The organism is Streptococcus sanguinis (assembly GCF_003943655.1).
Taxonomy (GTDB): Bacteria; Bacillota; Bacilli; order Lactobacillales; family Streptococcaceae; genus Streptococcus; species Streptococcus sanguinis_F.
This window is the reverse complement of sequence record NZ_RJMM01000016.1, coordinates 1-52,390: the sequence shown is the minus strand read 5'-3', so window position 1 is coordinate 52,390 and position 52,390 is coordinate 1. Positions and strand designations below refer to the sequence as shown.

54 protein-coding genes, 1 pseudogene and 1 riboswitch are annotated in these 52,390 nt (G+C 43.3%); of the genes and pseudogenes, 10 read left to right on the top strand and 45 right to left on the bottom strand.

All coding sequences use genetic code 11. The features are described from left to right. Positions 1 to 712, top strand: a 712-nt coding sequence (gene treR / locus D8886_RS07785) for a trehalose operon repressor (protein WP_125434955.1), incomplete at its 5' end; no start/stop codon positions are given. Between the two features lie 364 nt (positions 713 to 1,076). On the opposite strand, the gene D8886_RS07780 is transcribed toward treR, so the two are convergent. Together D8886_RS07780 and D8886_RS07775 are read right to left on the bottom strand one after the other, a co-directional pair. Further along, positions 1,077 to 2,417: a hemolysin family protein gene (locus tag D8886_RS07780; RefSeq protein WP_125434953.1), complete on the bottom strand. Its 1,341-nt coding sequence runs from the start codon at positions 2,415 to 2,417 to the stop codon at positions 1,077 to 1,079. A gap of 151 nt (positions 2,418 to 2,568) precedes the next feature. Then, on the bottom strand, positions 2,569 to 3,693 hold the full coding sequence (locus D8886_RS07775) for an AI-2E family transporter (protein ID WP_125331139.1): 1,125 nt from the start codon (positions 3,691 to 3,693) through the stop codon (positions 2,569 to 2,571). A 74-nt stretch (positions 3,694 to 3,767) separates the two neighbouring features. Between D8886_RS07775 and D8886_RS07770 the strand changes: the two genes are divergently transcribed. The 5 genes from D8886_RS07770 to D8886_RS07750 all read left to right on the top strand — a co-directional run bounded on the left by D8886_RS07770 (position 3,768) and on the right by D8886_RS07750 (position 9,071). Then, a complete protein-coding gene (locus tag D8886_RS07770) occupies positions 3,768 to 4,562 on the top strand; it encodes an ABC transporter ATP-binding protein (protein ID WP_125356682.1) in 795 nt (264 codons plus the stop codon). Beyond that, positions 4,559 to 6,121, top strand: a complete 1,563-nt coding sequence (locus D8886_RS07765) for a glycosyltransferase family protein (protein WP_125356681.1) — start codon at positions 4,559 to 4,561, stop codon at positions 6,119 to 6,121. The genes D8886_RS07770 and D8886_RS07765 overlap by 4 nt, the downstream gene beginning before the upstream one ends. Positions 6,122 to 6,232: 111 nt before the next feature. Further along, positions 6,233 to 6,607, top strand: a complete 375-nt coding sequence (locus D8886_RS07760) for a hypothetical protein (RefSeq protein WP_125331136.1) — start codon at positions 6,233 to 6,235, stop codon at positions 6,605 to 6,607. Between the two features lie 191 nt (positions 6,608 to 6,798). Next, positions 6,799 to 7,563, top strand: a complete 765-nt coding sequence (locus D8886_RS07755) for a class I SAM-dependent methyltransferase (protein WP_125434951.1) — start codon at positions 6,799 to 6,801, stop codon at positions 7,561 to 7,563. Between the two features lie 449 nt (positions 7,564 to 8,012). Beyond that, positions 8,013 to 9,071, top strand: a complete 1,059-nt coding sequence (locus tag D8886_RS07750) for a DMT family transporter (RefSeq protein WP_002894631.1) — start codon at positions 8,013 to 8,015, stop codon at positions 9,069 to 9,071. Between the two features lie 109 nt (positions 9,072 to 9,180). On the opposite strand, the pseudogene D8886_RS11825 reads toward D8886_RS07750, so the two are convergent. From D8886_RS11825 to D8886_RS07700, 10 genes and pseudogenes are all read right to left on the bottom strand, one after another. Further along, positions 9,181 to 9,341 (bottom strand): annotated as a pseudogene (locus D8886_RS11825) (IS200/IS605 family transposase); the annotation flags it as partial. A 100-nt stretch (positions 9,342 to 9,441) separates the two neighbouring features. Further along, the gene (locus tag D8886_RS07740; protein WP_125434950.1) at positions 9,442 to 10,218 is read right to left on the bottom strand and encodes an ABC transporter permease; all 777 of its coding nucleotides are present in this window, start codon (positions 10,216 to 10,218) and stop codon (positions 9,442 to 9,444) included. Continuing rightward, entirely contained in the window at positions 10,205 to 11,158 is a 954-nt protein-coding gene (locus tag D8886_RS07735) for an ABC transporter ATP-binding protein (protein ID WP_002894629.1), read from the bottom strand. The genes D8886_RS07740 and D8886_RS07735 overlap by 14 nt, the downstream gene beginning before the upstream one ends. Next, positions 11,158 to 11,754 carry a TetR/AcrR family transcriptional regulator gene (locus tag D8886_RS07730; RefSeq protein ID WP_125402449.1) on the bottom strand — a complete coding sequence of 199 codons (597 nt, stop codon included), beginning with the start codon at positions 11,752 to 11,754 and terminating at the stop codon, positions 11,158 to 11,160. Before D8886_RS07730 ends, D8886_RS07735 begins: the two co-directional genes overlap by 1 nt. A gap of 239 nt (positions 11,755 to 11,993) precedes the next feature. After that, entirely contained in the window at positions 11,994 to 12,545 is a 552-nt protein-coding gene (mnmM, locus tag D8886_RS07725; RefSeq protein ID WP_125434948.1) for a tRNA 5-(aminomethyl)-2-thiouridylate-methyltransferase MnmM, read from the bottom strand. Beyond that, on the bottom strand, positions 12,539 to 13,486 hold the full coding sequence (gene mnmL / locus D8886_RS07720; protein WP_125434946.1) for a tRNA modification radical SAM protein MnmL/YtqA: 948 nt from the start codon (positions 13,484 to 13,486) through the stop codon (positions 12,539 to 12,541). The genes mnmM and mnmL overlap by 7 nt, the downstream gene beginning before the upstream one ends. A gap of 59 nt (positions 13,487 to 13,545) precedes the next feature. Beyond that, the gene (locus tag D8886_RS07715; RefSeq protein ID WP_125434944.1) at positions 13,546 to 13,854 is read right to left on the bottom strand and encodes an MGMT family protein; all 309 of its coding nucleotides are present in this window, start codon (positions 13,852 to 13,854) and stop codon (positions 13,546 to 13,548) included. Between the two features lie 95 nt (positions 13,855 to 13,949). Beyond that, positions 13,950 to 14,600: a phosphatase PAP2 family protein gene (locus D8886_RS07710; RefSeq protein WP_125434942.1), complete on the bottom strand. Its 651-nt coding sequence runs from the start codon at positions 14,598 to 14,600 to the stop codon at positions 13,950 to 13,952. Beyond that, complete coding sequence (locus tag D8886_RS07705; protein ID WP_125434957.1) at positions 14,590 to 15,147, bottom strand: ECF transporter S component; 558 nt, start codon at positions 15,145 to 15,147, stop codon at positions 14,590 to 14,592. Before D8886_RS07705 ends, D8886_RS07710 begins: the two co-directional genes overlap by 11 nt. Before the next feature lie 131 nt (positions 15,148 to 15,278). Beyond that, positions 15,279 to 15,430: riboswitch (FMN riboswitch) on the bottom strand. A 116-nt stretch (positions 15,431 to 15,546) separates the two neighbouring features. Beyond that, complete coding sequence (locus D8886_RS07700; protein ID WP_125434940.1) at positions 15,547 to 16,050, bottom strand: tRNA (cytidine(34)-2'-O)-methyltransferase; 504 nt, start codon at positions 16,048 to 16,050, stop codon at positions 15,547 to 15,549. A 340-nt stretch (positions 16,051 to 16,390) separates the two neighbouring features. On the opposite strand from D8886_RS07700, the gene trkA reads away from it, so the two are divergent. Further along, on the top strand, positions 16,391 to 17,740 hold the full coding sequence (gene trkA / locus D8886_RS07695; protein WP_125434938.1) for a Trk system potassium transporter TrkA: 1,350 nt from the start codon (positions 16,391 to 16,393) through the stop codon (positions 17,738 to 17,740). A 4-nt stretch (positions 17,741 to 17,744) separates the two neighbouring features. Beyond that, on the top strand, positions 17,745 to 19,184 hold the full coding sequence (locus tag D8886_RS07690; protein ID WP_125434936.1) for a TrkH family potassium uptake protein: 1,440 nt from the start codon (positions 17,745 to 17,747) through the stop codon (positions 19,182 to 19,184). 44 nt (positions 19,185 to 19,228) lie between these two features. Here the strand turns inward: D8886_RS07690 and yidD are convergent, their stop codons facing one another. The 14 genes from yidD to D8886_RS07620 form a co-directional block, all read right to left on the bottom strand. After that, complete coding sequence (gene yidD / locus D8886_RS07685; protein WP_125434934.1) at positions 19,229 to 19,483, bottom strand: membrane protein insertion efficiency factor YidD; 255 nt, start codon at positions 19,481 to 19,483, stop codon at positions 19,229 to 19,231. After that, positions 19,480 to 20,208 carry a pseudouridine synthase gene (locus D8886_RS07680; protein ID WP_002899743.1) on the bottom strand — a complete coding sequence of 243 codons (729 nt, stop codon included), beginning with the start codon at positions 20,206 to 20,208 and terminating at the stop codon, positions 19,480 to 19,482. Before D8886_RS07680 ends, yidD begins: the two co-directional genes overlap by 4 nt. Beyond that, positions 20,195 to 20,764, bottom strand: a complete 570-nt coding sequence (scpB, locus tag D8886_RS07675) for an SMC-Scp complex subunit ScpB (RefSeq protein ID WP_002894610.1) — start codon at positions 20,762 to 20,764, stop codon at positions 20,195 to 20,197. Before scpB ends, D8886_RS07680 begins: the two co-directional genes overlap by 14 nt. After that, on the bottom strand, positions 20,757 to 21,467 hold the full coding sequence (locus D8886_RS07670; RefSeq protein ID WP_002905143.1) for a segregation/condensation protein A: 711 nt from the start codon (positions 21,465 to 21,467) through the stop codon (positions 20,757 to 20,759). The genes scpB and D8886_RS07670 overlap by 8 nt, the downstream gene beginning before the upstream one ends. 2 nt (positions 21,468 to 21,469) lie before the next feature. Next, on the bottom strand, positions 21,470 to 22,201 hold the full coding sequence (xerD, locus tag D8886_RS07665) for a site-specific tyrosine recombinase XerD (protein ID WP_125434932.1): 732 nt from the start codon (positions 22,199 to 22,201) through the stop codon (positions 21,470 to 21,472). Then, positions 22,198 to 22,659, bottom strand: coding sequence for a cyclic-di-AMP-binding protein CbpB (cbpB, locus tag D8886_RS07660; RefSeq protein WP_002894606.1), 462 nt, complete (start codon positions 22,657 to 22,659; stop codon positions 22,198 to 22,200). Before cbpB ends, xerD begins: the two co-directional genes overlap by 4 nt. Then, the gene (locus D8886_RS07655; protein WP_125434930.1) at positions 22,656 to 23,177 is read right to left on the bottom strand and encodes a metallophosphoesterase; all 522 of its coding nucleotides are present in this window, start codon (positions 23,175 to 23,177) and stop codon (positions 22,656 to 22,658) included. The genes cbpB and D8886_RS07655 overlap by 4 nt, the downstream gene beginning before the upstream one ends. Then, the gene (locus tag D8886_RS07650) at positions 23,156 to 24,160 is read right to left on the bottom strand and encodes a nucleoside-triphosphate diphosphatase (protein WP_125434928.1); all 1,005 of its coding nucleotides are present in this window, start codon (positions 24,158 to 24,160) and stop codon (positions 23,156 to 23,158) included. The genes D8886_RS07655 and D8886_RS07650 overlap by 22 nt, the downstream gene beginning before the upstream one ends. Further along, complete coding sequence (racE, locus tag D8886_RS07645; RefSeq protein ID WP_125434926.1) at positions 24,157 to 24,951, bottom strand: glutamate racemase; 795 nt, start codon at positions 24,949 to 24,951, stop codon at positions 24,157 to 24,159. Before racE ends, D8886_RS07650 begins: the two co-directional genes overlap by 4 nt. 98 nt (positions 24,952 to 25,049) lie before the next feature. Next, a complete protein-coding gene (locus D8886_RS07640) occupies positions 25,050 to 25,298 on the bottom strand; it encodes a YneF family protein (RefSeq protein WP_002894600.1) in 249 nt (82 codons plus the stop codon). Between the two features lie 56 nt (positions 25,299 to 25,354). Continuing rightward, on the bottom strand, positions 25,355 to 26,605 hold the full coding sequence (locus D8886_RS07635; protein ID WP_125434924.1) for a diaminopimelate decarboxylase: 1,251 nt from the start codon (positions 26,603 to 26,605) through the stop codon (positions 25,355 to 25,357). Between the two features lie 104 nt (positions 26,606 to 26,709). After that, complete coding sequence (locus D8886_RS07630; RefSeq protein WP_002913238.1) at positions 26,710 to 27,393, bottom strand: Bax inhibitor-1/YccA family protein; 684 nt, start codon at positions 27,391 to 27,393, stop codon at positions 26,710 to 26,712. 25 nt (positions 27,394 to 27,418) lie between these two features. Continuing rightward, complete coding sequence (locus D8886_RS07625; RefSeq protein WP_049553184.1) at positions 27,419 to 27,910, bottom strand: HD domain-containing protein; 492 nt, start codon at positions 27,908 to 27,910, stop codon at positions 27,419 to 27,421. 44 nt (positions 27,911 to 27,954) lie between these two features. Further along, entirely contained in the window at positions 27,955 to 28,695 is a 741-nt protein-coding gene (locus D8886_RS07620; protein WP_125434922.1) for a TrmH family RNA methyltransferase, read from the bottom strand. An 84-nt stretch (positions 28,696 to 28,779) separates the two neighbouring features. Between D8886_RS07620 and D8886_RS07615 the strand changes: the two genes are divergently transcribed. Next, entirely contained in the window at positions 28,780 to 29,058 is a 279-nt protein-coding gene (locus D8886_RS07615; protein ID WP_002897016.1) for an acylphosphatase, read from the top strand. 81 nt (positions 29,059 to 29,139) lie between these two features. Further along, positions 29,140 to 30,063 carry a membrane protein insertase YidC gene (yidC, locus tag D8886_RS07610; protein ID WP_002909077.1) on the top strand — a complete coding sequence of 308 codons (924 nt, stop codon included), beginning with the start codon at positions 29,140 to 29,142 and terminating at the stop codon, positions 30,061 to 30,063. 117 nt (positions 30,064 to 30,180) lie between these two features. On the opposite strand, the gene D8886_RS07605 is transcribed toward yidC, so the two are convergent. From D8886_RS07605 to gnd, 19 genes are all read right to left on the bottom strand, one after another. Further along, positions 30,181 to 31,416 carry a sensor histidine kinase gene (locus D8886_RS07605; RefSeq protein ID WP_125434920.1) on the bottom strand — a complete coding sequence of 412 codons (1,236 nt, stop codon included), beginning with the start codon at positions 31,414 to 31,416 and terminating at the stop codon, positions 30,181 to 30,183. After that, on the bottom strand, positions 31,400 to 32,101 hold the full coding sequence (locus D8886_RS07600; protein ID WP_312023312.1) for a response regulator transcription factor: 702 nt from the start codon (positions 32,099 to 32,101) through the stop codon (positions 31,400 to 31,402). Before D8886_RS07600 ends, D8886_RS07605 begins: the two co-directional genes overlap by 17 nt. A gap of 4 nt (positions 32,102 to 32,105) precedes the next feature. Then, positions 32,106 to 32,726: a GTP pyrophosphokinase gene (locus D8886_RS07595; RefSeq protein ID WP_125434916.1), complete on the bottom strand. Its 621-nt coding sequence runs from the start codon at positions 32,724 to 32,726 to the stop codon at positions 32,106 to 32,108. Between the two features lie 153 nt (positions 32,727 to 32,879). Further along, on the bottom strand, positions 32,880 to 33,362 hold the full coding sequence (gene greA, locus D8886_RS07590) for a transcription elongation factor GreA (protein WP_002894584.1): 483 nt from the start codon (positions 33,360 to 33,362) through the stop codon (positions 32,880 to 32,882). A gap of 144 nt (positions 33,363 to 33,506) precedes the next feature. Continuing rightward, positions 33,507 to 35,003 carry an endolytic transglycosylase MltG gene (gene mltG / locus D8886_RS07585; RefSeq protein WP_125434914.1) on the bottom strand — a complete coding sequence of 499 codons (1,497 nt, stop codon included), beginning with the start codon at positions 35,001 to 35,003 and terminating at the stop codon, positions 33,507 to 33,509. Between the two features lie 50 nt (positions 35,004 to 35,053). Continuing rightward, entirely contained in the window at positions 35,054 to 35,569 is a 516-nt protein-coding gene (locus D8886_RS07580) for a GNAT family N-acetyltransferase (RefSeq protein WP_125434912.1), read from the bottom strand. Continuing rightward, entirely contained in the window at positions 35,569 to 36,081 is a 513-nt protein-coding gene (locus D8886_RS07575) for a GNAT family N-acetyltransferase (RefSeq protein ID WP_125331116.1), read from the bottom strand. Before D8886_RS07575 ends, D8886_RS07580 begins: the two co-directional genes overlap by 1 nt. An 11-nt stretch (positions 36,082 to 36,092) precedes the next feature. Then, complete coding sequence (gene murC / locus D8886_RS07570) at positions 36,093 to 37,427, bottom strand: UDP-N-acetylmuramate--L-alanine ligase (protein ID WP_125434910.1); 1,335 nt, start codon at positions 37,425 to 37,427, stop codon at positions 36,093 to 36,095. A gap of 282 nt (positions 37,428 to 37,709) precedes the next feature. Further along, positions 37,710 to 38,369: a divisome accessory protein ZapJ gene (gene zapJ / locus D8886_RS07565; protein WP_002914526.1), complete on the bottom strand. Its 660-nt coding sequence runs from the start codon at positions 38,367 to 38,369 to the stop codon at positions 37,710 to 37,712. Between the two features lie 54 nt (positions 38,370 to 38,423). Then, the gene (locus D8886_RS07560; protein ID WP_125434908.1) at positions 38,424 to 41,525 is read right to left on the bottom strand and encodes a pilus expression-regulating Snf2 family helicase; all 3,102 of its coding nucleotides are present in this window, start codon (positions 41,523 to 41,525) and stop codon (positions 38,424 to 38,426) included. A gap of 127 nt (positions 41,526 to 41,652) precedes the next feature. Then, entirely contained in the window at positions 41,653 to 42,963 is a 1,311-nt protein-coding gene (gene der, locus D8886_RS07555) for a ribosome biogenesis GTPase Der (protein WP_125434906.1), read from the bottom strand. A 42-nt stretch (positions 42,964 to 43,005) separates the two neighbouring features. Beyond that, entirely contained in the window at positions 43,006 to 43,722 is a 717-nt protein-coding gene (locus tag D8886_RS07550) for a nitroreductase family protein (RefSeq protein WP_125434904.1), read from the bottom strand. After that, the gene (gene dnaI / locus D8886_RS07545; protein WP_125434902.1) at positions 43,719 to 44,618 is read right to left on the bottom strand and encodes a primosomal protein DnaI; all 900 of its coding nucleotides are present in this window, start codon (positions 44,616 to 44,618) and stop codon (positions 43,719 to 43,721) included. The genes D8886_RS07550 and dnaI overlap by 4 nt, the downstream gene beginning before the upstream one ends. Beyond that, positions 44,619 to 45,773, bottom strand: a complete 1,155-nt coding sequence (locus D8886_RS07540) for a DnaD domain protein (protein ID WP_125434900.1) — start codon at positions 45,771 to 45,773, stop codon at positions 44,619 to 44,621. Beyond that, positions 45,774 to 46,247 carry a transcriptional regulator NrdR gene (gene nrdR, locus D8886_RS07535; RefSeq protein ID WP_002894570.1) on the bottom strand — a complete coding sequence of 158 codons (474 nt, stop codon included), beginning with the start codon at positions 46,245 to 46,247 and terminating at the stop codon, positions 45,774 to 45,776. Between the two features lie 170 nt (positions 46,248 to 46,417). Beyond that, complete coding sequence (locus tag D8886_RS07530; RefSeq protein ID WP_125402404.1) at positions 46,418 to 47,233, bottom strand: endonuclease/exonuclease/phosphatase family protein; 816 nt, start codon at positions 47,231 to 47,233, stop codon at positions 46,418 to 46,420. A 17-nt stretch (positions 47,234 to 47,250) separates the two neighbouring features. Beyond that, positions 47,251 to 49,443 (bottom strand): PTS transporter subunit IIBC, encoded by a 2,193-nt coding sequence (locus D8886_RS07525; protein WP_125434898.1) that lies wholly within the window; start codon positions 49,441 to 49,443, stop codon positions 47,251 to 47,253. A gap of 290 nt (positions 49,444 to 49,733) precedes the next feature. After that, entirely contained in the window at positions 49,734 to 50,423 is a 690-nt protein-coding gene (locus D8886_RS07520) for a response regulator transcription factor (protein WP_125402399.1), read from the bottom strand. A 9-nt stretch (positions 50,424 to 50,432) separates the two neighbouring features. Continuing rightward, the gene (gnd, locus tag D8886_RS07515) at positions 50,433 to 51,857 is read right to left on the bottom strand and encodes an NADP-dependent phosphogluconate dehydrogenase (RefSeq protein WP_125341047.1); all 1,425 of its coding nucleotides are present in this window, start codon (positions 51,855 to 51,857) and stop codon (positions 50,433 to 50,435) included. Positions 51,858 to 52,390: the final 533 nt, after the last annotated feature.

The following is a 52,390-nucleotide window of genomic DNA, read 5'->3' as shown; positions in this document are numbered from 1 at the left end:
GAAGAAATACAAACAATTATTCAAACAGATTGAGAAAGATATTTTAGAGGAATGTTATGCAGTCGGAGACTTCTTGCCCAGCGAACATCAGCTGACAGAAGACTACCAGGTTAGCCGCGATACAGTCCGCAAGGCTCTGGCGCTGCTGCAAGAAGAAGGATTGATTGAAAAAGTCCGCGGACAAGGTTCCAAAGTCATCAAGCATGAACAGTTTGACTTTCCTGTGTCTAAGCTGACCAGCTATCAAGAAGTAGTCAAGCAGAATAATATGCAGTCCAAAACCAATGTTGTCAGCTTGGAAAAGATTACCGTAGATCAGAAACTGTCCGACATCACTGGCTTCCCTCCCTACCGACTGGTTTGGCGAATCGTCCGTCAGCGTGTTGTAGACCAAATCGCCTCAGTCTTAGATATTGACTATTTAGACAAGGGTATCGTCCCCCACTTGACAAGGGAAATCGCTGAGCAGTCCATTTATGCCTATTTGGAAAATGACTTAAAGCTCAACATCGCCTATGCCAAAAAGGAATTTACCATTGACCACGCCAATGACCAAGATAAGATCCTCATGGACCTAGGAAAGGACCAGCAGGTCGTCTCTGTCAAGTCTCAGGTCTATCTGGCAGACGGCCGCCAGTTTCAATATACAGAGAGCCGGCACAAGCTCGACAAATTTCGCTTTGTGGATTTTGCTAAGCGTCAGAAAGAGTAGCCTTCTTCTTTCCATACTACAAAACCACCCCTGCCTTCCAGCTGGCAGAGGTGGTTTCTTTTTATGAGTAGTCTAAGTCTGCTTTGTTTTGGATCAACAAAGAGCCTCAAAATTTTTTTTACTTGTTTTAGGAGATTTATATGAAAAAATTAGTTAAGGGCTTCTGCTGCTTTTTAAACGTTACTGATTCGTATTACTTCCTTTCCTACTTTTGCGCCTGTGAGAATGTCAATACTTGCTTATCATATAGGGTAACTTTAGATGTCATTGGACTGTCCTCATTTCTATTTTGATGGTATTAGTATAATCCCAGAAACTTAAGACAGACTTATAAAAAACTTGAAAGAAACTTAAAAGGCTGAGTTTATTTCTCAGCCTTTTCTGCTTCTTCAATAATATCAGAAATTTCAACTTTCACCTTTGTAACACGGCCATTTTTAACCTTGTCATTGGTCAAAATGAGTTGCTTATTCTGACTTTCGACTTCGTAGCTAATGCGCTCTTTCGGATCTGGAATAGTCCCCACACAAGTCAAGTAATAACCAGCAATCGTATCCACATCGTCGCTTTCAATCTCAACTTCAAAGTATTCATTAAAGTCATTGAGGGTCATGGTTCCTAAGACGATGTAGGTATTCTCACCGATTTCATGGACTTCGATTTCAGCCTTGTCTGTCTCATCGTCGATCTCACCAACAATCTCCTCCAAGAGGTCTTCCAGTGTGACCAGACCAGCCATACCACCATACTCATCCAAGAGAATCGCCATTTGATTTTGCGTATTGCGCAGCTCCTTGAGCAAATCATCGACAAACATGGTTTCCGGTACAAAGAGCGGCTCCTGCAGGATCTTGCGCAGAACGATATTGTCAAAACCATTGATGAATCCTTCATTAAGCAGTCGCTTGGTATGAATCAGTCCAATGACATTGTCCTTATCCCCATCATAGACAGGAATCCGCGAGAAGCTCTGCTTGAGGATGCTTTCGATGATTTCCTTGGTGTCGTCCTGAATGTCTACCATAAAGGCATCCGTCCGCGGCACCATCAGTTCACGCGCCATCAGCTCATCCAGAGAGAAAATCCCCTGCAGCATCTCAATCTCGTCCGCATCCAAGGTCTCTTCGCTCTTAGTCAGCATATACTCAATCTCGTCCCGGGTCATCTTTTCGTCTGCATCATCAAACTTCATCGGCGTTATCCGACTCAGCAGGTTGGTTGATGCTGACAGCAACCAGACGAAGGGGCTGACAATCTTACCAAGAAAGATAATGACCGGTGCAGCCCGCACAGCTAGATTATCTTTCAGGTTCATGGCAATACGCTTAGGATAAAGCTCGCCCAAAACAATGGAAATATACGTTAGCAAAATCAGGGCCAAGAAAGTTCCGATAGCACGTGCAGTCTCGGAATTTCCCATCCAAGAAGAGAAAAGTTTTCCCAGATTATCCGCAAAGCTGGCCCCAGACAGGATATTGATAACCGTAATCCCAACCTGAATAGTTGATAAGAAGTTATTGGGGCTTTCTAAGACTGCTAAGAGCCGGATATACTTGAGATCGCCCTCTTCAGCCTTTTGCTCCACACGCGCCCGATTGAGCGATACCATTGCCATCTCAGCAGCTGAGAAAAAGGCATTTAACAAAGTCAATATAAACAGTAGTAAGGCTTGCCATAACATATTCTGACTGCCAGGGTCTTCCATTGATTCTTTCTCCTCGAAATGTATAAGTAAATCTGATTATATCATATTTTTAAATTTAGTGCACAGGAAATGAAAATAAGACGGAAGACCCTTCTTCCATCTTATTTTCTAGTCTCGAGACTCTGGAATCAATCGACTCCGAAACTCATCCTTATTTATTAATAATCCCAAATTCTTCGTTCTTCTTCTGCTCTTGGGCTTCCTTGTGATTATCATAGAGATTAGCCAAAAACTTAGCGATTTCTTTGAGGATAGAATAGGTCGGGATTGCCACAATCATCCCTAAAACGCCATAGATATTGCTGGATAGAAGCAAGAGCACCATGATAGTAATGGGATGGACTTTCATCACACCGCCAACGATACGGGGATAGAGGATATTGCCATCGACCTGCTGGATAATCAGCATGTAAATCAAGGCCGCCACCATCTTCTGAGGATCGGTAAAGGCATACGTAATGACCATGGGAATCAAGCCGATACTCGGTCCTACATAAGGAATCAGATTAGCCAGACTAGAGAAAATAGCAAAGACCAAAGCGTACTTGAGTCCAATGACGCTATAGCCAATATAAGCCAGAGCGCCTATAATCAGGGCATCAATTGAAATTCCACTTATATAGCGGGCAACAGTAGCATTGAGATTGGTCAGCAAGCTTGAGATATTGAGCTTATCGCGCTTGAGGACTGTCCGCTCCAGCATGGGCAAAAGCTTATGGCCGTCCATGAGGAAATAAACCAAGAAAATCGGTGTCATAATTAAAATCATCAGCGTATTGACAACTGCTGACAGGACGCTGCCCAGACTGTTGGTCACACTGTTAAGGATATTTTGCAGAATGTCCACATAAGACAGGTTGAGCTGCTGGATGGTGGATTGGATATTCAGATTTCGAAAGAGCGGATTTTTAGATAATTGATTGACAAAACTTTGAATTTCCCAATAAAGGCCTTGCGTTGAATTAATCAAGCTGCTCAGCTGATTAATCAAAATCGGCAAGAGGTAAATAACGCCCAAAGCGATCAAGCCAAACAGAAGGCTGAGCGTCATCAGAATTCCAATCATTCGGTTGATTTTGAGCTTGTCCTGGAGAAATTTCACCAGCGGATTCGTAATATAGTAAAGAAATCCTCCCACAAGAAAGGGAATCAAGATGGTATTCACAACGCTAACAATCGGGGTTATCATATCCCCCATCTGACGCCAGATAAAGAAAATAATCGTTAGCAAAAGGACCTCACTGGTCCAAAACATCAGCTTACTTTTATGAAACATTTGACTCCTCCTATCAGTTATTTTACCATAAATTTTGTTATAATAAAGGAGATTTAACGAAAGAAAGAGTAAAAATGGAAAAGATTATCAAACTGGAAAATGTAAGCTTAGCTAAACAAGGCCGAACCATCTTAAAAGATCTCAACTGGCAGGTGAAAAAGGGGGAGCATTGGGCCATCCTCGGCCTCAACGGTTCTGGAAAGTCTACTCTCCTGCGCCTGCTCATGGTTGAACATTGGAAGACCCAGGGTAAGGTAACAGTTCTCGGTACTGAATTTGGTGCTGGCGACATTCCTCAGCTGCGAACTAAGATTGGAGTAGTCGGCTCCTTCATTGCTGAGCGTCTGCCCAGCCATCTCACTGCCGAAGAAATCGTCCTGACAGGCAAGTATAAAAGCAGTATTCTCTATGCTCCTTATGGACAAACTGAGCTGAACCAAGCCAGGGAAATGTTGGCTTCCATTGGCGGGCAAGAATTGATTGGCCGAAGCTACGCCAGTCTGTCTCAAGGGGAAAAACAGCTCTTGCTGATTGCGCGCAGTCTCATGGAAAAGCCAGAACTGCTTATCTTAGACGAAGCGACCAGCGGTCTGGATCTCTTTGCCCGCGAGCGCCTGCTGGATCAGATTGGTAAGATTACACAGATGGACCAAGCTCCAACCATCCTCTATGTCACCCACCATGTAGAAGAAATCACTGCTGCTATGGATCATGTCCTGCTCCTAAAAGAAGGTGAAATCATAGCCCAAGGTCCTAAAAAAGAAATTTTTCAAAAAGAGGTCATGGACCGCTTCTATCCCCAACCAGTCGAGCTGATTGAGCTAGGAGAAGACCGCTATTTCATCAAGGTGGAGGTCAGGTCCTCATGAAGCAATTTTCTAATACCATTTTCAACCTGGGCTATTTTCTGATTCTAACCATGACTGCGATTGCCTTGCTTTTCCTGTCTGGGCAGATTCTGCTATCCCATACTTACATCCCTTTGAGGATTGCTGAGGGGGTCCAATTCGTCAGTAATCCTTGGTATTTCTACCCTATACTCTTACTCTTTCTCCTCAGCCTCTTTTTAATCCGGCCCCTATTGGAAAAGGTTCAGACCAAGCATCTTTTTTGGATTTTTTCTCTCATCTTTATAGCAGCAACGATTTTTCTGATAACGGCCTATGATGGCCGCATCCGAGCTGACGCCAAGCACGTTTTCAATGCAGCCCTAGCCTTTAACCGAGGAGATTACAGCTCACTGACAACTGTCGGAAGCTACATGTATCGCAATCCCCATCAGCTGGGGCTGATGACTCTGGAGCGACTTTATGCTTTTATTTCTCCAACGACTCAATTTGCCTTTAGCATGAATGTCGTCTGGACTTTACTCAGTCATTTCTTGATTTACAAGATTACAGCTCTCCTCAGTGCCAGAGAAATCATCCAGAAATACACGATTCTGCTGACTTTTCTCTTTCTACCACAGCTATTTTTCGTTCTCTTTGTCTACGGTACCATTCCTGGGCTCTTCTTCTGTCTGCTCAGTCTCTATGCTTTTATCAAGCTGGACCAGAAAGGAAACTTACTCTATGCTTTGCTGGGAGCTGCCAGCATCAGTCTGGCCTGCCTCCTGCGCAACAACTACATTATCTTTGCCATTATGCTGATCGGCGTCTACTTCCTGTCCATTTTTTATAAATGGTCTTGGAAAAAACCACTAGTCATCATTCTGATTTTAGCCGGCATTGTTCTTTCAAACAAGGGTCTGACGGCCTACTATGAGCAGCTGATTGGTGGCAAGATAGGTGTCGGGACACCAAAAATCGCTTATATCACCATGGGCCTGCGGGATGATCCTAATCGGCAGACCTTGGGAGGCTGGTACGATGCCTACAATACCAAAATTCTCAAGCGCAATAAGTACGATGAAAATTTGGCTACAGAAATGGCCACTCGGGATTTGAAGGATATCCTGATTCACTTCAGCAAGCATCCGGTTTATGCGCTCAAATTCTTCTACGAAAAGGTCAAGTCTACCTGGACTGAGCCGACCTTTCAGTCTATCTGGACTGGACCGCAGATTGAGCGCCAGCAATACATGAAGCCAACTGTCTTGCGCAGCATTTATGAGGAAAGAAAGGGTTATCAGATTGTTAATTTCCTGCTCTTGACCCTGCTAGCCAGTATCTATCTGCTCGCCTGTTTCTTTATCCTGCATAAATTTTTCGTCGCCGAGGAAAAGCTGACGCCTTTTGACCTCTATCCCTTCATCTTTCTCTTGGGGGGCGGCCTCTTCCACTTCTTCTGGGAAACCAAGAGCCAGTATGTCTATATCTATGTCCTCCTTCTCATCCCTTCCGCCGCTCAATCCTTAGTCGACCTGAGCGATTGGTGGAAGAACAAAGGAAAAGGGAAATCAACAGACCAGCTTGAGAAAAACCTATAAAACTTGAACACTTGATAAGAATTTGTTATAATTTTATAGGAATACTAAGTGAAACAAAGTTGAATTTGTAATTAAAATTTTTTGTATTTTGCGAAGGGAGAATAGCGATTTATGTTTTCAATATTAGGTGCAGTATTATTTGGAGTTATAGCAATTATGACAGTTCTTGTTGCTTGCGGTCTGCCTTTGGGCGAATATACAATGGGTGGTCAACATAAAATCTTACCTAAGAAATTTAGACTTGCGGCAGTCGTTTCGGTAGCTATCCAAATTTTTGCCATGATCATTATTTTGCAAGCTGGAGGTTTGCTTCCCTTGTGGTTTTCTTTTAAGATTACTAAATATATTTGTTTCTTCTTTGCCGCTTATCTATCCTTGAATACGATTATGAACATGATTTCAAAAAGTAAGAAAGAAAAATATGTTATGACTCCTCTTTCACTTATAGCTGCAATATGTTTTTGGATAACAGCATTTCAGATGTAATATGTGAAATGAGGTTCATCTACAGTGCGTCAAATTAGAGTTTGGCAATAACATCTCTATACATGATTACTAATGATATAATATTACAAATATCGAATAAAACAAATTAGAATTTGTAGAGGTGAGAAAAATGTAATGGCAACACATTCAACTTAAATCGAAATAGTATAAAATTACGAGGAGATTATAAGATGAACAATTATATAAAATTAAATGAAGATAGATGGAATAATGTAAAAAATGACTATACTGAGCCATTGACACATGAAGAATTAGAAGAAGTTAGAAATAATCCAATTTCTGTTGCATTAACTGTTGGGAAAAAAGCTCCAAAAGAATGGTTTGAAAAAGCAAACGGAAAAAAGATATTAGGTTTAGCTTGTGGTGGTGGTCAGCAGGGACCAGTTTTTGCTATAAAAGGTTATGATGTAACCATAATGGATTTTTCTAAATCACAATTACAAAGAGATGAGTTGGTTGCTAAAAGAGAAGGCTTAAAAATCAATACAGTTCAAGGCGATATGACAAAACCATTTCCATTTGAAAATGAAACTTTTGATATTATTTTTAATCCGGTCTCAAATGTGTATATAGAAGATTTAGACAACATGTATAAAGAAGCCTCTCGAGTATTGAAAAAGGGTGGACTGTTAATGGTCGGATTTATGAATCCTTGGATATACATGTATGATGCTGACATTGTATGGGACAAACCCGATGAAGAATTACTTTTAAAGTTTTCAATACCTTTTAATTCAAAAGAGCTTGAAGAGGAAGGCAAAATAACCATAAATCCAGAATATGNATATGAATTTAGCCATACCTTAGAAACTCAGATTAGAGGACAACTTAAAAATGGTCTCGCTATGATAGATTTTTATGAATCATGTGATAAAAGACATAGATTATCACGTTATGGAAATGACTATATAGCTACACTCTGCATCAAACTATAATATTATAGAAAACACTTAAGGAGAATAGCCCATTTTATTTTCCTTAAGGCTTAAAATCTAAAAATCCCAGTTTGTCTAATTGAATCAAAGAATGTTTAAAACAGTAAATCAAAAAGTTTTACTGTTTTTTGCTCATTTTTCCAAAATAAAAGAGTCAGTAATTTTTGAATCAAGAAAATCGCAATAACTGGAATAAAGCAACCCTAACAAGCATTTTGAAAAGGCAAGAGTATTGATGAGATGTAGTCAACTTCAAAACCGAAATTCTATATTAAATGGAAAGAGCTAAAAGTGTTAGAAATTGTTTAGAGACACTAGTAAAAGAAAATAGAAGACCAACACAGGTTAAGAAGCAAGAGCTAGGGCTCTAACATTAAGTAAATATATGATATAATAGTAAAAATGTTTAGGGAAGCGAATTAGAATGTACAGAGCAAAGGGGATGACAAATGTTGAAGCAGAAAACAAAGACGAGCGCAGTTATATTAGCACTGTTAGCAGCTGGATTTTATGCAATTAACACGCCATTTTCAAAAGTTCTTTTGAATAATGTTACACCAACTTTTATTGCCGCTTTTCTTTATCTTGGTGCTGGTCTTGGCGTTGGAATAATGTATTTATTTCACATAAAAAAAGAGAAAAAATCAGAGAGACTTACAAAGCAGGATTTACCCTATACAATCGGAATGATTGGATTAGATATAGCCGCCCCTATATTTTTAATGATAGGTATAAAAATGGGAACAGCATCTAATGCGTCACTCCTTGGTAATTTTGAAATTGTGGCGACTGCGTTAATGGCGTTACTGTTTTTCAAGGAGAAGGTATCAAGAAAGCTGTGGATTGCCATTGGATTTATTACGCTATCTAGTATTGTTTTGTCATTTGAGGGAAGTGATAGTTTCCAGTTTTCTATAGGTTCTTTTTTTGTGATACTGGCAACCTGTTGCTGGGGACTTGAGAATAACTGTACAAGAAAGATGTCAGATAAAAGCACATATGAGATTGTTTTGCTAAAAGGCATTTTTTCTGGCGGAGGTGCATTTACTATTGCATTGGTACTTGGCGAAAAGATTCCAGAAATGAAATACATTGCCGAAGTTATGCTATTAGGATTTGTAGCATACGGATTAAGTATTTTTCTTTATATAAGAGCGCAAAGAGACTTAGGTGCAGCTAAGACAAGTTCTTTTTATGCTGTAGCACCGTTTGTGGGATCATTTTTAGCCTTTGCAGTAAATGGAGAAAAATTGGCTCTAGAATATTTTATAGGGCTGGCTCTGATGTTGCTAGGAACGGTATTTGTAGTATATGACACTATGGTAAAGCATCATCTTCATGAGCATAAGCATACGATTGTTCATACACATAACGGCGTGACTCATACTCATGTAATCACTCATGAACATGAGCATAAGCACTTCGGTAATGAGGAGAGACATAATCACAAACACGAAGATTATATAAATAGCCAGGAACATAAATTGGCTCATGCGAATGGATTATAAATACCAGTTTGTCTAATTGAATAGAAGAATTTTTAAAGCAGTAAATCACAAAGGTTTACTGCTTTTTTGCTCATTTTGAGAAGTCATAACCACCCGTGAAAACGGGATTTCACCTTGTTCTAAAACTGCCATCTGAGAACGCTTTGACACTTAACTTATCAAAGACAAGGTCATTTTTTCCCAATCGCGTATATATTTAGAAACTATCTTTTCATTTAGGCCCACGGTACTCACATAGTCTCCTCTCGCCCAAAACTTTCGATTGTCATAATATACCCCCTCTTGTTTTTCAATCTGAACAGGAGGGGGTATTTTGAATTGAAATGAATAAGACGTAGCCTTGTGTTATTAGCATTCTTATCACTTCATTTTAATCGTAATCAGCATACCTCCACCAAGCTATTGTTGCAATAAGACCTAGAATACTTACCGCAAACAAACTGACAATGCTCCCAAAATTCAATAATGCTTTTCTTGCAATACCACTTGCGAGTGCAGGAATCGCCCATGGAATATACTTCCCAAAGTTAAGAGCAGAACCAAGCTGAGAAAAAATAATAGTAAAAATGATAAATGCCAATGGAGACAAATAGCCCCGGCCTAAACAAGCAAAAAAAGCTACTGGAGTAGAGAGTATGATCGTAAGAGTAGTACAAAAACCAAAAGTAAGTATACCTTTGAAAATCACCGTTAAGTTCCCACCATCAAGTCCAATCAGATTGCCAGCTAATAATCCCAATAAAAGTGCAAAAATTGATAGAATATAGCTCCATAGAGCGATAACGATAAACTTGGATAATACGATTGTATCTCTTCTTATCGGGAGTGCTAATAGGTCTATCATAGTTTTATCAGAATATTCTCTACCAAAAACCCAAGATGCTGTAAATCCAAAAATGAGCAATCCCCCAACAGNAATGACTTGTGATATGGTCATTAAGTACGACGACCAGTCTGTTATCCTCATCGTTTCCATTTTTGCAGAAATCAAACCAAGATTTTTGAAATTCTCTGGATATTTCATCATAGTTGCAAACAACCCAACAATAAAAGGAACTAAACAGATAGAACAAGCAGTTACGATGGAAAGTTTTGATTTTATTAACTTTCTCCATTCAATTAAAATACAGGAACTAAGCTTTTTCATTCGAAACACCTCTATTATAGTCATTCAGTATTCTTAAGAAATAATGCTCTAAATCTTCTTTTTCAACAGCCAGCGATTTGGGCGGATAACCTGCATTAACCAGCAATGTAGCAATTTCTTCCGGATATTCCACAGATTTTTTATCAATTAGTTCTAAGAAATCGATATTATTTTCTGTGTCTGATTGAATGTTCACCTGATAGCCCTGGTTAGATAATACTTCTTTCATTGCCTTATTATTAGAGCCACTTACTAGTAACTTCTTTTCTAAGTACTGTTCTAATTCACTGCTTTCAACTTCTCTTATAAGTCTGCCCTCATGTATAATGACTATTCTAGTAGCAATTTTAGATATTTCTTCCAGATTATGACTTGAAATAAGAACAGTTGTACCTAGATTATTTGCCAATTCCTTTAACAGTTCTCTCACTTCAATAACTCCAAAAGGATCTAATCCATTTGTTGGCTCATCAAGAATTAGGATTTTAGGTTTATGAATAATCGCTTTTGCAATTCCTAAACGCGCAACATTTCCTAAAGAAAGATGCTTCTCCTGTTTATGTTCATATTGCTTTAGTTTTAATTTTTCAATTACCCAGTCAATATTATCTTTATTAACCCCTCTTAATTTACTAACGATTTTTAAATTTTCTCTCACAGTTAAGTCTGGATAAGAATAAGGCGTCTCGATAATATAACCTATTTCATTTCGAAGTTCTAAATTACTCAGATCTAACTTTTTTCCTTGGATATAACATTCCCCTGATGTAGATTTTATCAATCCTAGCATCATTCTCATCGTCGTTGTTTTCCCTGCACCATTCAGTCCTAAAAAACCTACTATTTCACCACTTTTTATTGATATATTCAAGTTGTTGACAACATTTTTTGTTCCATATCTTTTAGAAAGGTTTGCGGTTCTAATTGCTTCTTTCACCATTACCTATCCTCCTTAGTAATTTGCACAACAATTCCTTGTATGACTAACTTCAATGTAGTATCAAATTGTTCTTCACCGATTTCCTCGATGTGTAATATAGTCATAGCAATCGTTCTAAATAAAGCAGAGACGATTTCTACCGATACATTTTCTCTAATATTGATTCGGGATACAATTTTTTTAACCATCCTATCATCTATCAGATGATGATTTGTTATCGCCTCTTTTGGCAATTTTCTTACGAGTAATTCCATTTCATGATTTTTAAATATGGTATACATAAATGAATAGCGAAAATCTTGATAAAAATCATAAAGTAACTGTACCAGACGATTTGTATCTATCTTGGCTTCCATATCTAATTGTTCTGTCAGGCGATCCATAACATCTATTTGATATTCTTCTAAGACCGCAAAAAATAACATTTCTTTTGAGGAATAAAAATTATAAAAAGAACCTTTGGAAATATCTACCATTACTGCCATCTGGTCAACTGTGGTTTTCTTAACCCCATATCTTTGAAGGCATTCCTTTGCAACTTTATGTAATTTTTTTCTAATTACTTCTTTCTCTTCAGCAGTAAAAGCAGTAGCCATAACTTCCTCCTAAAAATTCTGTGACGTTTTTTGATTTTACAGTCATAGATTATCATATAAAATGAAAAATGTCAAAAGTCTTATATCTTCTATGTAAGAAAATATAAGATTTTAAATTTACACACACCTTAATTCTCTTCATTTAGAGCTAATTATTCGATTTTCACAATTTAAAAAATAAGGATACAGTACTGAAAGCTCCTATTGTCTGGCTTTTCTCTCTGTATCCTTATTGTATCTCAAGTTCCTTCTCTCAATTTCTCAATCATGACCAAGAAAGGCGGATTGTTAATCTGATTGATGGTCTTGTAGAGGGCAACGGTGAAGTCTTGCTGAGGCAGCTGACTGACGAAGTCTAGCACCGCATCTTTTTCAACTTCGCCACCTTCATGCCCGTAGTAAATCATGATAGCTGCACGGCCGCCTTTTTGCAAGCCTCGGCAGACCTTTTCCAAAGCTTCCAGCGTCGTATTCGGTCGGGTAATGACTGACTTGTCCGCCGAAGGCAGGTAGCCAAGATTAAAAATCGCTGCCTTGAAATGGTCTGTGTATTGGTCCAGGGTCTCATGGCCAGCCAAGATTAGCTGGGCATTGTCCAAGCCAGCTTCTGCCAAGCGCTGGCGGGTCTTTTCCACAGCCTGCTCCTGAATGTCAAAAGCATAGACTTGCTTGGCCAACTTAGCCAGAAAGAGAGTGTCATGTCCGTTGCCCATGGTAGCGTCCACAACAGTATCTTCCTTGGTCACCACTTCTGCCAAAAAGGAATGGGCCATCTGTAAAGGTCTTAACATACGAATTTCTGCTCCTTTGCTTTACAGCCTTGTTTGCTGCCACGACGACGCATTTCTGCTTCAATGGCATTGAGAACTTCCCATTTATTAAGGCTCCACATAGGGCCAATCAGCATGTCTCGCGGAGCATCGCCCGTGATACGGTGGATGACGATATGCTCGGGGATAATCTCCAGCTGGTCGCAGATGATGGAGACATACTCCTCCTGACTGAGCAGCTGCAGCCGCCCCTCATGATAATCCCGCTGCATACGGGTATTAGTCATCAAGTGAAGCAAGTGGAGCTTAATCCCCTGAATGTCATTATCCGTCACACAGCGGCGGACATTCTCCAACATCATGTCATGGGTCTCACCCGGCAGGCCATTGATCAAGTGAGAGACAATCTCCGCCTTGGGAGCCAGTCTACGGACTCGCTGGACCGTCTCTACATAAAGATCATAAGAATGGGCACGATTAATCAAATCTGAAGTCTCCTCATAGGTAGTCTGAAGCCCCAGCTCTACAGTCACATGCATGCGCTCAGACAGGTCAGCCAAGTAGGCAATGGTCTCATCAGGCAAACAGTCCGGCCGAGTACCGATGTTAAGTCCCACAACACCAGGCTCATTTATAGCTTGCTCATAGCGCTCACGGATAACTTCTAGCTTCTCATGCGTATTGGTGAAGTTCTGGAAATAGACCAGATACTTGCGAACATCTGGCCACTTACGGTGCATGAAGTCAATTTCCTTATAGAATTGCTCCCGAATGGGCGCATCCGGCGCCACAATGGCATCGCCTGAACCCGAAACGGTACAGAAAGTGCAGCCTCCATGCGCTACCGTCCCATCCCGATTGGGACAGTCAAAGCCCGCATCGATGGGCACCTTAAAAGTCTTTTCTCCAAAAAGTTTTCGATAATAATCATTCAAAGCATTGTAAGATTTCATACCTTTCATTCTACCACAAAAAAGACCTGAGAAACAAAAATTCCCTCTTTCACAGGGAAAGAAGGAAATCACCGTTCCCACAAATAGACTTTCAAATCCACACAACCATTAGCCTTCAAGTCCACTCCTTCAGCCCAGAGCAAGTGCCTCTGGTCTTCCCAGCCAGGTGCGAGACGCCCTGCAGCATTGACCACCCGATGGCAAGGATGCTTGCCGACATAAAGTTCCGATTGACTGAGAACCTTTCCCACCAAGCGAGCGTTTTTAGGCCGACCAATCAAACGGGCAATCTGGCCATAGGTTGCCACGCGCCCAGAGGGAATGGTATCTACTAATGCCAAAATAGCATCAATGAGTTCTTGATTCAAATTGGACATTCTGACCTCCTAATCTTGTTTGTTCCTATCTTAAAGAAAGGGATTTTCTTTGTCAAGACAAAAAGGCCAGCAAAGCCAACCTTTCGTATCTATATTTATTTCTGCTTTCCCTTGAAACGCCACTGAAAACGCAGCTTGTCATAAAAGGGAAATTCGATATTGAGAATGGCAAAGCCCATCAAGGCCCCTCCGATAACATCTGTCGGATAGTGCACGCCCAGATAGACTCTGGAGGCCATAACAGTGAAGATATAGACCAGAAGCAGGCCTTGTACCAAGCGCTTGATTTTTTGGTTTTGAATCCGTTGCTGAGCGATAATAATCAAGGTCCCAAGAACAATGGCTGTCGCCATGGAATGTCCGCTCGGGAAAGAGTAACCGCCCTCTTCGACCAAATGCGAAAGACTCGGTCGGCTTCTGTGGTAAACGAGTTTAATCATCTTAATCAAAATCCCATGTAAGACCAGATTTCCCGCTAGCAAGGCAGCTTCCAGCTTCCATTTTTTATAAAGGAAAAACAGGACAAGAGCTGAAACCCAGATGATAATCCCCATCGGATCAATCACACTGGTCACTAGTTTGAAAAATGTCGTCAAAGCTGCAGGCAAGTCTCCCCGCAGCCAGGTCTGAATCGGGGTGTCAAAGCTGGTCAGTTGCTCAGGATAAAACTTGACCATGTAGCCTAGTATGACGAAAAGTAAAAGGGCAAAAGAGCCCTTTGTTAGATAAGATTGTTTATTTTTCATAGCGTTTTAGGACGGGCTGCAAGAGCGTGTAAATTAGCCAAAAGACGATAGCCCAAATCACTCCTTCTAATAGGTTAAAAGGGACAATCATAGTCAGCAGATACTTGGATAGGCCATATGTTTTATAAATATCAAAACCAGCAAATCTCGCAAAGAGAGGAACTGCATAAATGACATTTAAAACGATCATAGTGACAGTTAGACCAAGTGTTGCTACCAGAGAAGCCTTCACATAGTCAGACAAGTTTTTCCTTTTTTTCCATAAGAGTGCAAAAGCAGAAACAAATACAGCTACTGCCAATATATTCATGGGGAGACCGATAAGAGTGTCTATACCATGATTATTCAAAGCTAGCTTTAAGACAGAGCGAATCAAGAGCACTGCCAGAGAGCTTTTGAAATCCAAGACCACCAAAGCCAGTAAAATCGGAATAATTGAAAAATCCAACTTTAGAAACTCGGTTATCAAGGGAATCTCATAAAGCATGAGTAGAAATGATAGAGCAGATAAAACTGCTACAATCGCCAACTTACGAGTATTTGTCATCACAGGTTCCTCCAATTTATAAAAATTAGAGAAGCCGGAAAGGCCACTGAAAAAAGCTTGTCAGCTAATGATTATTTAGTATAAGGCTCCGCCCTTAAATAAAGATTAAACGGCAAGATTGCTTCACTGCCTCTCGTCTTCTCCCATCCAGACTATACTGTCGGTTGTGGAATCTCACCACATCAGCTTGCGCTCGCGGACTTGATTTGGCATTGAGGAAAAAACATTTTCCAAGCCAAAAGTTACCGCCGGTCGGGAATCTCACCCAGCCCTGAAGACATCATTATCATAACAAAAAAAGCCTGCCAGAGCAAGCAATTTGATTGATGTAATTAATAATGTTTCAACAATAGTATTCTATCTCTTAGGAAAATTTACTGCTTAGATGCATTCATTCCGCTACTTCAGCTTGTCCGCTTCATACTCATGTACCAAATCTAAGCCAGCAAAATTTTGCTGACGCAGGGCTTCATAGACAATCATACAGACTGTGTTTGAAACGTTGAGGCTGCGGACATGCTGGTCGTTCATGGGAATACGCAAAGCCTTTTCTGGATGACGACGCATAAATTCCTCTGGCAGTCCCTTGTCCTCACGACCAAACATAAAATAGTGCGAACCTTCTGCTGAAAAGTTTTCCTCAGAATAGACCTTCTCTGCAAACTTAGAAATCAGATAAAGTCGGCCATCCATCTGCTCCATAAAATCGTCTAAACTGTCATAGTAGGTGATGTCTAGCTTATCCCAATAGTCCAGCCCCGCCCGTTTCATCTTGCGGTCATCAATGGGAAAACCCATGGGCTTGATGATGTGAAGCGGTGAATTAGACGCAGCGCAAGTACGGGCGATATTGCCGGTATTCTGCGGAATCTGAGGCTCAAAAAGAACGATATGATTTTTCATAATAAGAATATTTTCCTAGTATTTTTCTTTAGATAAAAAAATAGCCACACTGCCCGGAGTCAAGCTCAGCAAACAGCGTGGTTAAGGCTTCATTAACTTACATCACAACAGGTTTGAGGTAAACCAATGAAGGTACTCATTTAGTATAACACTTTCAGCCTACAAGTCAATAAAAACGGCTCAAAAAATTCTAGTTTTTTTAAAATTTTCATAGGAAGATACCATTTTTGTAAAAAAATATTCGGAATTCTATAAATAACTAGACTATTCTGTATTATATAGATGAAATTTAAATGAAAAAAGAGTATGATAGATACATACTTTGGAGGAATCTAAACTTATGAAAATTATCGTTGTTGGCGGCGGGAAGGTCGGAACGGCCCTCTGTCGCTCCTTAGTGGCTGAAAAACATGATGTTATCCTGATTGAGCAGGATGAGGCTGTTCTCAACCAGATTACCAAACGCTATGATATTATCGGTATTTCTGGCAATGGTGCTAACTTTAAAATCCTAGAACAGGCAGATGTTGGGCACTGTGACATTTTCATCTCTATGACCGAGCATGATGAGGTCAACATGGTTTCAGCTGTCCTAGCCAAGCGGATGGGGGCTAAGGAAACTATCGTCCGAGTGCGCAATCCTGAGTATTCCAACCCTTACTTTAAGGAGAAGAACATCCTGGGCTTCTCGTTGGTGGTCAATCCTGAGCTCCTAACTGCTCGCTATATTGCTAATAACATTGACTTCCCTAATGCTCTGTCAGTAGAGCATTTTGCCAATGGCCGGGTGGCACTGATGGAGTTCAAACTCAAGGAAGACAGCAATCTCTGCCAGATGAATATTTCCCAGTTCCGTAAGAAATTTGGAAATATCATTATCTGTGCTATTGAGAGAAAAGGGCACTTGGAGATCCCTGATGGCGACTTCACTCTAGAGGCCGGAGACAAGATCTATGTAACAGGTAACCGCCTAGACATCGTTCAATTCCACAATCTGGTGCGTCCACGGGTTGTTAAGAGCCTGATGATTATCGGGGCTGGCAAGATCGCTTATTACCTGCTCAATATTCTCAAAAACAGTAAAATTGAGCTTAAAATCATTGAATCCAATCGCGAGCGGGCAAACTTTTTCAGTCAGGAATTTCCTGATCTCTATGTCGTCCATGGAGATGGTACTGCCAAGGACATCCTGCTGGAGGAACGCGCCAATAACTTTGATGCCATCGCTACCCTGACTGGTGTGGATGAGGAAAATATCATCACTTCCATGTTCCTTAATAATCTAGGTGTACAGAAAAACATCACCAAGATTAACCGGACTAGTTTGTTGGAAATCATTGATAATCAAGATTTTGCCAGCATCGTGACACCTAAAGGTATCGCTGTTGATACCATTATGCACTTTATCCGCGGTCGCTACAATGCTCAATTCTCTAACCTAGAAGCTCTGCACCATGTAGCCAATGGCCAAATTGAAACCCTGCAATTCCAAATCAAGGAAGAAAACAAGATGACTGGTACTCCTCTGTCTCAGCTTCATCTGAAGAAAGATGTCCTGATTGCGGCCATTATCCGTCAAGGCAAAGCCATCTTCCCTACCGGTGATGACGACCTGCAAGTCGGAGATAAGATTATCGTTACCACTCTGCTGCAAAATATCACGCAGATTTACGATCTGTTAGCGAGGTAGGCCCATGAATAGATCTATGATTCGCTACCTGCTGGCAAAATTACTGCTGATTGAGGCGGCACTGCTGATTGTACCCATTATTGTAGCTCTAATCTACGGTGAACCTTTAAAGGTCTTTCTCTCTATCGGGGCGACCATGGCCATCCTGCTAGTTTTAGGTGGCATAGGCTCTTATTTCAAGCCTAAGGACCTGCATATCTACGCCAAGGAAGGGGTGCTGATTGTAGCCCTTTGCTGGATTCTTTGGTCCTTTTTCGGAGCCCTGCCCTTTGTTTTTTCCGGGCAGATTCCAGACGTTATTGATGCTTTCTTTGAGATCAGCTCTGGCTTTACAACCACGGGAGCGACTATCCTTAACGATGTCGGTGTCCTCTCCCATTCGCTGCTCTTCTGGCGCAGCTTTACTCACTTAATCGGAGGGATGGGAGTGCTGGTCTTTGCCCTAGCTATTATGGACAATGCCAAAAATGGTCACTTGGAGGTCATGAAAGCGGAAGTTCCGGGCCCAGTCTTTGGCAAGGTTGTGTCCAAGCTCAAGAGTACGGCCCAGATTCTTTATATCATTTATCTGGCTCTCTTTGCTATCTTTGCGCTGCTTTATTTCCTAGCGGGTATGCCTCTCTTTGACAGCCTTGTGATTGCCATGGGAACAGCTGGTACGGGAGGATTCACCGTATACAATGACGGTATCGCCCACTATAACAGCTCGCTGATTACTTATCTAGTCAGCTTTGGAGTTTTAGCTTTCGGGGTCAACTTCAATCTCTACTATTACTTGCTGATTCGTAAGTTTAAAGCTTGCTTTGAAGATGAGGAGCTCAAGGGCTATCTCTGGATTGTATTTCTTTCCACAGCCTTGATTGCCTTTAATGTCTTCCACCTCTATCAAGGCTTTGCCAAGAGCGTGGAGATTTCCTTCTTCCAAGTAGCCAATGTCATCACAACAACTGGATTTGGCTATGGCGATACAGTCAAATGGCCGCTCTTTTCTCAGGTTATCCTGCTCCTGCTCATGTGTATCGGGGGCTCAGCTGGATCAACAGCTGGGGGATTCAAGGTCATTCGGGGAATTATCATTTCCCGCATTGCTAAAAATCAGATTCTATCTACCTTATCACCTAATCGCGTCCTGACCTTGCATATCAATGGTGCGGTCATTGACAAGGATACTCAGCATAAGGTACTGAAATACTTAGCCGTTTATATCTTGATTATTCTAGCTCTCATTTTCATTGTCAGCTTGGATAATAATAACTTTATGACGGTTGTCAGCGGGGTTCTCTCTTGCTTCAACAATATCGGTCCTATGATTGGGACGACAGATAATTTTTCTATCTTTAGTCCTTTTTCTAAACTTCTGCTAGCATTTGCTATGATTGGTGGTCGCTTAGAAATCTACCCGATTCTCCTGCTCTTCCTGCCTAAGACCTGGTCTAGAAGATAGGAAATATTCGGAGAATATATATAAAAGTCTCACTAGCTAAATCGCTAGTGAGACTTTTTTCTTGTATTATTTCTTCTCAGACTGAAACGGTCTGGTACAGGATCCTCTCCTGGCTGAGACCAGGGATGACATCGGAGAATGCGCGCCAAGCCCATCAAAACTCCTTTAGCACCATGCTTCTGGATAGCTTCTATCATATAGTTAGAGCAGGTGGGCCGAAAGCGGCAAGATGGAGGAAAAGCAGGGGAGATGAAGCGTTGATAAAAGCGGACAGGAGCAATAAGCAGTTTCTTTATCATTTCTTGGTCTTGGTTACAGCCAGTGTATGCAGCTGGCTGACTTCTTTCTTGCTGAGTTTTCGATACTCACCAGGCTTGAGGCCAGTTAAGTCCAAATGACCAAAGCGAGTCCGTGACAGCTTATCTACTTGCAATCCGACCGCCTGGAACATCTTCTTGACCTGATGGTTACGGCCTTCGTGGATGGTCAGCTGAATGACCGAGCGATTTTTCGCCGGGTCAACCTTGATAATCTCATAAACCGCTGGCTTGGTTTTGCGCCCCTCTATCTCAATACCACGAGTTAGAGGACGAAGAACTTCTTTATTGGCCAATCCTTTGACACGCGCCACATAGACCTTATCAATCTCATTACGGGGATGAATCATCTCGTCGGTAAAATCTCCGTCATTGGTCAGAATGAGAATGCCAGAAGTATCCCAGTCCAAACGACCGACCGGATAAATCCGCTCCTTGACCTGAGGCAAGAGCTCCACGACCGTCTTACGTCCCTTGTCATCACTGACAGAGGAAATGACCCCGCGCGGCTTATTGAGGAGGTAATAAACCTTCTCTTCGTTGTAGATAGGCTGGCCTTCTACTTCCACACGATCGCCAGACTTGACGTTCGTCGCCAGCTCACGTACCACTTGGCCGTTTATACTGACCTTCCCCTGCCTGATTAGCTCTTCTGCCTTACGGCGGCTGGCTATCCCAGCATGAGCGATGTATTTATTGATTCTCATCGATATCTGTCCTTTCAATAAAGAGCTGGCTTTCTTCAGCAACTAGCTCTGTTTCTTCGACAATCGGCAGCTCATCTAGGTGATTGATCCCCATATAGTCTAAGAAATAATCCGTTGTCACATAGAGATTCGGCCGGCCAATGACTTCCTTTTTGCCATCTTCTCGAACCAGTTCAAAAGCCAAGAGCTTAGCTAAAGCACCGCTAGAATTAACCCCGCGGATGTCATCTATTTCTACCCTTGTAATCGGCTGCTTATAGGCAATGATAGACAAGGTCTCAAGGGCCGCCCGCGACAGACTTTGATTGATCGGAGCCCTCGAATAGGCCCGAAGAATCTCAGCAAACTCTGGCTTTGTGACCAGCTTGTATGTCTTTGAGGTTTCCAGCAGGGTCAGGCTAGAGTCTGGATTGGCTTCATATTGCTCAGCCAACTTCTCCAAACTCTGAATAACCCCGGTCGGCGGCAAAGAAAGGATTTCTGCCAATTGATGAACCTTGAGTCCATCTTCTCCCGCCACAAAAAGCAGGGCTTCAATCTCTGCTAACTTACTCATTTCCTCTTCCTACTAAATAAATATTTCCAAAATTTTCTTCCTGAATGACTTGCACTTCCTGCACCTTGACTAATTCCAAGGTCGCCAGAAAGAGTGTGATAACTTCATTCATGTCTTTGGTCTCTGCGAAAATTTCCTGCAAAGCCAGGCGGCTCTTACCTGCACAGCGCTGACGCACGACATCCATCATGTCCTCAATCTTGTACTCGTCTCGCACAATGGTTGTATGACTTTTAGAAAACTCCTCTTGCTTCTTGGCGATAACCTTGGAAAAAGCCAAGAACAGATCTATCGTTGATTTGTCATGTAGGAGCTCAGCGTCTTCATAAACCAGCTCCAGCTTGGGCTTAGAGTAATAAAGAGCCCGGTCATCATGCTGGAGCGACATTTTCTCTCCCAAAAGTTTGAACCTGCGGTATTCCTCAATCTGGCTCAAGAGGTCTTGCTCTAAATCATCTTCCAGCTCAGCATTATCCGCCACCTTAGGCAGAAGCTTGCGGCTCTTAATCAGCATGAGCTGGCTTGCCATGACCATGTACTCGCCCGTCACTTCCAGCTTCATGGCCTGCAAGGTAGCTACATAAGCCAGATACTGCTCGATGACCTCCGTAATGGGCACATCATAAATATCCACCTGGTACTTAGATACGAGGTGGAGCAGCAGGTCCAACGGGCCTTCAAAATCTTTTAGTTTGATATCCATTTTTATCTGTATTTTTCTAGTGTAATCATGGTTTTCAAGCCCAAATCTTGGGCAATATCATAGAGGCCAATCCCCTTCTCCCGCTGGCGCAAAATAAACTGCTCACGCAGGCTTTGGGCAGATAGACTGGCTTGTCCTTGCTCAATCAAGAAGGCCTCTAGCTGACGGAAGCCCCATTGACGAGAATAGGATTTGCCGTTTTTCTCAAATAAATATGTTCCTGTCAGATAGTCTTCCAACTCACCCGTCAGGCTCTCAGGAATCTTGATGACCCGCTTCTGACCGGCCTTTTCAATCTTCAAAACCTGAAAATCAAGATTGACATCCGCCACTCTGACCTGCAGAATCTCACTGGGCAGCAAGCCCATTTCCAAGATAAGAAGAGCCATCAGCCGCCCCCTGGGAACGCTTGATTCCTGCCAAAAAGCAGACAGATTCAGCAGTTCATTTTCCTGCTCCTTTGATATGGAAACCTTGGGCAGGACCAAGCGGTGAAACTCCTCAATAAGCTGCTGCTGATAAAGGAAGTAGAGAAACTGATTGACTGCTGAGAGCTTGCGCTTCTGAACAGCTACTTTAAAATCCTTGATAGAGGCCTGATAAATCCGCAGATTGGTCTCGGTAATCCGGCCTTGTACTTCCTCGATAAACTGCTCCAAATCATAAGAATAGGCAATTTTAGAATTTTCTGAGATGTTTTTTTGATTTAAAAACGGTCTAATGTATTCTTTCATTTTTTGCGAATTTCGTACTTTTTGCTAAAGCCGTGCAACAAGGAATTGACAGCTTTCAAAATGGACTTTCTAGTAATAATTCCGTAAAAATGCTGATCCTCGCCCACAACCGGCAGGAAGGACTCGTCGACCAGCTTATGAAGCACATCTGATACAGTATAATCTGGTCCAACTGTCAAGTCGTCCATTTTGGTCATGTGGACGATGTCTGTCATCATGAATTCCTCTTCTGGCAAATCATGGCGCATGCGATAAGACATGATGTCGGTCAGGGAAATCGTGCCAACAAACTTTTTATCTGCTGTCACGACTGGTACACGTGAGTATGTCATCTGGCTCAGCAATAGGATAGCATGATCTACATTATGGGTGTCAATCATAACCGCCAGATTTTCCCCAGGCGTCAAAAAAGTTTCTTCATGTTCCAGCAGATAGTCTTCAAATTCCTTAGCAATCATCGGCTAAACTCCTTGGACAAGCTTGGATAAAGTTCATGATTTCGTGTATAGAAATCAACTTTAAAGCGGTCATCATCAATCTCTACCTTAGCGTAGAGACATTCGTTGATCAGGCCGCGTGGCTGGCTGATGGAGCCCGGATTCAGAAAGAGCGTTTTACCTTCCATTCGAGCATCTGGGATATGCAGGTGACCATAGAGACAGATGTCTGCATTAACCTCTTGCGCCCACAAATCCAGCTTTTGAAAGGAAAAGTTGATATGAAAGAGATGCCCGTGAGTCTGGGCAATAATAGTCCCCGCCAAATCCGTCACCAAGCGTTCTGGATAGCCGTCGTAAAAGTCCATATTCCCTTCAACAACCTGAATCCCTTGCCATACCTCATCATCAGAAGGAAGCTCAGAGTCTCCGTTATGGAAAATCGCATCTACCTTTCCAATATAATGATTCCTAATCTCTTCAACAATAGCACGGTCGCCATGAGAATCACTCATGACTATAATGGTTTGCTTTGCCATGCTGGAAATACCTCCACTAATTTCTTAACTGCCTGAGCCCGATGAGATTGCGCATTCTTTTCTTCCATCGTTAGTTCGGCAGACGTTTTTCCTGTTTCTCCCACTAAGAACAAGGGATCATAGCCAAAACCATTTTCCCCTTTTGGCTCATGGGCAATGTAGCCCGGCCAATCCGCTTCAACTACCAGAGACTCCCTGTCAGGACTGGCCACCACTAGGGTCGTATGAAAATGGGCAGAGCGATCTTTGACATCAAACACCATAGCCAATTCATGCAAGAGCTTGATGTTGTTTTCATCATCTGTCGCACCTACTCCAGCGAAGCGAGCCGACCAGACGCCAGGCAAGCCGCCTAAAACATCGACCTGCAGACCCGAGTCGTCAGCTAGCACCATTTTACTGGTCAACTTACTGATTGTCTCCGCCTTGAGCCGCGCATTTTCCTCAAAGGTAGTTCCAGTCTCTTCGACTTCTGGCAAGTCAGGATAATCATTGAGATTTTCAACCTTATAGCCCAGCTTATCAAAGAGTTTGCGAAACTCTGCTGTCTTACCTTCGTTGCGAGTCGCAATCAAGATGGTATCTCCGACAGCCATCTCGGTCTCCTGCCCCTGACCAAAAAAGTCGGTCATCTTAACCCCATCCTTGGACAGGAAGAAGACCTTGCGCAGCAAGTCCTTTTCTGTAATCAGAATAGCTCCCTTATGACTGGTCGCCTTAAAATCCCGCTTCTGACGGTCGTTAATCATATTGAGGACAAACTGGATATAGGACATAGGCGAGCCGTATTTGACTACAACTGTGGTAAAGGCGTTGTATTCTTCATCCAAATCTCGCTCAATCAGCTCACACAACTCTGCATCAATATGCTCCAAGAGCCTGTAAGGGATATCATTGAAATGATAGCCTGCCTTGCGAAAGCGGGTCCATTCTCCGATATACCAATTGTTCTCGTCAATGTATTCATAAATTTTATTTGTCATAAGCTTACATGCTCCACATTCACTTTCAGGCCCAGCCAGCTATCTGCAATCTCCGAAAAGCTTTTAGCATTGGCAGTTGTGTAAAATTGGTGGTTGAGCTCCTGTTTTTCCCGGCTGCGGTTGATTTCAAAGTAATTGAGCAGGACAGAAATATCCCGTACGCACTCTGCCCCGCTGTCAATCAGCTTCACATCCGGTCCCATCCTATTTTGAATGATAGGCCGGAGCAAGGGATAGTGGGTACATCCCAAGACCAGGGTATCTACCCGGCCAACCAGAGGCTGCAGGGTTTCATAGACAACTTTTTTGGTAAGACTGGAATGAAGTTCATTGGACTCTACCAAAGGTACAAACTTAGGACAGGCCAAACTTTCCACCTGCATCTCCGGCGAGAGCGCTTCAATCTTCTGACGATAAATATCAGAAGAAACAGTCATTGGCGTTCCAATAACACCGATGCGGCCGCTGGCAGTTGACTTAATAGCCGCGCTAGCCCCCGGCAGAATCACGCCCAGTACTGGAATATCCAGTTTTTCCTTCACTTCTTCCCAAACAACAGCAGTCGCTGTATTGCAGGCGATAACAATCATCTTAACATCCTTGGTCAGGAGGAAGTTGACCAATTGCCAGGTATAAGCGCGAATCTGCTCAGCAGGCCTAGGGCCGTAAGGAGCCCGCGCTGAATCTCCGATATAAATGACCTCTTCGTGGGGGAGCTGCCGCATGAGCTCACGGACTACAGTCAAACCGCCCACTCCTGAGTCTAAAAAACCGATTGGTCGATTATCCATAAGGTCTTCTTTCTAAAACAAGGGACTGGAAGCAGATTCCAAATCCCCATTTTTTTATAGATTTTCTCTACTGGTATTAACAGCCAGCCACTAGAAAATTATTTTTTCTTTTTGCTCTTAGCAAGCGCAGCTTTCTGCTGGCTGATAATTTGACGATAGACTTGCTGCACTTTCGCTTCATTTGGCCGTTGGCCGCTAGCGCTCAGCAAGGTCCGAACTGCTTCTACATTCAGACGCGGATTTTCTGCAAATTCCTTCTCAACTTGCCGACGAAGCAAATACATACCCAAAATCACGCCTCCAGCAAATGCTGCCATAATCAAGAAAATTGCTAAAACTAAATTCATATCGAGAACTCCTCTATTTCCATTTTTACATTGCTCTTCATTATATCAAATTTTCTCTATTTTTCAAAATCAAAGCCATACAGTGTCGCAAAATAATCTTCTGGTTTTTCTGCCCGACGAATCATGCGAACATTGCCATCTTGTTCCAAGAGAATTTCGCTGGAGCGGAGCTTGGCATTGTACTGATAACCCATAGAGAAACCATGAGCACCAGTATCGTGAATCACCAGTGTATCACCGATTTGACTGACGGGAAGCGAGCGATTAATAGCAAATTTGTCGTTATTCTCACAGAGGCTGCCGACAACATCCACAATTTCTGTCTCACCCTCAGGTCGATCCATATTGGTAATGTGGTGATAAGAACCGTACATGGCAGGACGCAGCAGATTGACCGCAGAGGCGTCCACCCCCAGATAGGTTCGGTAGGTCTGCTTCTTATGGGTAACCTTGGTGACCAGCAGGCCATAAGGCGCCAGCATAAAGCGACCCAGCTCCGTATAAATCTTGACCTGTCCTAGACCAGCCGGTGTCAGAATAGCTTCATATGCCTGACGAACTCCTTGACCAATGACCGCAATGTCATTTTCCTCACCTTCAGGCTGATAATTAATGCCGACACCGCCAGAGAGATTGATAAAGTCTAACTCAACTCCTGTCTCATCCACTACTTCCACAGCCAGCTCAAAAAGCTGACGAGCCAGCTCAGGGTAGTAGTCATTGCTGACAGTATTTGAGGCCAAGAGAGCATGAATGCCAAACTTCTCAGCTCCCAACTCCTTGAGCTCTTTGAAAGCCTGAATCAGCTGGTCCTTGGTCATACCAAACTTGGCTTCTTCTGGATTATCCATAATGCTGGTTCCCAGCTCAAAGACACCGCCAGGGTTGTAACGGCAGGAAATGACCTTGGGAATACCAGCGGCTTCCTTTAGAAAAGCTACATCTTCATAAGCATCCAGATTGATAGTCGCTCCTAGGTCACGCGCAAACTGAAATTCCTCAGCTGGTGTGTTATTGGACGAAAACATGATATCCTGTCCAGCAAAGCCCAGCTTTTGGCTCATGAGCAGTTCGACATAGCTGGCACAATCCACTCCACAGCCTTCTTCTTTGAGGATTTTTAAAATAGCAGGATTGGGAGTAGCCTTGACAGCAAAATACTCTTTAAAGCCTGGATTCCAAGAAAAGGCCTCATGCAGGGCACGCGCTCTTTCCCGAATTCCCTTCTCATCATAAAGATGGAAAGGGGTTGGAAACTGAGCCGTAATCTCAGCTAGCTTTTCATGACTGACAAAAGGAGTTTTCATACTATTCTCGCTTTCTATTTGCTGGGTTTATTATACCATAAATCCATAGGAGAAACAAAAAGCACTGGAGCAAACGCCCAATGCTTGAGTCTTATTTAGCTGAGTTATTTGTTTCTTCCAAAAATACGTAGCAAGCTGAGGAAGAGATTAATGAAGTCCAGATACAGATGCAGAGCCAGCGAAATTGCCCAGCCATTCCCTGGATTGCCATTGGTCTGCTCATAGACATAGCGGATTTTCTGATTGTCCCAAGCGATGAGTCCTGAGAAAATAAGGACACCAACGATACTGATGATAAAGTCCAAGCCACTGCTTCTCAAGAAGATATTAAGGAAGCTAGCAGCGATAATACCAATCAAACCGGCCATACATGCTCTGCCCATTCCGGAAAGATCCTTCTTGGTCACCTTGCCGATGAAGCCCATAGCAAAGAACATAACGGTCGTTGTCAGAAAGGCTAAGAGAACAGTTGACTGAAGATACAGCGCCATGATAATACTTAAGGTGAAACCATTGATGGCTGAATAAGCTAAAAACATAGGCAACGCCGCTGGGCTATTGCTCCGAGCAGTTCCAGATGCTACCAACACAAGGATAAACTCAACTGCAATAGCTGCATAGAAAATCCAAGTGGAGCCTGTCAGAACAGAGATAATAATGTCCTGAAAGAAGTTTAGCATCAAGAGGGACACGATTGCTGAGATTCCGATACCGACACCAACGATAGAATAAATCTTAGCATAGAAAGAATTAATATCTGATTGATCTTGAATAATAGAATGATTCATAGTTACTCCTTTTATAATAAAACATTTACGGTTTCAGCATCTTTCGATGAAAGAGCTTGCGATTACCGCCCTTGCGTCTCCAAGGTGCCGTCGCTTCTTTGACGGCCCAATACTTGTCCACCATCGTCACAACGAATGATTCTTTGTAGCGAGGCGGTGCCAAAGTCAGGCCCCACATATGCTTGACGATAATGTCCTCTTCGACCTTATTGAGCTTGGTAATCTTACGAGCATTTCGAACTGCCAGCCGGGGATGAACCCAAGCATGACTCTTCTTAAACTTGGTTACACGCCAGTCATAGTAGAATAAGTCATGAAGCAGGGCACCGCGTGCCGTGCTGCGAGCATTCCAACCAAATTTTTTGGCAATTCTGTAACTAGTATAACTTACATTGATGGAATGTTCAAGTCTATTGGAATGAATATGATGGGGAATTTCTTTCAGGCGCTGAACACTGGGCTTTTCAATCAAGTGCCCAACATAGGCCATAAATTCCTCGTCCTTTTTGTAAGGCATAGAATCACCTCCCTTGCCAACTATTATATCTCTTTTTCTGATTTTTAGCTTAAATGAAAGATTAAAATACCAGCAGCGACGGCAACATTGAGACTCTCTGCCTGTCCCTTCATGGAAATATGGACCAGAACATCAGCTGCTGTCGTCATTTCTGAACTAATTCCCTGACCTTCATTGCCCATGACTAGGACAAAGCCCTCTTTACTATCCACCTCTCTGTAATCGATAGATGTTGACGACAAGGTCGACGCTAGAATTGGCAGACTGGAAGACTGAGCCAGTCGAATAAAATCAGCTGTATCCAACCGATAAACTGGCAGATGGAAATGGCTCCCCTGCATAGAGCGCAGCGTTTTTAGGTTATAGATATCTGCCGACGAGCTAGAGATGAAAACCCCGTCAAAACCAGCTGCATCCGCAGTCCGAATGATGGTGCCGACATTACCTGGATCCTGAACGTCCTCCAAGAAAAGATAGCGTCCACTTAACTCCGATGGTATTTCTTCCCTTTCAAAAGCCACTTCCGCGACAATGCCCTGTGGCGTCTTACTATCAGCCAAATCTGCTAAAATCTCTGGACTGACAAAGATCACCTGAGAAAAATCAGCTAATCGCTCTGCGTATTCTGCTAAAGCAAAAATCCGAATCAGCTCTGCCCGGCTGCTGACAGCTTCCTCAAATAAATGCCAGCCCTCGATCAAATAAGAATCCTTGCGGTATTTTTTGTGATGAAGTTTTTTAGCTTTTTTTACCACATTATTGGCTTTTGAGGTTATAATATTCATAAGAACATTATACCACAATTTAGCAGACTTGCACTCATACTGAGGGCTTAAATCCCCTCGGTTCGCTCACTAAAGGAGGACACCATGCAGAAGGTAAAAATGATAGCCCAAGGACGAGTACAAGGGGTTGGTTTCCGCTGGGGAGTCTATTCTCTAGCGCTGGAAATCGGAGGTATTACCGGCCGGGTCTGGAACAACGACGACGGTACTGTTGGCATTCTGGCTCAGGCTGATGACCCAGCTCTGATGGCCAAATTTATCCAGGAAATCCGCAAGGGACCGACACCTTTTTCTAAGGTCAGTTATTTGGACGTAACCATGGCTAATTTCGACTCCTATCCTGACTTTAAAATTTCAAATTAGGTCTGCAGAACTATTGTATATTTTGCAAAAAAACAGTAGAATAGATAGGTATTATTTTTTAGAAACAAAGGATATGAACTCGTGAAACATTTCAAACGCTTTTTATTCTCCGGTATGGGACTGGCTGCGCTTCTTTTCCTGTCCGGCTGTGTGGGCCGCGACAAGGCCGGCAATCCTTCTGGTCTGATCTGGGACGTGATTGGTCAGCCTATGGCGGATGGTATCCAATTTTTCGCCAAGAATTCAGGTCTAGGTTATGGTCTGGCGATTATCATCGTTACGCTCATCGTGCGGATTATCATTCTGCCACTGGGAATCTATCAGTCTTGGAAGGCAACGCTTCAGTCTGAAAAGATGAACTACTTCAAGCCGATTTTCGCCCCAATCCAAGAGCGAATCAAAAATGCTGAGACTCAGGAAGAGAAAATGCAGGCTCAGCAAGAACTGATGGCTGCTCAAAAAGAAAATGGACTCAGCATGTTTGGCGGTATAGGCTGTCTGCCTCTGCTCATCCAAATGCCTTTCTTCTCAGCCCTCTTCTTTGCAGCTCAGTATACTCAAGGAGTTGCAGGCAGTTCTTTCCTCTGGATTAAAGACCTAGCCAAAAGCGATTGGGCTTTGACTGCCATTGTCGGTATTCTCTACTATATCCAGTCAGTGCTCTCTCTGCATGGTATTGAAGATGAAACTCAAAGAAACAGCATGAAACAGGCTTCTTATATGAGCCCTATCATGATTGTTGGTTTCTCATTCCTCTCTCCTGCCGCAGTCACTCTCTACTGGGTAGTCGGTGGATTTATCCAAATCATCCAGCAATTTATCATCAACTACATCATTCGACCTCGCCTGAGAAAACAGGTAGCAGAGGAATTTGAAAAAAATCCTCCTAAAGGCTTGAAAAAAGCTAGCCGGGCTAAAGATGTCACTCCAAAAGCTCAACCGGCTATTGAGCAAAAGAACAAAAAGAAAAAGAACCGCAATGCTGGTAAGCAACGGTCAAGATAAAGAAAAATTCTTCTAGCTAATACTAGAAGAATTTTTCTTTATCTCAAGTAAGAATCAGCGTAACCGATACAAAAAGCTCAGCAAACAAAGCAATAACTGATTAACGAGGTGACTCTATCACAGTAAAACGGTAAAGCCAATCAAGCCTTTCTTATACGAAACCCAAATCCTGCCCTTAAAAATCCGAACCAGACTTTCTGCCATGGATAGGCCAATCCCGTAGCCAGGCTGCTTCTGATTGTGTGATTCGTCTTCGCGATAGAAACGGTCAAAGAAACGACTGTAATCAACATTTTTACCGTCCGCATAGCTATTGGCTACCGTCAAACGGGCTCGTTTCCCGCGCTTAGCCTTGGTCAGGGTGACAAAAATTTGCCCATCATCATCACAATACTTGCAGGCATTGTCAATCAGAATGCTAACCAATTCATAAAGTTCATCTTCAGTTGCCTTGACATGGATGTCTTCCTGCAGCTTGATCTCGTACTTCTTGCCTGCCTTCTCAATAACAGACTTGAAGTTTCCTGCTACTTTTTTGACAACTTCTGAGAAATTCACATCTACCAAGGTAACATCTGGCTGCTCTTCCAGACGGGCCAGAACAACCATTTGATTGATTAGGTTGCTGAGACGCTTGACCTGGTCCTTGGTGCTTTCTGTCCATTCATTTTCGCCAGTCATCAGCTCTTGCAGCTCTGTATTGGCTGAAATGATTGCCAATGGCGTCTTCAGTTCATGTCCAGCATTGGTAATGAAGCGCTTTTGGTTTTCATAGTTTTTGATATAGGGACGGATGGCAAAGTTAGAAAATCCAGACACGACTAAGACAAAGAAAATAAAGCTATAGAAACATAACTGGATAGACAGCCAGAAAAAGTCATTGCGGCTTTCGAGATAATTAGTCGAATCTAAGACCACCAGTAAATAGCGCTTGGTCTTGGAATCCTGCGTTATCTGGTAGGAATAAAATTGACTGCCTACCTTAAAAACCCCACTGCTGCGGCTGTTCTTAATCACTTTGTTAGCATAGCTGAGCGCCTGCTCCTTAGATAGATTGGAAAGATGGTCCAAGTTAGAGGAGTAAAGTGTTTTGTCCTCGTTATAGACCACGCTAAAATAGCGGTATTGGTAGATCGTGTCAATGGTGATACGGTCGTTTTGCAAGCTCTCTGCCGTTTCTTCTACGCTGGGAAAATCTCCATTATTGGCAGATAGAATATTGAGAACGGCTTGGATTTCTCCGTTGGTCTGCAGAAAGCGAACGGAGTTTAAGACAGCAATCATGGTCAGCAAAATACAAACAATAGCCGCCGAAGCCAGCAGAATGAACCGAATTTTAAGCTTCCGAAACATGGCCATCTCCTTCCAGCGGCACCAAAGTGAAACTGCCGCCTTCCTCACCCAAGATAGCAAGATCAGCATGAATAGCCTTCAGCTTCTGACGCAAATAGGAAATATAAATCCAGACGAAGCCTTCGTCCAAATCCTCATCCTCGTCTTTGGACCAAACATGGCGGAAGATTTCCTGAGTAGAAAGACTCTTCTGGGCATTAAGCATGAGAAATTCCATCATTCTAGATTCCTTACCGGCTAGGCGGATGGAGTTGGAGCTAATGAGTTCATGTTCTCCGACATTGAGACTGGTTTGGCCAATCTGCAGCAAATTGGGGGTGAACGTCGCTACCCGTCTTGACATAGACCGCAGGCGAGCCAGAAGCTCTTTCAGAGAGAAGGGCTTGGTCAGATAATCATCTGCACCGGCATCCAGCCCTGTGACCTTGTCATCTACCTCAGACATAGCTGTCAGCATGATGACATGGGTCGTATTGCCGGTTTGGCGGATTTCTTTCAATGCTTCAATGCCTGTCTTAACCGGCATCATGATATCCAGAATCATCAAATCATAGGCATTTATTTTGGCCAAGTCCACAGCTTCTTGCCCATCAAAGGCTGTATCAACCTGATAGCCTTCATGGGTCATCGCCGTTTCCAAGACACGGGACAGCTGCTGCTCATCTTCTGCTAATAAAATCTTCATCATCTCACTCACTTTCTCGAATCAAATTGCGGATGGTCTGCATGGTCACATCACAGGATGCCAGCTCATCTGCACAGCGTTTCAGCTCACGAACAATCCGCTTGCTGTCTTTAATCTCATGCTTGTACTTCATCTGATGCTCTAAGCTGGCCCAAGAATCCATAGCAATGGTCCGAAGTTGGATTTCTACAAAATAGCGGCCAGGATTTTGACCATGACAGTCCTCATAAGGAGTCTCCACCTCTAATATCAAGTGGTAGGAGCGATACCCATTGGGCTTGGCAGCTCGGATATAGTCCTTTTCCAGAACAATCCCACAGCCCTCCAGCTGACGAAGCACCTCAATAGTCTGATAGATGTCCTCAATAAAACCGCAAACAATCCGAATCCCAATCGCATCACGAATTTCTTTTAGGGCTGACTCTGGCGTCCTAGGCAGATTCTTGCGTTGACATTTCTCTTCCATACTGGCTGCCTGCTTGACCCGTGCATTAAAATGCTCAAAAAGCTTCTGCCCTGTTTCCTGCTTGACTCGATCATTAGCCTCTTGAATACGCTGACTAAGATCATCTAAAATCTTGGGCAGATAGACGCCGTATTTCCCATAAATATCTTGCTCTTGCATACAGTTCTCCTACTTTTCTAGCTTATTCTCATTATAGCATAACCATCTGTCTTTTCTCTATTTTTCCCCTGCTCTTCTTATCTAGCCTATACTCTCTATCTTAAAAGAAATGAAAAAAGAACCAGTCTTCTAGCCAGTTCCTTTTGGTATTTATTAAACGGTTTTTTCAACCTTGAGAATTTTAACGTCGTAGCTGCCAACCGGTGTTTCGACTGTTGCAGTATCACCTGTTTTCTTGCCAATCAAAGCTTGTCCAATCGGGCTTTCATTAGATACCTTGCCTGCAAATGCATCTGCACCAGCAGAACCAACGATAATGTAGACTTCCTCTTCGCTTTCGCCTACTTCTTGGATAGTAACTGTTTTTCCGATAGCTACCTCGTCCTTGGCTACAGCGTCACTGTTTACAATCTCAGCGTAGCGGATCTTGGTTTCCAGACTAGAAATCTGACCTTCCACAAAAGCCTGTTCGTCCTTTGCAGCTTCGTATTCACTGTTTTCTGACAAATCGCCGTATGAGCGGGCAATCTTAATACGTTCTACCACTTCTGGACGACGCACCAATTTCAATTCTTCTAATTCTTTTTCTAGTTTTTCCTTTTCCTCTAGGGTCATAGGATAAGTTTTTTCAGCCATTTTTTCTCTTTTCTTTTATTTTCTTTTATTTTAAAACTAAAACAAGAGGCTGAGACAAGTCTGTATCAGTCCCTTTTTTATATAGCAGGACTGAGAAAGCTAGAACTAGCTGCCCTAGCCTTCCCTCGTCTGCAATAACAGCATTTAATCAGTGCTGCTGGATTGAGTGAGCTTGCTGTTGACATGCTCCTCAACATTTTTAGCGTGTTCCTCATAAGTATTAGCGAAGTAAACAGCGCCTGTTTCAACATTTGCCACAAAGTAGAGGTAGTCCGTCTTACTTGGATTAATGGTAGCTTCCAAAGCTGACATGCTTGGACTATCAACTGGCCCAGGCATAAGCCCTTCTTTTTTATAGACATTGAAAGGCGAGTCGATATTGGTATCAATTTCAGCGTCCTCTTTCAAAGTCGTTTTCTTTCCTAGCTTGCCTTGAGCATAGAGGATAGCGATATTACTCTGAAGCGGCATCGCTTGATTGAGACGATTATAAAATACGCTGGCAATATCTTTGCGGTCCTGGTCTGTTGAACCTTCTTTTTCTACCAGAGAAGCAAGTGTCAGAACTTCATTAACCGTTAGGTTCTTCGCTTCGATAGTAGAGTAGTAAGAAGACAGATTGGTATTCATAGCACCCAACATCTGGTCAATCAAGCTTTCCAGATCCGCATCCTCACCATAGTTATAAGTGGCAGGGAAGAGGTAACCTTCTAAGCGGTACTTGACTCCGCTGTCCTTGCTTGGCAATGTTCCCAGCAGCTGTGGATATTTAGCCGCCATCTTGGAAATGAAAGCTTCATCCTGCACCTTAGCTAGAAAATCATCCTTGCTAAAAGGTGTCTTACTAGTCTTTTTAGAAGTTGCAGCTGCATTAACCGTCACAGCCTCTGCAATCTGCTCCAGTGTATATCCTTCAGGGATAGTAACCTTACCAACAACTGGTGGTTGCGGCGTATCTGTTCCACCTTCCTGAAGCTGCCGAGCAATGGTATCTAGATCCATACTCTTCTGGAGATTGTAATAGCCAGACTGATAATTGTTAAAGCTTTTAATCTTGGAATAGAGACTAAAAACTTGGGCATTTTTAATCAGCCCCTTTTTCTCAAGGATTTCCCCAATCTGTTTAGAGCTAGAGCCTTCTGGTACTTCAACCGTCACATACTCAGTTGCGTTTGCATCAACAGGTTTAAGAGCTGAAGATACATAAGTATAGCCGACAACTCCTGTGACCACAAGTCCCAGCAGGACAATCAGCAGAACAGTTGTCATAATCCTGCGAGCTAATGTGTTTTGACGTTTTTTCTTGACCGTATTGTTGGCCCGATTAGCCCGAGATAAGACCTCATCGGGTTTCTTATCTTCCTCATCCACTCGGCCATAGACCTGAGGGTGAGCCTTTTCATTCTCTGCAACCTTGTAGGAAACATCTACCGAAGCCGGTCTAGCTTCAAAGTCATCCGCAGCTGCTGTTTCTTTTGCAGAAGCAGAGTCCGCTTCTGACTGGCTAGTTGAAGAGGGAGTTTGTTCTTCCTTTTCTCCAGCTAAGTCTTTCAAAATCTGCTCTTTAAAGCTCAGATTCTTCTCTTTGTCTTGTGATTTTTCAGTCAAAAATTTGACCTCCTTCATCATAATCCCTAACATTATATCTTAAAAGTCAGATAAATGCAATAAGAGTAGGTTTTTCTAGCTTATTATTGGTTTTTTTGCAGTTTGAGACTAGGATTTTCCCAGACCATATCAAACCAAGTAGCACCTGCGTAAGTTGATTGTGAGAAACCTTCATTTACAAAAGCATGTTTTTCGTAGTAAGCGATGAGGTAGTCGTGGCAGGTCAGATTGATACCGTGCCGTTCTTCTGCTATAGCAATCTCTTTCATAGCTTCCAATAGCTCGCGACCAACCCCCATCCCCTGAGCATCTTTCGAGATAGAAAGGCTGATCAGAGATATAAAGCCGCCCTCCAGATGGCCATAATCTTCAATCTCCTCTGTAAAGGAAATATCCTTTAAATAACGTTCTGGACGGACTGGTCCCTCCAGATAGCCTAGAATCTTACCATCCTTTTCCACCACCAAAAAAGTCGAAGATAGGGTTTGGATATGAGCTGCTAGACTTTCTCGGCTAACAGCCTCTTCTGGACTGAAATTTTCCAATTCGATAGCATAAATGGCATCTAAGTCAGCCATTTGAGCTTGACGGATAATCATCACTTCTCCTTAAAATTGGGATTTTCCCACACCATATCAGACCAGACAGCTCCACCATGAGTTGAGTCAGAAATCCCTTCATGGACGAAACCATTCATCTCATAATAAGGTATCAGCTCATCATGACAGGTTAGGCTAATGCCCTGCCGATTTTGCTGAACAGCTGTCTCCTTGAGAGCTGCAAGCAACAAGGTTCCGACCCCCTGCCTCTGAAAATCCGGATGGACGGACAGACTTTGGACGGCAATGAAGCCACCTTCTGGAGGATTAGCACCCACCTTGCTAAAGAGATCATCTGTCAGATATCGCGTCTGAATAGCTGATCCAACAATATAGCCCGCCAGCTGACCATGCAGCTCTGCTAGCAAAAAAGTATCTGGAATCTGCTCAATCCGCTCTTTGAGAACTTCTGAACTGGCTGCCTCTGCTGCTGGAAAATTCAGCTGTTCAATTGCAAGAATTTCCTCCCAGTCGCTCAAGTCGGCCTGCCTAATTCGAATCGGTGCTTCCATCAAGTCTCCTTCTACTGAACATTGCTGGTCAGATTGGACAGGAGACGTTCAAAGGAATATTCATAGGTCTGGATATCTCCAGCTCCCATAAAGACGTAAACGGCATTATCGTGGTCAAGAAGCGGAGAAACATTATCCGCGTCAATGACCTTGGCCCGCTTCACAATCTTCTCAGCCAAATCTTCAACCTTAACATCGCCATTGTCCACCTCACGCGCAGATCCGTAAATCTGAGCTAAATAGACTGAGTCAGCCTGATTGAGGGCTTCCGCAAATTCGTCCAAGAGAGCAATGGTCCGAGTGAAGGTATGCGGCTGGAAGATTGCCACGATTTCCTTGCTTGGATATTTCTGACGGGCTGCATCCAGCGTCGCGATAATTTCTGTTGGATGGTGAGCAAAGTCATCAATGATAACTGTTTCGTTGACAATCTTTTCAGTGAAACGGCGCTTAACTCCGCCAAAAGTCTTGAGGTGTTCCCGAACTAGATTCAGATCAAGACCTGCAGTATACAAGAGGCCGATGACTGCTGTCGCATTCATAATGTTGTGGCGGCCAAAGCTTGGGATCTGGAACTCACCCAGCTCTTGCCCGCGGAAAGAAACTTTAAAGCCTGATCCGCTGGTAGAACGCAAGAGGTCGTGAGCAACAAAGTCATTGCCCTCTTCCTTGAAGCCATAGTAGTAAATCGGGGCGTTGGACGTAATCCGGCGCAATTGCTCATCTTCTCCATAAATGAAGAGTCCTTTGGTAATCTGCTTGGCATAGTCATTGAAAGCGTTAAAGACATCTTCCAGGCTCGTGAAATAATCCGGATGGTCAAAGTCGATATTGGTAATGATCGAATATTCCGGATGATAAGGCATGAAATGACGCTCGTACTCGTCTGATTCAAAGACAAAATACTTGGCATTGGCAGAACCTCGGCCAGTACCATCCCCAATTAAATAGCTAGTATCCGTGATATTGGAGAGAACGTGGGAAAGAATACCAGTTGTAGAGGTCTTCCCGTGGGCACCAGCCACTCCCAAGCTAACAAAGTCACGCATGAAGCTACCTAAAAACTCATGGTAGCGTTTATAGCCAATCCCGTTTGCGTCTGCATAGGCAATTTCTACATTGTTATCTGGACGAAAGGCATTGCCGGCAATGATTTCATAGTCTGGCTGGATGTTCTTTTCATCAAAAGGCAGGATGGAAATGCCAGCTTGCTCCAGACCTCGCTGAGTGAAATAATATTTATCAACGTCACTGCCCTGAACCTTATGGCCCATCTGGTGCAGCATCAAAGCCAAAGCGCTCATACCAGAGCCCTTAATCCCGATAAAATGATAGGTTTTCGTCATGATTACTCCTTAAGATACAAGGCCATAAAAGCAAGTCCAAAGAGGAAAATCTCCGCAGACCCTAATTAGCCCGCAGGGATTTTCTTTCTTTACAAGCTTTTAGGCACCACCAAAACACCAAAGAAGCCGGACCAATCAGTAAGTCCCAGCTTCTAGCATCGATTTTCTTCAACCGATGATGGATGTTATATGCAGATAAATTTTACATTTACATAATCAACTAGCAATTTTCCTTATAAACATCAGAAAATTGCAGGCAGAAAAGACTTGAGCAAGCCAGCTTTAATCGCTGTCCAAGCCTGTCAAGTTCAGCTCTTGAGCCTTAGAATGCTTCAACTGCTCCTCCTTAGCTCTATCCTGATTATAGATCTGACTGGTTTTTAAAAAATCATAATTGTTCTTCTTAGGCTTTTCTTCCGGCTCCTGCGGCTGAGGGCTATACTCAGGCTGAATATCCGCCAAAATATAGTTATCCTGCTGAAGCCTATCGCCAAACTTCGTAAATTCCCCTGATGTATTCTTCTGAAAAGGGGCAGTTGGCTTCGGTCTTTCCGCATTAGAAGCTGTCGGAAGCTTTCTGCTGCGGACCTTAGTCGGAAGGTCGCTGGTCAGATAAGGCGCTGAACGCTTCTTTTTCAAATCAGCCCGAGCTTCCTCGCGTGCCTGCTCAGCATAACGAATGGCCGGATCTTTCTTATCAATCGGCTTTTTAAAATCCTTGAAAGCAGACTGCTTTTGCAGCGGTCTTCTGATAGCCTGACTGGCAGCGATGGGAGCATGCCTGCTGGAGTCCACAATCGGCATCCATTCCAAATAATTACGGTCAGTATAGTCTCCGGTAATGTTGCTAATGAGATCCAGTTCATCATAAAGATTCATATGCGGCATTTCCGTCAGCATGATTTCATCATCTGACACCAGAGGAAATTGTTTATCAGTCATATCTTTTTCCTTTCAACCCTTCATTATTATAAACTATTCAGGCTATTTTTCAAGCTATTCTGCCGAAATTCCTAGAATTTCTCGAATTTCCTCCACAGAGAGACTGGATTTGGCTTCTGCCCCGTCCAGAATAGTCGAAACCAGGTTGCGCTTGCTCTCCTGCAGCTCCTGTATCTTCTCCTCAATCGTACCCCGTGTAATCATCCGATAGACTTCGACATTGCGCTCCTGACCGATACGGTGGGCACGGCCGATGGCCTGGGCCTCAACCGCTGGATTCCACCAGAGGTCAACCAAGATGACTGTGTCTGCACCAGTCAGATTGAGACCGACACCTCCAGCCTTGAGGGAGATTAGAAAGGCTGAACGCTGACCGTCATTGAAGGCTGTTGTCATGTCCTGACGCTCCTTGGCTGGAGTAGAGCCTGTAATCTTAAAAGACTCCATGCCTAGCTTGTCCAGCTCACTCTCGATAATATCCAGCATACCACGAAATTGTGAAAATATGAGGACACGACGATTACCATCTTGTATCTGTTCAAGTAATTCCCGCAAACTCTCCAGCTTACCGCTCTCGCCCTCGTAATCTTCCATAAACAGCTTCGGAGTGTCACAGATCTGGCGGAGGCGCATAAGACCTGACAGAATCTCTATCTTGCTGCGGTTGATCTCATCTTCTGTCGCATGGATGATTCTGTCCTGCATCTGCTTGAGCAGAGCCAGATAAATGGTCTTCTGGCTATCTGCCAATTCATTGCGATAAGCAACTTCAATCAAATCAGGCAATTCCTGCAGCACATCTTCTTTCTTGCGCCGCATGACAAATGGTTTGATATAGCGAGCGACTTTCTCTGCTGGCAGTTTTAAAAATTCCTTTTTACTTGGCAAAAGTCCTGGCATGACAATTTGGAAAATAGACCAAAGTTCTCCCAGATTATTCTCAATCGGCGTCCCAGAAAGGGCATAGGTATGCTCCACTTCAAAATCCCGCAAATACTGGGCAATCTTGGTCTGGTCATTTTTCATGACCTGAGCCTCATCCAAAATCAAATACTGGAAGTGATTGTTCCGGTATTCTTCCACATCCTGCCTGAAAGAAGCATAGCTAGTAATGGTAATCTGATGCTTCTCCGCTATCAGCTCATCACGAACATTTTTCAGACCATACACCACCGCCACATCCAGATGCGGAGCAAATTTAGAAAACTCATCGCTCCAGTTGTAAATCAGGCTGGATGGCGCCAAGATTAAGACTTTCTTAGAGCCATCTATACGCGAACTCAGAAAAGAAATCGTCTGCAGGGTCTTCCCTAGTCCCATATCGTCAGCCAAGATGCCACCGAAACCATACTTATCCAACATAGATAACCACTTGACACCCGTCTCTTGGTAATCCCGAAGGTCAGCCTTGACTTGCAGCTCAGGAAGAGGAAACTCCTCAGGATGAGTCAGGTCAAAGGCCAGTTGCTGCACATCTTTTGAAAACTGTACTCTATCCTTGCCCTTGAAAAACTCTGCCAGTTGATAAGCCGCCAGACTGCTGGTCTGAATGAAGCCATTTTTAGTCCGCTTACTCCGCAGCTGCTGCAAAGTCCGACTCATTTCCTTGATCTCTTCATCGAAAATCAAGACTTGCCCAGACTTACTGATAAAGAAGTCCTGCTCCTTGAAGAGCGAATCAAGCACTGCGTCTATCTCTGACTGCGCAATACCAGCAAAATCAAAACCAACATCTAAGAGGCCGCCCTTCATCTTGACAGAGATCCTTGGACTTTCTGTCTGTGCCAGTGCCTCTAACTCTTCTGTCATGCTGACATGGCCCAAAGCCTCAAAATTGGGAATGACTTCTGAGAAGAAATGATAAATTTCTTCTGGCTTCAGAGGTGGTCGCTGACTGTAAAAATCTGCCACAAAACCTGCCTGCAGCATTTGCTTAAAGACTTGCTGCTCATGCTCAAAATTACCCGCAAAAGGCAGACGTTCCAAATCTTTGCGAGTCGTCACCTTCCTGTCTCCATAGTCAAAGACAGTATCCAAAATCAGACGCTTGTCAGGACCGATATCAAAGTCAAACTTGGCTGTAAAGTCATGAATCATCATACTTTCAGGTGCTTCTACCCGGCCAACTTTTTTAAACTCAGACAAACTGGAAGCCAGCTTCGTCCTCTCTGACAAGTCGAATTGCAGGCGCTTCAACCGATCATGCTCTATAGGCAGCTCCCGTAAAGCCTTCATCAGTCTAATCTGCTGAGGATTTAGCTGGTAGAAAGTATCTCCATAAAAGATAAACTGGCCATCATAAAGCATCTTATAATTCTTCTCAGCAATGACTAGCTCAAAATGCTCTTCATGCTCTTCCACTTGGAAAGTATAAACTTCTGCCTCTTCATGTAAATCTTGGAAAAAGACTTCACTGTAGTCGTAAAGGATGTACTCTAAGCGGAAAGAAGACAGATTCATCAGGAAGATAACTCCCTCTTCAAAGATGCTGGCTGGGAAGAAAAGATTGCGTCCAGCATTTGGGAAAATCAAAAAGGAATCTTGCCCCTGATAGTCGAGCACTAGCCCCTGCAGGAAAACGAGCAAATCTTGACTGGCTTCATCAAAATCCTCCAAATGAATAGCCTCATAGTAACTCTTACCAATCTGATAATGCCCGCCCTTTTCCAAGGTCCGAAGGAAGGAAAGAACGTCTCGGACAACATAAGAGCGCTCGTCCGGCAAGCGACTGATCCGAAGACTCCAGAGAAACTGCCCTGTATAAGAGTCCTCCTGACCAGTAGCCGAGAGCTCATAACGAACCTGTTGATCGGATTTCTCCGGCAAGACCTTATCCAAGAACAAGCTTCCGAAAGAAACCAGCTCTTGGGTCTCCTGACTGGTCAACTCCTCTTCTTCCATACTCTTTAGCACATCTTTTCCCGATGGGGCATTTTTCAGATAATACTCCAAGGCTGCCAGATGGGCACAGTATTTTTTCTTCTGGAAAAAGTCGCAATAACAAAAGATGACATCATCATCCAAGCTATAGCGCAGATTACACTCGTCCACACGAGCATATAAAAGAGAATCACTGACCTCAAGGATTACTACCTTATTGTTTTCAACCAGGGCAATTCCTTCTGTCCGAATCTTACCAGGAATTAATTTTGCCATAATTACCACCTTACATTTATCTCACCATTATACCATACTTTCGACATAAAAAAAGAAAAGCAAGCTCTTATGCTTACTTTCATTTTTACATATAAACGTATGTTTGTCAAATTGCTGTTTTCAAACTCTACTTCCGCTTCCTTGCAATCAAGTGAATCGGGGTTCCTTCAAAAACAAAGGCCTTGCGGATTTGATTTTCCAAGAAACGCAGGTAAGAGAAATGCATGAGTTCTTCTTCGTTGACAAAGATGACAAAAGTTGGCGGTTTGGTCGCTACCTGAGTCGCATAAAAAATCTTGAGACGCTTGCCCTTGTCAGTCGGTGTCGGATTAATCGCGATAGCATCCATGATAACATCATTGAGGACCGCAGAGGGAATACGGGTATTCTGACTCTGACTGATTTGCTTAATCATGTCCGGCAGCTTATGGAGACGCTGCTTGGTTAGAGCAGAGACAAAGATAATCGGTGCATAAGACAGATACTGGAACTGGTCACGAATATCTGCTTCCCAGTCTTTCATGGTATGGTTATCTTTTTCCAGTGTGTCCCACTTATTAACAACGATAACAATACCTTTTCCTGCTTCATGGGCAAAGCCAGCGATTCGCTTGTCGTACTCACGAATCCCTTCCTCAGCATTCAGCACCATCAAAACGACATCTGAGCGGTCAATCGCCCGCATGGCCCGCATGACAGAGTATTTCTCTGTATTTTCATAGACCTTGCCTGACTTGCGCATACCAGCCGTATCGATCATGGTAAATTCCTGACCTTCACTGTCTGTAAAGACCGTATCAATAGCGTCACGCGTTGTACCAGCCACTGGACTAGCAATGACTCGGTCTTCCCCCAAGATAGCATTGATCAAGCTAGACTTGCCGACATTAGGACGGCCAATCAAGCTAAACTTAATCATATCAGGATTTTCGACGACTTCTTCATTTGGCAGGTTTTCAACAATCGCATCAAGAACATCCCCTGTACCAATCCCGTGAACTGAGGAAACCGGGAATGGATCACCCAGGCCCAGCGCATAGAAATCAAAAATTTCATTGCGCATTTCGGGATTGTCGACCTTATTGACCGCTAAAATAATCGGCTTATGAGTCTTGTAGAGCATGCGAGCCACATACTCGTCCGCATCCGTGATACCTTCCTTGCCAGACACGACAAAAACGATAACATCTGCTTCGTCCATAGCGATCTCGGCCTGGTGTTTGATTTGCTCCATAAAAGGTGCGTCAACATCGTCAATTCCGCCCGTATCAATAATACTGAACTTACGGTTGAGCCAGTTTGCGGTCGCATAGATTCGGTCGCGGGTCACCCCTTCGACATCTTCCACAATGGAAATCCGCTCACCGGCAATCCGATTGAAGAGCGTTGATTTGCCGACATTGGGACGGCCGACAATGGCAATAGTTGGTAAGGCCATGTTTTTCCTCTTTCATTCTTTAGGACAGAGCCAAACTCCACCCTATTTTTCTAATTTCTTTTCTTTGAACAGTTGGTTGATAGCTTGATTTGGCTCCTGACCAAATTGGGCAGCTAGGCGCTGACTCCAGGTTTCTTTAGCTCGCTCGCCGGCATATTCAGTCTGAACGCGGTCATAGGCTTGGATAGTTGAACGATCCTGTTCACGATATTCTTCCTCAAAGACCACTGCTTCATAAGGCAGACGTGGCTTGACTGCATGGTTCTGGTTGGGAGTTCCCAGAGCAATCCCAAAGACTGGATAAGTGTAGTCTGGTAGCTTGAAAAGCTCTGCTATTTGACTGGCAGCATATCGAACCAGTCCAATGATTACTCCGCTATAACCCAAACTTTCAGCTGCTAAAAGGGTATTTTGTCCCGCTAAAGCAGCATCTACTGAGCTAATCAGGAGATTCTCCGGCCCCTTAGGATAAAAGTCTTCCGTATGCATGTGAACGCCTTTTTGGGCACGATTGAGGTCTCCAACAAAAAGCAGGAAGGCTGAAGACTGCCGAATGGCTTCTTGGGGCACCAGGTCAAAGAGGGCTTCTTTTTTCTCTTTGCTTCGCACCACAATGATAGAGTAAGACTGGAAATTCTTCCAGCTGGACGCTGCTCGCCCAGCATCAATGATGGCACGTAATTCCTTATCCGAAATCTGCTCCTCCGTAAAGCGGCGAACAGACGTATGAGCATTCATCAAGTTAATTGTTTCATTCATCGGCGGTTCTCTCCTTCTAGGCGTACCTCCTGAGCCAGAAATTTAATCCGCTCCATAACTCGCTTGGCTTGCCAAGTCTCATCGCCATTCTTAGAGCTGGCAAAGTGACGCTCTAAATCCGCAAAACTAAAGTTAGAAGTAAAGAAAGTTGGCAGATTTTCCTGCATGCGGTGCTGGAGAATGACCTGCAAAATCTCATCTCGCATCCAGGGGCTAGACTGCTCTGCACCGATATCGTCCAAAATCAGCACTTGAGCTGTCTTGACCTGGTCAATCTTTTCCTTGACCAAGCCGGAACTGATCGCATTCTTCACATCCAAAACAAAGCTCGGATAGTGGAGCAGAGTCGTTGAAACACCGCGTTTTTCTGACAAATCATGCGCCAGAGCAGCCATCATGTAGCTCTTCCCGACCCCAAAATCCCCGTAGAGATAAACAGACTTCTGATAATTCGGAAACTCAGCAACGAAGTTGGTCAAAAATTCAAAAGCCTTGTAGCGGCCAACATCGTCCAGATCCACCTGAGCCAGACTAGCCTCCTTGAGACTGGCTGGTAGGCTGATGAGATTGAGACGGCTTCTAATAGCCTCCTGTCTCTCCTGCTCAATCAACTCAGGCGTCTCTTCATAGGCAACATCCGCATAGCCTTCATTTTTCACCAAGATTGGCTTATAGCCCTTAGCAATATAGGTCTCGTCCCCCAGCAAAAAACGGTTGCGCTCCGTAATATACTGGTTAAACTTGGAGACACTGCGCTGAATTTCAGCTTGGGTCAGCTTTTCCTGCTGGATAAAGGCCGCGACATCTGGGTCCGCCATAATCTGCTTGACCAGCTCCTGATAGTCAAACTGCCGCACCCTATTCATATGAGGCATATTCTGTCCTATTTTCTCCATTTATTCGCCTCCTCCTTCAAGTTTGGCTAAGAGCCGACGTTTCTGCTCTTCTAGCTCGGCCTGCTTCTCTGCACTCGTTTCGTTTTTATAATCCGGCTGACTCCAGTCAGGTACATTGCTTTTGGTAGAGCCTTGTCCAGATTTAGCTGGACGGTTCTGGGGCTGCTGGTTGCGCTCACGGATTCTCAAGACTGCTTCCTCAGCTGTCGTCACCTTTTGATAAGAAAAATCATTAGCTACCTTGAGGGCATACTTTTCATTGAGATTGGCTGAATCCACCTTATTAAAGGTCAAGAGCAAGATTACGTTGATAACCTCGTCCAAAAGGCCTAATTCAGCTAAATCTAGCAAAAGCTTTCTCTCCGTCCGCGTAATAGCAGCCTGACGAGTTTTTTTGATTTCTGCCAGAAAGACCATTGGAGATGTTCGTTTTGCCTCTTGAATGATAGACTGCTCCTGCTTAGAAAATTGGCCTTCTGCCGGCTTCTGAGCTAGCTTTTGCTTCATCCGTTTAGTAGAAATGACCTGAGAAACAGCAGTTTCTCTCGCCAAGACATAAGTCTCATACCAAGTCCACTTCTTCTGCTCAGCAATTGCAAACAATTCTAGCACATCTTCCTTTTCATTGGCAAAACGAAGATTGTCCTGAGCCATCCGTTGCTTGAAATACTCCAAGTCAAAATCATTGGCTTTTCGCACTGCCCTTGCTTGCTCATCTTCCATACCAAACACCTGCATAAAAGGCTTGATCAATTTATCTCCGCTAGGATTTTCTGGTCGCAGGGCATCTGCAGCAGCTTCGCCGATTTTCTTTTCCAAGAGCCGACTGTACACATTATGGCTGAAAAATTCCTCCGCCGTTAAGGTCGGGTGGAGTTGAATCAGATAATAGTCATCTGTTTGATAAAGATCTACTAGCTTAATCGCTGCCAAACGCTCAAAACTTTCTTCTAAAATATTAAGTCCAAAATCTAAATGATTGAGAATCTGACTGAAGAGGTGCTGCTTTTGCCCATTATCTCCAAAAGACAGCAGATAAAGATAAAGTGCTACCGCTTCTCTCCCCAAAATCGGCAAATAGAGCTTGGTCAAGATAGCAATATCTGAGCTGACTGCATTATTGCGCAAGAAAGAAAACTGATGGTTTGGTTTCATTTATTTGTCCTTTTTCTTCTTGGACCCCTTGGTAATCTGCTTGAGCAGGCTTTCCAGCTCGCCCACATCCTTGAAACTCCGGTAAACACTGGCGAAACGAACGTAGGTGATTTCATCCAGCTCGGCCAGTTCATCCATGACTAAGGATCCAATATATTCACTATTGATTTCATTATCGCTCTGACTGCGGACCTTTTGCTCGATTCGGTTGACAATCTCTTCTATTTCGTCACTAGATACTGGCCGCTTTTGAGCGGAGCGAATAATACCGTTAAAAATCTTATCCCGAGAAAATTGCTCGCGTGTCCCGTCCTTCTTGACAACAACTAGGGTTCTCTCTTCAACACGCTCGTAGGTCGTAAAGCGGTGTTGACATTCCTCACACTCACGGCGGCGACGGATTGTATTCCCATCTTCTGCCTGTCTGCTATCAACTACACTTGATTTATTCCCACCACATTTCGGACAACGCATACCATTTCCTCCTAGAATCCTAATACTTCATTATAACACGTTTTCAAGAATAACAAAAGACAGCCGTTTGGGGTGTAAAATTACACTATTTCACCCTAAAAATATGTTTATCAAAAAGAAAAAGAGAGGCAAATCTGTTGCGTTCTCAGTCTTGCCTCATCTTTTTATTTCTATAAAGTCACTTGCACTTCTATACCAAAATGGTCACTGACAACAGGGGTTTCTTTCCCGTTAAAAACGACAGCGGAGCGCTCAACGTCCATCCCTTGGCTAGTGAAAACATAGTCTATCTTCAGAGCATGTTTATTATCATCCCAGCCTGCAATAGTCCCTTCTACTGTCGCCTCTCCGATAGCTTCTTTTGCAGCAGTATGGCTATCCTGCAGCTTCAGCGGACTGGCTAAGATGGTCTGGTAGCCTTGCTGACCGACTGGATTGTTGAAATCGCCCATGAGGACCAGAGGAGTTTCTGCTTGTAGCAGCTCTTCTTCAAGCTTAGTCCATTCTCCCTGGAAACCTTTGTCCCACCAAGACAGATGGCAGGAGGCAATTGTCAGCAATTGACCATCTACCTCAGTCTCAGCTAGCAAGACCTTACGAGTATGATAATCCCTAGGATCATTAGCCTCTGATACCAGAACTTCTCTAGGAGTCAGCGGCTTTCTGGACAGAATTGCCACTCCTTCGTTGTAAATATCAAACCCAATATGATTATAGGCCCAGGACCAATGATAGTCCAGTCCTGCTTCAGCCAACTTTTTTACCAAGCAAAGAGCAAAGTGATCTTGATGAATCCCAATCGCTCCTTCAACTGCCTGATAAAAAGGAGCCTGAACAACCTGTTCAGACTCCGTTAATTGATTGACTTCCTGCAGGCAAATGACATCATATTTTTCTTGAAGAATGCGTTCTACAAGCTGATTAAGCTTCGTTTCTTGCTCTTCTTCCATCCAACTATGAGTATTTAATGTCAGGAATTTTGCCATGATTTCTCTTTTCTATTTTACAATTCAACCTTAGCAACAACTGTCTTAGCAGATGCTTGACCAAGTTTTTCTACTGTTACAGACTTGATAGCTGCTGCATTTGTGAAGACTACGATTGTTGAAGTTTCACGTCCTGCTTCCTTGATTGCTTCCAAGTCAGCCGTGACTAGAAGATCTCCAGCTGCAACTTTTTGACCTTCTGAAACATGAACTTCGAATGGTTTACCTTCAAGGCTAACAGTTTCCAAACCAATATGTACCAAGACTTCCAGGCCATTATCTGTCACAAGACCGATAGCATGCTTGCTAGGGAAGACGCTAGTTACTGTACCAGCAACTGGTGAATAAATCTTACCATTTTCTGGCTCAACTGCAAATCCATCACCCATCATTTTTTGTGAGAATACTGGATCTTTAACATCTGCCAAGTCAATGACTTGACCGTCCGCAACAGTTTCAACTTCCTCAGTCACACCTTTGTAAGTAACTTCGGCTGCTGCTGATTCTGCTTTTTGGCTAGGAAGTGTTTCAGGAATCACTTCACCAGAATCCAACAAGTCTTGAATATCAGATTTAAGAACGTCAGCTTTTGGTCCGTAGATAGCCTGAACGCCTTGGCCTTTCATAACCAAGCCCATAGCGCCTTCAGCTTTCCACTGTTCTTCTGTTCCAACTTTTTTAGCATCTTTGACAGTCACACGCAGACGAGTCATACATGCATCTACATCTACGATATTAGCGCGACCACCCAGAAGGTTGATAACATTTACTGCTTGAGATGCTTCAGCAACTTTACCACTAGTTGACTCTGATGAAGAAGCTTCATCTGAACCATCTGCTGTTTCATAGTTACCGTTACGTCCTGGAGTTGCATAGTTAAACTTCTTGATCATGAAGTTAGAAATGAGGTACATCACAACACCAAAGAGGATCGTTACCCAGATGAAGTTGATGATATCCATTCCCAAGCCAGCATTGATGGCCATAGGAGTACGGGTCAAGAATTCGATAGAACCGAATGAGTGCACACGAAGGTTAACGATGTCAGCCATTGCGAACGCAGCACCTTGTACAAATGCATAAATGATATACAGCGGTGTTGCAACGAACATGAACATGTACTCGATTGGTTCAGTCACCCCTGTCAAGAAGGTTGCCAAAGCAGTCGCAATCATCATACCTTTGTATTTGTGCTTCTTGTCAGCATCCACGTTGTGATAGATAGCTGCCGCTACCCCCATAAGGATACCGAATGAACCAATCATCTGACCAACTTTAAAGCGAGCTGGATGAACTGTATCAAGCAAGTGTTGGTAAGTAGAAGGATCAGCTGATTTCGTACCAACCAAGTCAGTTACCCAAGCCAACCACAGTGGATCTTGACCAGCTACAGTTGTTCCCGCACCAGAACCAGTAATAACGTGATAAACACCACCTAGTTCTGTGTAGTTCATTGGAATGGTCAACATGTGGTGCAAACCAAATGGAAGCAAGAGACGTTCCAAAGTACCATAGATGAATGGTGCCAAAACTGGTGCAGTATCTTGTGAGTTAGCAATCCAAATACCAAAGCTGTTGATACCTGATTGAACAACTGGCCATACAAATGACAAAACAATTGCTACAATTACTGAGCGCAAGATAACAACGAAAGGTACAAAACGCTTACCATTAAAGAATGACAAAGCATCTGGCAATTTACGGAAATTATAGTATTTGTTATAAGCTGTCGCTCCAACAAAACCTGCGATAATTCCGACAAAGACACCCATATTCAGAGCTGGTGACTCCAGAACGCTGATGAAATAATCAGAAACCTTAATCGATGCGCCAAACATTGTTTTAACCACAGCTACCTTATCTGAGAGCATATCGCTGGTAACGCCAAACATAACACCAGTAATACGGTTAATCAGGATAAAGGACAGACCTGCTGCGAAGGCACCGCCTGCGCGTTCTTTTGCCCAGCTTCCACCAATAGCCAAAGCAAAGAGGATATGCAGGTTACCGATAACCCCCCAACCAATCTGCTCTAAGACACCGCCAATAGTGACTAAAACACCTAGATTTGGATTAATCATCGGAATAGACTTACCGATACTAATCATCAGTCCTGCTGCCGGCATAACAGCAACGACCACCATCAAAGCTTTACCGAATTTTTGCCAAAATTCAAAGCTAAAAATGTTCTTGAATGAATCTTTCATCATTCAGACCTCCTTATATTTTTTGCAAACAAGTTCGCTTTATTATGAAATCGTTTGCATATCGATACATCTATTATAGCACGATTTTTTATTTTGTAAAGGCTTTTATAAAAAAATTTTCTCTTTTTTTGCATCCTAAAGTTTAAAATTTTTCTTTACGAACCACATTCTTGCTATATTTTAACGAAAACGATTGCATAGAATAACCAGAAAGTCCGCATTATTTCTCCTATTAATACTGTAACAAGCGCAAAAAAACTCCGTCTCTCAAGGAGAACAGAGTTTTGATTTTTTTATTCTTGCATGGCATAACCAACACCGCGAACGGTTTTGATATAGCTTGGCTGCCCTTCCACATCAATTTTACTGCGCAGATAACGAATATAAACATCTACAACGTTGGTCTCCGTTGCACTCTCGTACTTCCAGACACGCTCCAGTAGTTGCTCACGGCTCATGACCTTATTGCTGCTCATCAGGGTTACCAGCAGATCGTACTCCCGCCGCGTCAGCGCAATAACTTCCTCGCCACGGTAAACTGTGTGATTTTTAATATCCACTCGCAGATTCCTGTAAGAGGTCGGAATTTTCAAGAGGCTGCAGTGCTGGTCGATAAAGTCGCGCCCGCGGAAAATGATAGAGACACGCTCCACTAAATCACTGATAATGAAAGGCTTGACCACGTAGGAAACAGCAAAATGCTGGATTGCTTCCTGCTGCTCCGCAATCTCTTCGCGACTAGCCAGAACGATAATGACGGAAGCCGGCTTAATCAAGCTCAGCTGCTGAGCAAAATCGCTGGCAGTCATATCTTGAAGATCATAGTTGAGCAAGAGCAAGTCATAGTCCACATCTTTAGCCAAAGCCAGTCCCTCTTGACCGGTCTCAGCTAAATCTACAAGAAAGCTTTCCTTTTGCAGTTCCAAACTCACAAACCGGGCAAGATTTTTTTCATTTTCTACTAGTAAAATTCGCTTTGCCATAGGCCTATCCTATTTTTCGTCGTACCAAGAATAGTGGTAGGTACCTTCTTTGTCCTTACGGTTGTATGTATGAGCACCAAAGTAATCACGCTGCGCCTGAATCAGATTCGCTGGCAGATTTTCCGCACGGTAGCTATCAAAGTAAGCAATGGCACTGGAGAAGGTTGGTACTGGTACTCCCGCTTGCACAGCCAAGCTGACAACATCACGGACTGCCTGCTGGTACTTAGCCGTAATATCCATGAAGTATTCATCCAAGAGTAGGTTTGCAAGGTCAGCATCACGGCTGTAAGCATCTGTAATCTTTTGCAGGAAGCGGGCACGGATGATACAGCCAGCACGCCAGATAGAAGCAATCTCTCCAAACGGCAGGTTCCAGTTGTTTTCCTTAGAAGCTACACGCAACTGAGCAAATCCTTGAGCATAAGACATGATTTTTGAGAAGTAAAGAGCCTGACGGATCTTTTCAATCAACTCTGCCTTATCTCCTTCAAAGGTGAAAGCAGCTGGTTTTGGCAATACCTTGCTGGCAGCCACTCGCTCATCTTTGTAAGTAGAAATGTAACGTGCAAAGACTGACTCAGTAATCAATGGCAGCGGCACACCTAAATCCAGTGAAGATTGACTGGTCCACTTACCAGTTCCTTTATTGCCAGCTGCATCCAGAATATAGTCAACGATTGGGCCAGCTTGCCCTTCATCGTCCTTGCGTGTCAAGATATCCGCTGTAATCTCAATCAGATAACTGTCCAACTCGCCTTTGTTCCACTCTGTGAAGATATCAGCCATTTCACTAGCTGAAAGGCCCAGCAAGTGTTGCATCAGGTCATAACTCTCAGCGATAAGCTGCATATCTCCATATTCAATCCCGTTATGGACCATTTTTACATAGTGACCGGCGCCATCAGGACCGATATAGGTCACACATGGTGCGCCGTCTTCAGGAGCTTTGGCAGAGATTTCTTCTAAGACATCGGCTACCAACTCATAAGCTTCTTTTTGACCACCCGGCATAATAGATGGCCCTTCCAATGCACCCTTTTCACCACCGGAAACACCTGTACCGATGAAGTTGATACCAGAGTTAGCCAACTCTTCATTACGGCGAATAGTATCCTTGTAGAAAGTATTCCCACCGTCAATCAGGATATCGCCCTTATCCAAGTGAGGGAGCAGCGCTTGAATAGTCGCATCGGTACCAGGACCAGCTTGAACCATCAGCATAATCCGACGCGGTTTTTCGATAGAGTTGACAAAAGACTCTACATCATAGCTTGGCACAAAGTTTTTCTCAGGATGAGAGGCAATGACGTCCTCTGTCTTGTTTGCTGAGCGGTTATAAATGGCAACAGTATAGCCACGAGATTCGATATTTAGGGCAAGGTTACGGCCCATAACAGCCATACCAACAACACCAAAATTTGCTTTAGTCATTATGTTCTCCTATAGTTTGTTTGTCTTATTTTATCATTTTTAAGGTTTAAAAGAAAGTATTAAGTCGGAGAGGGATGAAAGGGGGGATGGGGATAGGAAAACCAAGCTCAGATGAAACTGAACTTGGTTGAGGGGATTTATAGTAAAGTAGAGTATTTCATTTGACGAGTGTTAAGCTTTACTATAAAATAAAGAAATTTTCATTTATTATAATAATTCAAATTTGTAATACTTAAAATTATCTTACTCCGTTGACACATATGAAATGATTCTTACAGAACAATTAGAATTTTTCTTGTTATCATGCTACGAACCAAGCACTATCAAGGAATTGAGACTGATTTAATAGTTACAAGATTAAAATGTTAGTAATAGATTTTCTTTAAGAAATCTATAATCTCTTGCTTTAAAGAAACTAAATTACGACGCTCTTCATCCAAGTTACTTTCCATAATTTTTATATTGGAATCTTTAAGCGAACAAATATAGTATCCTTCCTCTGATGTAAATCCTTCTTCTACATGAGCAAGAGC

Coding starts and splice junctions, on each gene's coding strand:
- D8886_RS07620 (WP_125434922.1), bottom strand. CDS start 28,695: ATGAATATTATAACCTCAAAAGCCAATAATGTGGTAAAAAAAGCTAAA.
- racE (WP_125434926.1), bottom strand. CDS start 24,951: ATGGATAATCGACCAATCGGTTTTTTAGACTCAGGAGTGGGCGGTTTG.
- D8886_RS07595 (WP_125434916.1), bottom strand. CDS start 32,726: ATGCAAGAGCAAGATATTTATGGGAAATACGGCGTCTATCTGCCCAAG.
- D8886_RS07670 (WP_002905143.1), bottom strand. CDS start 21,467: ATGGATATCAAACTAAAAGATTTTGAAGGCCCGTTGGACCTGCTGCTC.
- gnd (WP_125341047.1), bottom strand. CDS start 51,857: ATGACTAAAGCAAATTTTGGTGTTGTTGGTATGGCTGTTATGGGCCGT.
- xerD (WP_125434932.1), bottom strand. CDS start 22,201: ATGAAAGAATACATTAGACCGTTTTTAAATCAAAAAAACATCTCAGAA.
- D8886_RS07530 (WP_125402404.1), bottom strand. CDS start 47,233: ATGGCAAAATTCCTGACATTAAATACTCATAGTTGGATGGAAGAAGAG.
- D8886_RS07700 (WP_125434940.1), bottom strand. CDS start 16,050: ATGAAAAATCATATCGTTCTTTTTGAGCCTCAGATTCCGCAGAATACC.
- mnmL (WP_125434946.1), bottom strand. CDS start 13,486: ATGAAAGGTATGAAATCTTACAATGCTTTGAATGATTATTATCGAAAA.
- D8886_RS07600 (WP_312023312.1), bottom strand. CDS start 32,101: ATGAAGATTTTATTAGCAGAAGATGAGCAGCAGCTGTCCCGTGTCTTG.
- D8886_RS07680 (WP_002899743.1), bottom strand. CDS start 20,208: ATGAGAATCAATAAATACATCGCTCATGCTGGGATAGCCAGCCGCCGT.
- D8886_RS07710 (WP_125434942.1), bottom strand. CDS start 14,600: ATGAAAAATAAACAATCTTATCTAACAAAGGGCTCTTTTGCCCTTTTA.
- D8886_RS07715 (WP_125434944.1), bottom strand. CDS start 13,854: ATGTCCAATTTGAATCAAGAACTCATTGATGCTATTTTGGCATTAGTA.
- D8886_RS07625 (WP_049553184.1), bottom strand. CDS start 27,910: ATGCCTTACAAAAAGGACGAGGAATTTATGGCCTATGTTGGGCACTTG.
- D8886_RS07540 (WP_125434900.1), bottom strand. CDS start 45,773: ATGAAACCAAACCATCAGTTTTCTTTCTTGCGCAATAATGCAGTCAGC.
- cbpB (WP_002894606.1), bottom strand. CDS start 22,659: ATGATTGCTAAGGAATTTGAAGACTATCTGCTGGAACATGAAGAAACT.
- D8886_RS07765 (WP_125356681.1), top strand. CDS start 4,559: ATGAAGCAATTTTCTAATACCATTTTCAACCTGGGCTATTTTCTGATT.
- mnmM (WP_125434948.1), bottom strand. CDS start 12,545: ATGTTAAGACCTTTACAGATGGCCCATTCCTTTTTGGCAGAAGTGGTG.
- D8886_RS07775 (WP_125331139.1), bottom strand. CDS start 3,693: ATGTTTCATAAAAGTAAGCTGATGTTTTGGACCAGTGAGGTCCTTTTG.
- D8886_RS07750 (WP_002894631.1), top strand. CDS start 8,013: ATGTTGAAGCAGAAAACAAAGACGAGCGCAGTTATATTAGCACTGTTA.
- D8886_RS07780 (WP_125434953.1), bottom strand. CDS start 2,417: ATGGAAGACCCTGGCAGTCAGAATATGTTATGGCAAGCCTTACTACTG.
- dnaI (WP_125434902.1), bottom strand. CDS start 44,618: ATGGAGAAAATAGGACAGAATATGCCTCATATGAATAGGGTGCGGCAG.
- D8886_RS07640 (WP_002894600.1), bottom strand. CDS start 25,298: ATGAATTTAGTTTTAGCAATTTTCTTGATTATGGCAGCATTTGCTGGA.
- D8886_RS07630 (WP_002913238.1), bottom strand. CDS start 27,393: ATGAATCATTCTATTATTCAAGATCAATCAGATATTAATTCTTTCTAT.
- D8886_RS07635 (WP_125434924.1), bottom strand. CDS start 26,605: ATGAAAACTCCTTTTGTCAGTCATGAAAAGCTAGCTGAGATTACGGCT.
- greA (WP_002894584.1), bottom strand. CDS start 33,362: ATGGCTGAAAAAACTTATCCTATGACCCTAGAGGAAAAGGAAAAACTA.
- D8886_RS07615 (WP_002897016.1), top strand. CDS start 28,780: ATGCAGAAGGTAAAAATGATAGCCCAAGGACGAGTACAAGGGGTTGGT.
- D8886_RS07580 (WP_125434912.1), bottom strand. CDS start 35,569: ATGATTATCCGTCAAGCTCAAATGGCTGACTTAGATGCCATTTATGCT.
- D8886_RS07550 (WP_125434904.1), bottom strand. CDS start 43,722: ATGAATGAAACAATTAACTTGATGAATGCTCATACGTCTGTTCGCCGC.
- scpB (WP_002894610.1), bottom strand. CDS start 20,764: ATGAGTAAGTTAGCAGAGATTGAAGCCCTGCTTTTTGTGGCGGGAGAA.
- D8886_RS07730 (WP_125402449.1), bottom strand. CDS start 11,754: ATGGCTACTGCTTTTACTGCTGAAGAGAAAGAAGTAATTAGAAAAAAA.
- D8886_RS07760 (WP_125331136.1), top strand. CDS start 6,233: ATGTTTTCAATATTAGGTGCAGTATTATTTGGAGTTATAGCAATTATG.
- D8886_RS07770 (WP_125356682.1), top strand. CDS start 3,768: ATGGAAAAGATTATCAAACTGGAAAATGTAAGCTTAGCTAAACAAGGC.
- D8886_RS07525 (WP_125434898.1), bottom strand. CDS start 49,443: ATGATGAAAGATTCATTCAAGAACATTTTTAGCTTTGAATTTTGGCAA.
- yidD (WP_125434934.1), bottom strand. CDS start 19,483: ATGATAAAGAAACTGCTTATTGCTCCTGTCCGCTTTTATCAACGCTTC.
- mltG (WP_125434914.1), bottom strand. CDS start 35,003: ATGTTAGGGATTATGATGAAGGAGGTCAAATTTTTGACTGAAAAATCA.
- D8886_RS07690 (WP_125434936.1), top strand. CDS start 17,745: ATGAATAGATCTATGATTCGCTACCTGCTGGCAAAATTACTGCTGATT.
- murC (WP_125434910.1), bottom strand. CDS start 37,427: ATGACGAAAACCTATCATTTTATCGGGATTAAGGGCTCTGGTATGAGC.
- D8886_RS07655 (WP_125434930.1), bottom strand. CDS start 23,177: ATGGCAAAGCAAACCATTATAGTCATGAGTGATTCTCATGGCGACCGT.
- D8886_RS07650 (WP_125434928.1), bottom strand. CDS start 24,160: ATGACAAATAAAATTTATGAATACATTGACGAGAACAATTGGTATATC.
- trkA (WP_125434938.1), top strand. CDS start 16,391: ATGAAAATTATCGTTGTTGGCGGCGGGAAGGTCGGAACGGCCCTCTGT.
- D8886_RS07560 (WP_125434908.1), bottom strand. CDS start 41,525: ATGGCAAAATTAATTCCTGGTAAGATTCGGACAGAAGGAATTGCCCTG.
- D8886_RS07735 (WP_002894629.1), bottom strand. CDS start 11,158: ATGGTGAAAGAAGCAATTAGAACCGCAAACCTTTCTAAAAGATATGGA.
- zapJ (WP_002914526.1), bottom strand. CDS start 38,369: ATGACTGATAAACAATTTCCTCTGGTGTCAGATGATGAAATCATGCTG.
- D8886_RS07605 (WP_125434920.1), bottom strand. CDS start 31,416: ATGTTTCGGAAGCTTAAAATTCGGTTCATTCTGCTGGCTTCGGCGGCT.
- D8886_RS07520 (WP_125402399.1), bottom strand. CDS start 50,423: ATGGCAAAGCGAATTTTACTAGTAGAAAATGAAAAAAATCTTGCCCGG.
- nrdR (WP_002894570.1), bottom strand. CDS start 46,247: ATGCGTTGTCCGAAATGTGGTGGGAATAAATCAAGTGTAGTTGATAGC.
- D8886_RS07705 (WP_125434957.1), bottom strand. CDS start 15,147: ATGACAAATACTCGTAAGTTGGCGATTGTAGCAGTTTTATCTGCTCTA.
- der (WP_125434906.1), bottom strand. CDS start 42,963: ATGGCCTTACCAACTATTGCCATTGTCGGCCGTCCCAATGTCGGCAAA.
- D8886_RS07575 (WP_125331116.1), bottom strand. CDS start 36,081: ATGGAAGCACCGATTCGAATTAGGCAGGCCGACTTGAGCGACTGGGAG.